This is a genomic window from Caballeronia sp. INML2 (assembly GCF_023631365.1).
Classification (GTDB): Bacteria; Pseudomonadota; Gammaproteobacteria; order Burkholderiales; family Burkholderiaceae; genus Caballeronia; species Caballeronia turbans.
This window is the reverse complement of sequence record NZ_JALQDH010000040.1, coordinates 114,696-168,783: the sequence shown is the minus strand read 5'-3', so window position 1 is coordinate 168,783 and position 54,088 is coordinate 114,696. Positions and strand designations below refer to the sequence as shown.

The 54,088-nt window shown below is 62.4% G+C and carries 55 protein-coding genes and 1 tRNA gene (1 of these 56 running past the window's edge); 26 read left to right on the top strand and 30 right to left on the bottom strand.

What is annotated here, in order from left to right:
* Positions 1–452: 452 nt before the first annotated feature.
* Positions 453–1,055, bottom strand: a complete 603-nt coding sequence (locus NCT32_RS14140; RefSeq protein WP_250477256.1) for a recombinase family protein — start codon at positions 1,053–1,055, stop codon at positions 453–455.
* Positions 1,056–1,680: 625 nt separating this feature from the next.
* Positions 1,681–2,613: a hypothetical protein gene (locus NCT32_RS14135; RefSeq protein ID WP_250490417.1), complete on the bottom strand. Its 933-nt coding sequence runs from the start codon at positions 2,611–2,613 to the stop codon at positions 1,681–1,683.
* Positions 2,614–2,870: 257 nt separating this feature from the next.
* On the opposite strand from NCT32_RS14135, the gene NCT32_RS14130 reads away from it, so the two are divergent.
* Both NCT32_RS14130 and NCT32_RS14125 read left to right on the top strand, forming a co-directional pair.
* The gene (locus NCT32_RS14130) at positions 2,871–3,242 is read left to right on the top strand and encodes a DUF6232 family protein (protein ID WP_250490416.1); all 372 of its coding nucleotides are present in this window, start codon (positions 2,871–2,873) and stop codon (positions 3,240–3,242) included.
* Positions 3,243–3,480: 238 nt separating this feature from the next.
* Positions 3,481–3,897, top strand: coding sequence for a hypothetical protein (locus NCT32_RS14125; RefSeq protein ID WP_250490415.1), 417 nt, complete (start codon positions 3,481–3,483; stop codon positions 3,895–3,897).
* Positions 3,898–4,842: 945 nt separating this feature from the next.
* Here the strand turns inward: NCT32_RS14125 and NCT32_RS14120 are convergent.
* From NCT32_RS14120 to NCT32_RS14100, 5 genes are all read right to left on the bottom strand, one after another.
* A tRNA-Ala gene (locus NCT32_RS14120) sits at positions 4,843–4,918 on the bottom strand.
* Positions 4,919–4,984: 66 nt separating this feature from the next.
* The gene (locus tag NCT32_RS14115; protein ID WP_061116676.1) at positions 4,985–5,329 is read right to left on the bottom strand and encodes a c-type cytochrome; all 345 of its coding nucleotides are present in this window, start codon (positions 5,327–5,329) and stop codon (positions 4,985–4,987) included.
* A complete protein-coding gene (locus tag NCT32_RS14110) occupies positions 5,326–6,132 on the bottom strand; it encodes a BON domain-containing protein (protein WP_061116920.1) in 807 nt (268 codons plus the stop codon). The genes NCT32_RS14115 and NCT32_RS14110 overlap by 4 nt, the downstream gene beginning before the upstream one ends.
* 23 nt (positions 6,133–6,155) lie before the next feature.
* The gene (locus NCT32_RS14105) at positions 6,156–6,743 is read right to left on the bottom strand and encodes a phosphoheptose isomerase (RefSeq protein ID WP_061116675.1); all 588 of its coding nucleotides are present in this window, start codon (positions 6,741–6,743) and stop codon (positions 6,156–6,158) included.
* A 103-nt stretch (positions 6,744–6,846) separates the two neighbouring features.
* Complete coding sequence (locus tag NCT32_RS14100) at positions 6,847–7,200, bottom strand: YraN family protein (RefSeq protein WP_061116674.1); 354 nt, start codon at positions 7,198–7,200, stop codon at positions 6,847–6,849.
* Positions 7,201–7,280: 80 nt separating this feature from the next.
* Here NCT32_RS14100 and rsmI point away from each other — a divergent pair, with 80 nt between their 5' ends.
* A complete protein-coding gene (gene rsmI, locus NCT32_RS14095) occupies positions 7,281–8,171 on the top strand; it encodes a 16S rRNA (cytidine(1402)-2'-O)-methyltransferase (RefSeq protein ID WP_061116919.1) in 891 nt (296 codons plus the stop codon).
* A gap of 52 nt (positions 8,172–8,223) precedes the next feature.
* Here rsmI and NCT32_RS14090 read toward each other — a convergent pair whose 3' ends face one another.
* Positions 8,224–8,829, bottom strand: a complete 606-nt coding sequence (locus NCT32_RS14090) for a septal ring lytic transglycosylase RlpA family protein (protein WP_061116673.1) — start codon at positions 8,827–8,829, stop codon at positions 8,224–8,226.
* Positions 8,830–9,493: 664 nt separating this feature from the next.
* Between NCT32_RS14090 and NCT32_RS14085 the strand changes: the two genes are divergently transcribed.
* From NCT32_RS14085 to NCT32_RS14075, 3 genes are all read left to right on the top strand, one after another.
* Entirely contained in the window at positions 9,494–10,138 is a 645-nt protein-coding gene (locus NCT32_RS14085) for an MBL fold metallo-hydrolase (RefSeq protein WP_061116672.1), read from the top strand.
* Complete coding sequence (locus tag NCT32_RS14080) at positions 10,135–10,770, top strand: hypothetical protein (protein WP_061116671.1); 636 nt, start codon at positions 10,135–10,137, stop codon at positions 10,768–10,770. The genes NCT32_RS14085 and NCT32_RS14080 overlap by 4 nt, the downstream gene beginning before the upstream one ends.
* A 95-nt stretch (positions 10,771–10,865) precedes the next feature.
* A complete protein-coding gene (locus tag NCT32_RS14075; protein WP_008352298.1) occupies positions 10,866–11,324 on the top strand; it encodes an Lrp/AsnC family transcriptional regulator in 459 nt (152 codons plus the stop codon).
* A gap of 8 nt (positions 11,325–11,332) precedes the next feature.
* Here NCT32_RS14075 and NCT32_RS14070 read toward each other — a convergent pair whose 3' ends face one another.
* The 3 genes from NCT32_RS14070 to NCT32_RS14060 all read right to left on the bottom strand — a co-directional run bounded on the left by NCT32_RS14070 (position 11,333) and on the right by NCT32_RS14060 (position 14,074).
* Positions 11,333–12,520: a cation diffusion facilitator family transporter gene (locus NCT32_RS14070; RefSeq protein ID WP_061116670.1), complete on the bottom strand. Its 1,188-nt coding sequence runs from the start codon at positions 12,518–12,520 to the stop codon at positions 11,333–11,335.
* Positions 12,521–12,734: 214 nt separating this feature from the next.
* Positions 12,735–13,037, bottom strand: a complete 303-nt coding sequence (locus tag NCT32_RS14065; RefSeq protein WP_061116669.1) for an H-NS family nucleoid-associated regulatory protein — start codon at positions 13,035–13,037, stop codon at positions 12,735–12,737.
* Positions 13,038–13,393: 356 nt separating this feature from the next.
* The gene (locus NCT32_RS14060; protein WP_250477252.1) at positions 13,394–14,074 is read right to left on the bottom strand and encodes a HugZ family protein; all 681 of its coding nucleotides are present in this window, start codon (positions 14,072–14,074) and stop codon (positions 13,394–13,396) included.
* Positions 14,075–14,230: 156 nt separating this feature from the next.
* On the opposite strand from NCT32_RS14060, the gene NCT32_RS14055 reads away from it, so the two are divergent.
* Positions 14,231–15,454, top strand: a complete 1,224-nt coding sequence (locus NCT32_RS14055) for an MFS transporter (protein ID WP_250477251.1) — start codon at positions 14,231–14,233, stop codon at positions 15,452–15,454.
* Positions 15,455–15,508: 54 nt separating this feature from the next.
* On the opposite strand, the gene NCT32_RS14050 is transcribed toward NCT32_RS14055, so the two are convergent.
* Complete coding sequence (locus NCT32_RS14050) at positions 15,509–16,654, bottom strand: branched-chain amino acid ABC transporter substrate-binding protein (RefSeq protein ID WP_250477250.1); 1,146 nt, start codon at positions 16,652–16,654, stop codon at positions 15,509–15,511.
* Between the two features lie 544 nt (positions 16,655–17,198).
* Between NCT32_RS14050 and NCT32_RS14045 the strand changes: the two genes are divergently transcribed.
* Positions 17,199–17,903: a dienelactone hydrolase family protein gene (locus NCT32_RS14045; RefSeq protein WP_250477249.1), complete on the top strand. Its 705-nt coding sequence runs from the start codon at positions 17,199–17,201 to the stop codon at positions 17,901–17,903.
* 41 nt (positions 17,904–17,944) lie between these two features.
* Here NCT32_RS14045 and NCT32_RS14040 read toward each other — a convergent pair whose 3' ends face one another.
* Both NCT32_RS14040 and NCT32_RS14035 read right to left on the bottom strand, forming a co-directional pair.
* On the bottom strand, positions 17,945–18,127 hold the full coding sequence (locus tag NCT32_RS14040) for a hypothetical protein (protein WP_041730863.1): 183 nt from the start codon (positions 18,125–18,127) through the stop codon (positions 17,945–17,947).
* A 224-nt stretch (positions 18,128–18,351) separates the two neighbouring features.
* Positions 18,352–19,614 carry an MFS transporter gene (locus tag NCT32_RS14035; RefSeq protein ID WP_250477248.1) on the bottom strand — a complete coding sequence of 421 codons (1,263 nt, stop codon included), beginning with the start codon at positions 19,612–19,614 and terminating at the stop codon, positions 18,352–18,354.
* Positions 19,615–19,937: 323 nt separating this feature from the next.
* Here NCT32_RS14035 and NCT32_RS14030 point away from each other — a divergent pair, with 323 nt between their 5' ends.
* From NCT32_RS14030 to NCT32_RS14020, 3 genes are all read left to right on the top strand, one after another.
* Positions 19,938–20,150 carry a hypothetical protein gene (locus NCT32_RS14030; protein WP_008352308.1) on the top strand — a complete coding sequence of 71 codons (213 nt, stop codon included), beginning with the start codon at positions 19,938–19,940 and terminating at the stop codon, positions 20,148–20,150.
* A gap of 60 nt (positions 20,151–20,210) precedes the next feature.
* Positions 20,211–21,242, top strand: a complete 1,032-nt coding sequence (locus NCT32_RS14025) for a serine/threonine protein kinase (RefSeq protein WP_061116664.1) — start codon at positions 20,211–20,213, stop codon at positions 21,240–21,242.
* A 175-nt stretch (positions 21,243–21,417) separates the two neighbouring features.
* The gene (locus NCT32_RS14020) at positions 21,418–22,146 is read left to right on the top strand and encodes a PepSY-associated TM helix domain-containing protein (protein ID WP_061116663.1); all 729 of its coding nucleotides are present in this window, start codon (positions 21,418–21,420) and stop codon (positions 22,144–22,146) included.
* 282 nt (positions 22,147–22,428) lie between these two features.
* Here NCT32_RS14020 and NCT32_RS14015 read toward each other — a convergent pair whose 3' ends face one another.
* The 13 genes from NCT32_RS14015 to mgrA form a co-directional block, all read right to left on the bottom strand.
* A complete protein-coding gene (locus NCT32_RS14015; RefSeq protein ID WP_250477247.1) occupies positions 22,429–23,448 on the bottom strand; it encodes an XdhC family protein in 1,020 nt (339 codons plus the stop codon).
* Positions 23,421–23,972, bottom strand: coding sequence for a CoxG family protein (locus NCT32_RS14010; RefSeq protein ID WP_061116661.1), 552 nt, complete (start codon positions 23,970–23,972; stop codon positions 23,421–23,423). Before NCT32_RS14010 ends, NCT32_RS14015 begins: the two co-directional genes overlap by 28 nt.
* Positions 23,963–25,147, bottom strand: coding sequence for a VWA domain-containing protein (locus tag NCT32_RS14005; protein ID WP_250490414.1), 1,185 nt, complete (start codon positions 25,145–25,147; stop codon positions 23,963–23,965). Before NCT32_RS14005 ends, NCT32_RS14010 begins: the two co-directional genes overlap by 10 nt.
* 2 nt (positions 25,148–25,149) lie before the next feature.
* Positions 25,150–26,043: a MoxR family ATPase gene (locus tag NCT32_RS14000; RefSeq protein WP_250477245.1), complete on the bottom strand. Its 894-nt coding sequence runs from the start codon at positions 26,041–26,043 to the stop codon at positions 25,150–25,152.
* A gap of 5 nt (positions 26,044–26,048) precedes the next feature.
* The gene (locus NCT32_RS13995; RefSeq protein ID WP_250490413.1) at positions 26,049–26,849 is read right to left on the bottom strand and encodes a xanthine dehydrogenase family protein subunit M; all 801 of its coding nucleotides are present in this window, start codon (positions 26,847–26,849) and stop codon (positions 26,049–26,051) included.
* A gap of 12 nt (positions 26,850–26,861) precedes the next feature.
* Positions 26,862–29,243, bottom strand: coding sequence for a xanthine dehydrogenase family protein molybdopterin-binding subunit (locus tag NCT32_RS13990; RefSeq protein WP_250490412.1), 2,382 nt, complete (start codon positions 29,241–29,243; stop codon positions 26,862–26,864).
* A gap of 104 nt (positions 29,244–29,347) precedes the next feature.
* Positions 29,348–29,824, bottom strand: a complete 477-nt coding sequence (locus tag NCT32_RS13985; protein ID WP_061116656.1) for a (2Fe-2S)-binding protein — start codon at positions 29,822–29,824, stop codon at positions 29,348–29,350.
* A 280-nt stretch (positions 29,825–30,104) separates the two neighbouring features.
* Positions 30,105–31,565: an amino acid permease gene (locus tag NCT32_RS13980; protein ID WP_284503701.1), complete on the bottom strand. Its 1,461-nt coding sequence runs from the start codon at positions 31,563–31,565 to the stop codon at positions 30,105–30,107.
* Positions 31,566–31,722: 157 nt separating this feature from the next.
* Positions 31,723–32,376, bottom strand: a complete 654-nt coding sequence (gene rqpR, locus NCT32_RS13975; protein ID WP_250490411.1) for a response regulator transcription factor RqpR — start codon at positions 32,374–32,376, stop codon at positions 31,723–31,725.
* A gap of 11 nt (positions 32,377–32,387) precedes the next feature.
* A complete protein-coding gene (locus tag NCT32_RS13970) occupies positions 32,388–33,260 on the bottom strand; it encodes a sensor histidine kinase (RefSeq protein WP_250477243.1) in 873 nt (290 codons plus the stop codon).
* 341 nt (positions 33,261–33,601) lie between these two features.
* Positions 33,602–34,372, bottom strand: coding sequence for a ferredoxin--NADP reductase (locus NCT32_RS13965; protein ID WP_061116652.1), 771 nt, complete (start codon positions 34,370–34,372; stop codon positions 33,602–33,604).
* A complete protein-coding gene (locus NCT32_RS13960) occupies positions 34,369–34,728 on the bottom strand; it encodes a hypothetical protein (protein ID WP_143756281.1) in 360 nt (119 codons plus the stop codon). Before NCT32_RS13960 ends, NCT32_RS13965 begins: the two co-directional genes overlap by 4 nt.
* A gap of 112 nt (positions 34,729–34,840) precedes the next feature.
* On the bottom strand, positions 34,841–35,884 hold the full coding sequence (mgrA, locus tag NCT32_RS13955) for an L-glyceraldehyde 3-phosphate reductase (RefSeq protein ID WP_061116650.1): 1,044 nt from the start codon (positions 35,882–35,884) through the stop codon (positions 34,841–34,843).
* Positions 35,885–36,116: 232 nt separating this feature from the next.
* On the opposite strand from mgrA, the gene NCT32_RS13950 reads away from it, so the two are divergent.
* Positions 36,117–36,914, top strand: a complete 798-nt coding sequence (locus tag NCT32_RS13950; RefSeq protein ID WP_061116649.1) for a mechanosensitive ion channel family protein — start codon at positions 36,117–36,119, stop codon at positions 36,912–36,914.
* A 65-nt stretch (positions 36,915–36,979) separates the two neighbouring features.
* Positions 36,980–37,183, top strand: coding sequence for a DUF3185 family protein (locus tag NCT32_RS13945; protein WP_061116648.1), 204 nt, complete (start codon positions 36,980–36,982; stop codon positions 37,181–37,183).
* Between the two features lie 9 nt (positions 37,184–37,192).
* On the opposite strand, the gene NCT32_RS13940 is transcribed toward NCT32_RS13945, so the two are convergent.
* Positions 37,193–37,969, bottom strand: coding sequence for a phytanoyl-CoA dioxygenase family protein (locus NCT32_RS13940; RefSeq protein ID WP_061116647.1), 777 nt, complete (start codon positions 37,967–37,969; stop codon positions 37,193–37,195).
* 310 nt (positions 37,970–38,279) lie between these two features.
* On the opposite strand from NCT32_RS13940, the gene NCT32_RS13935 reads away from it, so the two are divergent.
* Positions 38,280–38,630 (top strand): hypothetical protein, encoded by a 351-nt coding sequence (locus tag NCT32_RS13935; RefSeq protein WP_250477242.1) that lies wholly within the window; start codon positions 38,280–38,282, stop codon positions 38,628–38,630.
* 5 nt (positions 38,631–38,635) lie between these two features.
* Here NCT32_RS13935 and NCT32_RS13930 read toward each other — a convergent pair whose 3' ends face one another.
* Together NCT32_RS13930 and metK are read right to left on the bottom strand one after the other, a co-directional pair.
* Positions 38,636–39,751 carry an alkene reductase gene (locus tag NCT32_RS13930; protein WP_250477241.1) on the bottom strand — a complete coding sequence of 372 codons (1,116 nt, stop codon included), beginning with the start codon at positions 39,749–39,751 and terminating at the stop codon, positions 38,636–38,638.
* A 123-nt stretch (positions 39,752–39,874) separates the two neighbouring features.
* Entirely contained in the window at positions 39,875–41,062 is a 1,188-nt protein-coding gene (gene metK, locus NCT32_RS13925) for a methionine adenosyltransferase (protein ID WP_061116644.1), read from the bottom strand.
* Positions 41,063–41,336: 274 nt separating this feature from the next.
* Between metK and NCT32_RS13920 the strand changes: the two genes are divergently transcribed.
* The 12 genes from NCT32_RS13920 to NCT32_RS13865 form a co-directional block, all read left to right on the top strand.
* The gene (locus NCT32_RS13920) at positions 41,337–42,221 is read left to right on the top strand and encodes a lipid A biosynthesis lauroyl acyltransferase (RefSeq protein WP_061116643.1); all 885 of its coding nucleotides are present in this window, start codon (positions 41,337–41,339) and stop codon (positions 42,219–42,221) included.
* Between the two features lie 53 nt (positions 42,222–42,274).
* Entirely contained in the window at positions 42,275–43,147 is an 873-nt protein-coding gene (dapF, locus tag NCT32_RS13915) for a diaminopimelate epimerase (protein WP_061116642.1), read from the top strand.
* Between the two features lie 15 nt (positions 43,148–43,162).
* Positions 43,163–43,882 carry a DUF484 family protein gene (locus tag NCT32_RS13910; protein ID WP_250477240.1) on the top strand — a complete coding sequence of 240 codons (720 nt, stop codon included), beginning with the start codon at positions 43,163–43,165 and terminating at the stop codon, positions 43,880–43,882.
* Positions 43,883–43,884: 2 nt separating this feature from the next.
* Positions 43,885–44,835: a tyrosine recombinase XerC gene (gene xerC / locus NCT32_RS13905; RefSeq protein WP_061116640.1), complete on the top strand. Its 951-nt coding sequence runs from the start codon at positions 43,885–43,887 to the stop codon at positions 44,833–44,835.
* Between the two features lie 37 nt (positions 44,836–44,872).
* The gene (locus NCT32_RS13900) at positions 44,873–46,072 is read left to right on the top strand and encodes a class I SAM-dependent rRNA methyltransferase (RefSeq protein ID WP_061116639.1); all 1,200 of its coding nucleotides are present in this window, start codon (positions 44,873–44,875) and stop codon (positions 46,070–46,072) included.
* A gap of 121 nt (positions 46,073–46,193) precedes the next feature.
* A complete protein-coding gene (locus NCT32_RS13895) occupies positions 46,194–47,261 on the top strand; it encodes a GTP-binding protein (protein WP_061116638.1) in 1,068 nt (355 codons plus the stop codon).
* 566 nt (positions 47,262–47,827) lie between these two features.
* Positions 47,828–48,244, top strand: coding sequence for an RNA polymerase-binding protein DksA (dksA, locus tag NCT32_RS13890; protein ID WP_035499449.1), 417 nt, complete (start codon positions 47,828–47,830; stop codon positions 48,242–48,244).
* Positions 48,245–48,615: 371 nt separating this feature from the next.
* Positions 48,616–49,152: an ATP-dependent protease subunit HslV gene (gene hslV, locus NCT32_RS13885; protein WP_061116637.1), complete on the top strand. Its 537-nt coding sequence runs from the start codon at positions 48,616–48,618 to the stop codon at positions 49,150–49,152.
* Between the two features lie 12 nt (positions 49,153–49,164).
* Positions 49,165–50,502, top strand: a complete 1,338-nt coding sequence (gene hslU, locus NCT32_RS13880) for an ATP-dependent protease ATPase subunit HslU (protein WP_061116636.1) — start codon at positions 49,165–49,167, stop codon at positions 50,500–50,502.
* A 336-nt stretch (positions 50,503–50,838) separates the two neighbouring features.
* Complete coding sequence (gene ada, locus NCT32_RS13875) at positions 50,839–51,921, top strand: bifunctional DNA-binding transcriptional regulator/O6-methylguanine-DNA methyltransferase Ada (protein WP_061116635.1); 1,083 nt, start codon at positions 50,839–50,841, stop codon at positions 51,919–51,921.
* Between the two features lie 226 nt (positions 51,922–52,147).
* Positions 52,148–53,767 carry a glutamate--cysteine ligase gene (gene gshA, locus NCT32_RS13870; RefSeq protein ID WP_061116634.1) on the top strand — a complete coding sequence of 540 codons (1,620 nt, stop codon included), beginning with the start codon at positions 52,148–52,150 and terminating at the stop codon, positions 53,765–53,767.
* A gap of 151 nt (positions 53,768–53,918) precedes the next feature.
* Positions 53,919–54,088, top strand: the beginning of a protein-coding gene (locus tag NCT32_RS13865; protein ID WP_250477239.1) for a hypothetical protein. Its footprint extends 397 nt past the window's final position; 170 of the gene's 567 nt are visible here — the first part of the coding sequence; its start codon is at positions 53,919–53,921; its stop codon lies beyond the right edge, outside the window.

The following is a 54,088-nucleotide window of genomic DNA, read 5'->3' as shown; positions in this document are numbered from 1 at the left end:
CCGAGAGCAACAAATCAGCACTTGCGAAAGGAGGTAAAAACAAGGATTCTTGATCCCCGTTCGAGCCCCGAAACAGGGCCTTTCTCTGGCGCCATTACGCCGAAAACACCCGGCTCCTTTACGGCGAAAGGCAACATTAATGGAGCGTGAGGGGAATCGCCGGGATGAGTGGGTATCGCTGGGATGACTGGGTTCGCCGCGAATGTCGTTGCCGGTGACAAACAGAAAACGAGCTGTGGGCGTCACTCAACTCTCACATTGTGCGAGCACCGTAGTCTTCTGCAGAGAACGAGGAGGCCGTTGCGTGGTCTCAAAGACTACGAGAGAAACTCAGGGAACATGAGAGCGAAGCCCGTCTGCTTCGTTGGAAGGGGCGTCCCCCACCTCGCTTTATATCATCCAAATATCGTTTAAAATCAATGTCTTATATCTGATTTTACATTTCGAATCGTTTAGGCTTGGGCTCCCACCTCAGCACAGTAGCGCTTGATCGTCGCCACAGACAGACCGAAGTGAGCAGCCGTGGCCGCAATGCTGGCTCCATTCTCGACTCGCCAAGCCTGCACCTCTACAGCCTCAGCCTTCCGCGGTGCTCCGAGCTGCTGACCCCGTTCCCTAGCGGCCTCAATGCCTCGCTTCTGCATTTCCTTCCGGTTCAGGTAATCAGCCTCACCCTGAGCACACATGAAAGCCAGTACAGCGTCTCTGGTCGCCTTGCTGATGGCATCGGTAGCTGTTCCATCGAACTCCATGCTGTTCATCGTGCAGATCACCTTCACACCCATGTCCATAAGTTGCCGCATTGTGGCCGCAAGCTCATCGTATCGGCGGCTGATACGGTCTAACCAACGCACGTACAGCACACCCCCATCGGAGAGCTTGTCCATCACACGCTTCCACTCGGGACGATCAGAAGGCGCTACGTGGTAGCCAGACACGCCCTCGTCAACATGCACATGGCGCTTATCCACGTGATGGGCCTTCGCATCATCGTATTGGCTGGCGCTCGTTTGACCTTCCGTTGTCGAAATACGACCGTAGTAGACCGTCTTCACTGTTAGCTCCCCGTGGCTCATTAAGTAGATGGCTCAATTCTACGGGTAGCTCACAATACAGTCAACATTATGAGCTAGGTTTTTAGCTGCACCGTTGCTTGGCTCTAACGGTATACCTTGTGAGCTAGGCTACCGTGAAGCAAAGGGGCCAGTAGACACAAAGCATCCACCATCGTTCGACGACCATTGTTAGCTGACAAAGGAAGGAATGGCGGCGTGTTGGTATCGCTAAAGGCTGGAGCTTCATTTTATTTTCGAACTCCGTAACCAAGGTACCCCATCGCACCCCATGGACACCCACCTTCCAAAAGAGGGCTAAAGACTCGACCTCGTTGTTTTGTTGTGACCCTGTGCATGAGAGTGAGCCTCGCCGAATTCATCGACCAGGCGACAAGGACCCCATCCAACTTGGGGCTTTTAGTCCTATGGCTCCGCGAAAGAAAAAGGCCACCCCAAAACAGAGGCAGATCGAACTGAGAGGGCCGCAATGCTCGCACCCTGAAAACAGTATGGGAGGCCACGGCGCAGGGCTCAAACTGGTGGTGAGATGCTTTGTTTCATTCTCCGCTCGCGCCTTCGCCACTGTTCGCGTTGTCCATTGGCTCAAAGCGTCAGTTATGCGCGGTTATTCGTATGTCTTCCCGATCTCGAACAAGGTCTGAGTAGCCTTAATGAACCGAATGCAGTTCTCGGCGGTGGCCCGGTCTTCTCTCGCCATGTGCATGATTTTGTTTCTCACATCGAAGAGAGAGTTCAAGTGGTCGTTCACTAATGCCTTGAATACAGTTCGCCGCTTTTCGGCGAGTAGGTTTGGAACGAACTTTCTGAGATATTGATTTATGTTGGCCTCTTCCAGCATCTGGCGCATATCGGCGTCAAGTTCCAAAGGAACTTTGTTCATAACTAGACTCCGCATAAATACCTCGCAAGCGATGGCTGCATCGATTATGGAACGCCGAAATTCACGCCGGTTGTGAGACTCATGAGCATCATCAAGTAGTTTATAAAATATAGGCGTTTCCTCTGCCCTTTCGGCAGTAGAACGGACCTCCTCCCACACATTCTCGGTTATTGCGCTACTAAAGTTGACGTTAAGAAATATTGTCGCGGCCCAGATGGGGTGATGTGTTTCAGTGTCGTGTAAATAGGTCGACCACCCGCTTTGGTTGTCGAGGGGTTCGCGCCTGCCAATTCGGAAATTGTTAGTTTTCCATCGGAGTAACGAAAGCCAGTACTCGAAGGCGTTGCTTGCAATATCCGTTGAGGCTGTCACGATATCGTCTAGCCGTTGTTGCTGGGGTGCTGAAAGCAAGTCTACTGCCTTAGGCTGCCGAGCGAATATTTCAATCGGCACGTCGATCGCCTCTCCCTGCTGGACCACTACATCAACCGTATTTATTCCAGCAGTGCGAGCAATATCTGCACCGTATTCGAGCACATACCCGTCAAGATATGCCCGAGACCCCTCGTCATGCGATTCAGTGGCCTGATCGCGGGTCGGAAGTGTGATGATGACAGTCGCATCTCGATAGCGAAACGCGTGCGATTTGCCGAGCAAGGCGCATTCGACATGAAGGTTGGGCGTTGCGAACCGGTCCGACGATTGGAGTGTCACTCGTCGTGTTCTTGTCATAGCAATCTCGTGCGTGTCATATTCGGATCAAAGTATTAAGAAGAAGCCAGCTCGTTCGATAGTAGGAGCTGTCACTGGCTCCCGAGCCTACGTAACCAATACACCTAAAGTCTGGGCTGACATTGCCGTTAACGCATCGAACGAGCGGCCCTTCATCGCTCGATACTACCGCGAGAAAAACAATGGATGAGAGAGTTTTCCTAGACGAGAACGGGATGCGGGTCACGAACGCCCGATTCATCACGCCTGCGCAGACCTACGCAATGAGTGGCGTAACGTCGGTGAAGCGGGAAATCAAACCGGCCAATCGCGTACCGGGGTTCTTGCTGGCGGTCCTTGGCGTCACAATCTTCTTCCTAGGCGATGGCGGCTGGAAGGTCATAGGGTTCCTCTTGCTCTGTGCTGGGGTCGCAGTGGCTGTGAAGGAGAAAGACACTCACTACGTGGTTATTCATAGCGCATCAGGCGAATCTCGCGCCACTCAGAGCGACGATAAGGGCGCTATTGACCGAATCATTGCCGCGCTCAACGAGTCGATAATTGCTCGTGGCTAAATGAGCCGATGACGCGAAGTAGAGCTCCAACGGTCAGCGATACCCATCTCGGGGCTCTGACAGCTTCTCTTTTTCTGCATAATGTCGGGGAAGGCCATGACAGATTCCAAATTGTGCTTTCTGCGTGCGCGACCATAGCTACGATCGCATTTACTTTTGCATGCCTCGGTATTTGGCATCTCTTTTTAGGAACAGGGCGAAGCGACGGCCCAATGCTTGCGTTACCATCAAGGGAGCAATGGTGGATGGGTATGCATGCCTCGGCGACCTCTATCTCCATCAATTGATTCATACGCAGTCTCGCCCAACGCTCTATATGCGAACCCGTACAAAATCGATTATTGCTGTCGTAGCGGTCCTCCTCATTTATCAAGGTTGGAATAAGGGTAAGGAAGCGGAGAAATCGGAGAAGCTTGCAGAGCTGCATCGGGTCGTTGATTCATTTACCACCCGACGCGGCGATTCGATCCACGTCATCGTAATGCCATGCGCCCGGACTGACGGTGCAACCGGACATCAGATCGAATATCTCAGAGACACATCAGTGATCGACCGTGGATGTGCCGTCCTCGTTCAGCGCCACAGACAATGGGCCGTCGAGTGGAACACCGCCCCCTTTGAACTTCAAACGATCCATACCGATTACAGTGAGTGAGACAGCTAATTTTACGGTCGCAGTTGAGGTAGAGAAAACGACATGGACCGCGAAGATTCGCATATAGTCTATGAATTTTGGCGGTTGGCTCGAAGCGTAGGATCGAGGGCGGTTGGGCAATTATGCCGGTTCAAAATCTAGTTATTGAAAACTTCTCTCGTCGATACCGATTTTCCGATTGGCCCAATACCGGTATCCCGGCAGTGGCTGCAGGCGTGTACGCTATTTGGCATGGCGACACCTTCATCTATGCTGGAATGTCGGGCAGGGAAATCGAAAAAGCGCAGGTTGCGGGAAGGTCGAGATACGGACTTGTTACTCGACTGGACAGTCACGCATCCGGACGATTAAGCGGCGACCAATTTTGTGTATACGTCGCCAATCGACTGGTCTTGCCGAGCTTGGGTCTGGACGAGTTGCGGAAATTTGCGTCTGGGGAGAACACTCTAGACCGTTTGACCAAGTCTTACATACGCTCGAACTTTCACTACCAGTTTGCGATTGTCGATTCAAGCAAACGAGCCTATGAATTCGAGATGCATATACGATCAGGGTTGATCTTCGGCGTAAAGCCCCTGTTGAATCCCGTCTGATCAAGACCGGGACGAAGCTGTCCGAAAACGGTGGCGAACCGGTTCGTCCTTGGACACGCATCCGAGCTACGATTCGCGCGGCCTCGGACACCTTGTGCACTAGTGAAGCGGTGTCCCTCGATTGGCTACCTCGATGACGATGAGCAGGAATGTACGCAAGACAAACGCAAAAAGAAGGAGCGACGCTGACGAGAGCTTCGAGGTTGACCCGTGAGAGGCCCCATGTCATCCTCCGAGGCAGACAGGACCGCCTGTCACCCTCATGTCACCCGGCGAGGTGTCAAACCGAACGACGAGGGAAGTGGCGCAAAAGAAAAAACCAGCCTAAGCGACTGGTTTTAAAGAGAATTCGTGGTGGAGAGGAGGAGGATCGAACTCCCGACCTTCGCATTGCGAACGCGACGCTCTCCCAGCTGAGCTACCCCCCCAACGAACGCAGATTGTATCACAGCCAAATCGCCCACAGGCAAGCCTTCGGACGATTCCACTCGCGCCTACTTCTCCGGCGCTCCCGCCAGGATCCATCCGACGACTGCCTTGATATCCGTATCGTTCATCCGGGGATGCGATGGCATCGGAATGGACCCCCACACGCCTGCGCCGCCATTCTTCACCTTCTTCTCGAGCTTCGCGCTCGCCTGCGGATCGCCCTTGTACTTCTCGGCGACCTGCTGAAACGACGGACCCACAAGCTTGCGATCGATCGCATGACACCCCATGCACGCATTGCTTCGCGCGATCACGATGGCACTCGCGGATGACACGGACTGCTCTGCGGCAGACACACCAAAAGACGCGGCGACGATCACCGCGCCGAAAATCACACGCACCATACTCATTTCGCCGCGGGAGCCCGGTTAGGATTGCCCGGATGCACGTCTGAGTTCTTCACCGGCGCGGGCGACTGCATATCGAGCGGACGCGACGTCACGCCCGAATCGGGCACCGTGCCGACCGTCGCGTCAGCGGCAGCGGGCGAGCTTGCCGCCGACACCGCGCTCGCATCGGATGCGGCCGCGGCCTCCAGCGCTCGCGCCTCTTCAGGCTTGATGTACTGGAACACCTTCACGACCTGCTCCACGCCCGGCACGCGCGCGGTGACATCGGCGCCATGCGCGCCCTCGTCCGGCGTGACGAGACCCATCAGATAGACGACGCTGCGCTCACACACCACCTTGTAGTAATTCGCGCGCAAGTCCTTTTCGCCGACCATCGCGGTCTTCACACGGGTTTCGAGATAGGAGTCGTTCGCACGCGACGAGATCGAACTCGCGCCCTGAATCGACAGTTCGTTGACGATGCTGCCCACGTTATTGATATCGCGCACGACGGCCTCGGCCTTCTGCTTCGACGCTTCGTCGGGCACCTCACCGGTCAGCAGCACGCGCCGGTTGAACACGGTCACGTTGACATGCGCCGTATCGGGCAGGTTCTCGTTGATCCGCGAAAGCGCCTTCACCTGAATCTCGCGGTCTTCGGTCTGCGCACCGAGCGTGCGGCGATCCGTGGCGATCAACGTGCCGCCAGCCGCCGCGCCGACGACCGCGAGCGCGCAGCCCTGCAACGTCAATGCGACTCCCGACAACATGCTCACCACGAGCGTGGCTTGGGCCAGCGTCGCCTTGACGCGTGTCTTGTTCATCAACTCCGTTCCCCCTTTCAGTTTCAGTCGTCGCCGAGCAACATCGCATCGATGCCGTCGCACAGACAGTGAATGGTCAGCAGATGGACTTCCTGGATGCGCGCCGTTCGATCGGACGGCACGCAGATGTGAATATCGGTTTCGGCAAGTACGTCGGACATCGCACCCCCGCCCTTGCCGGACAAGGCAATCACGATCATCTCGCGGTCATGCGCTTCCTGAATCGCCGCGAGCACGTTGACCGAGTTGCCCGACGTGCTGATCGCGAGCAGCACATCGCCCGATTGACCGAGCGCGCGGACCTGGTTCGAGAAGATCTGCTCGAACGCATAGTCGTTGCCGATGGCCGTGATGATCGATGTATCAGTCGTCAACGCGATGGCCGGCAAGCCAGGGCGCTCGCGCTCGAAGCGGCCGATCAACTGCGCGGCGAAGCGTTGCGCATCGGCAGCCGAGCCGCCGTTGCCGCAGACGAGAATCTTGTTACCGTTGGCAAGTGCGCCGAAAAGCGTGTCGACAGCCGCCGCGATCGGAACCGCCAGCGCATCGAGTGCTTCGAGTTTGAGTGCCGCGCTGTCGCGGAATTGCTGTTGAATACGTTCGACTGACATCGACTCTCGATCATCGGCCGCGGCGCGCGGCGGTATGTGGCTTGAACGCTCAAAGCGTCGGTTGTTGCGCAGTTTACCGCATGCATCATGCAACGAACCTCGCTCATGCCTCGTCGGCGCGAAACGCATCGGGCAGCCAATGCACGCGACCCGCATCGAACGCGACGACATCGAAGCGGCACGCCGGCAACGCGCCGCGCCAGGTCGCGAGGAAATGCTGGGCGGCGTGCACGAGGCGCACACGCTTTCTCGCATCGACACTCGCGGCTGCATTCGCGTAGCGCCTGCTCTTCCTCGCCCGAACTTCGACGAACACGAGCGCGCCACAAGCATCGAGCATCACAAGATCGATCTCGCCGCCCCGGCACGTCACATTGCGCGCGACGAGGCGCATGCGCTGCCGCTGCAGAAATTCCAGCGCACGCGACTCGAAAACATCGCCGAGCGTTTTGGACAAGGCTCCTCCCTAAAAGTTGTCGGCGGGCCATGCTAATCGCGCGTGGCAAAATGACGTCCTTTCCTTCAACGCCCGCGCTCATGCTCCAGATCTCCGAACTCGCCGCCGGGCAGCACTATCCGACAAGCGCGCTCTACGTCGTCGCAACGCCGATCGGCAACGCGGCGGACATCACCGTGCGGGCGCTGCATGTGTTGCAACTCGCGGATCGCATCGCGGCCGAAGACACGCGCAACACCGCGCAACTGCTCGCGCGCTACGGCATCTCGAAGCCCTCGATCGCCGTGCACGAGCACAACGAGCGCGCGGCCGCCGAACGCGTGATCGAGCATCTCAGGAACGGCGAGCGCATCGCGTGCGTATCCGACGCCGGCACGCCCGGCATTTCCGATCCCGGCGCGCGTCTCGTCGACGCCGTGCGCGAAGCCGGGCTGCCGGTCATTCCACTGCCTGGCGCGAGCGCGCTGACGACGGCGCTCTCCGCGGCGGGCGCGTGGGTAAGCGGCTTCTCGTTCATCGGCTTCCTGCCGACGAAGCCGAAGCAGCGCGCCACGCAATTGCGCACGCTCGCGAATCATCCGATGGCGCTGGTGTTCTACGAAGCGCCGCATCGCATCGTGGAGACGACGCGCGCGCTCGGCGAGACGCTCGGCGGCGAGAGGCAACTGCTGATCGCCCGTGAACTGACGAAATTACACGAGAGCCTGCATCGCTGCACCTTGGCCGAAGGGCCAGCGTGGCTGGAAGCCGATGCGAATCGTCAGCGCGGGGAATTCGTTCTGGTGGTGGAAGGCGCGCCCGAAGCGCAAGACGCCGACGACGCGCACGACGCACTGCTCGCGACGCTGCTGGAAGAGTTGTCGGTGAAGAGTGCGGCGCGCATCGCCGCGACGTTGACGGGCGCATCGCGCAACGCGCTGTACGAGCGCGCGCTCAAGCTGGCAAAGCGGCACGAAAGCGCAGACGAATGAAAACGGGCCGTCGCGAGACGGCCCGTCCGGTTCTGCAAGGCGCGGCGTGAGATCAGTTCACGTTGTCGTCGGCAAGCGATTGCGCCTGCTCTTCGCGCGCCGCACGGGCTTCCTGCTGCGTGAGACCTTCGATCTTCACCTTCTGCGTGCCGGCGCCGCGCATGCCGAGCACCGCCGCGGCAGCGTACGACAAGTCGATCACGCGCCCGCGCACATACGGACCGCGGTCGTTGATCTTCACGACCACCGTCTTGTGGTTGGACTCGTTCGTCACGCGCACCCACGACGCCAGCGGCAACGTGCGGTGCGCCGCGGTCATCGCGTTCATGTTGAACTTCTCGCCGCTCGCCGTCTTGCGGCCATGGAACATGCGGCCGTACCACGATGCCTTGCCCTTCTGTTCGAAGCTGCCGGCGTCCGGGCCGGTCGTGATCGGCTCGGCGCTCGAAAGCGACTGAGCCTGGGCCGGCTTGTCGGCCGGCAGGGTGGAAAGATGGGAATCGAACGCGAGCGGCGCCGTCGAGCGGGCATTGCTCGTGCTCAGAGAGTCTGTCTTCTGAGGATTGGCTGCAACATCGCCCGAACCCGGCGCGGCGCAACCGGCCAGCACACCAACTGCTAGCAGGCTTCCGACATGTCGAATAAATCGAGCATTCATAGACGTGTTTACGATAAAAGGAGCAACCGCGCTGCGCTGGTCGGCGCGCGCATGGCTGCTCGAGGCTTTGCCGTGCAAAGCAGAACGCCGCTCGGTCAAGCGAACGGCGAAACTGTGCTCGGATGCGGCGCACTCGTGCCGCAAACGCCCGGTTATTGTTCACGTCTGGCGCAACCTGTCCCCGGCAGCCTGACCAGACCCCACAAGCCGCCATCGAACTTGGCATCAATTCGTGCGCTGAAAACCCTTATGAGCGCAGGAACGGCGGCGTAGGCCCCATCCGGCATGATGGCTGCAAAAACCATCAGACAGACGCGCGGCGTCTGGCCGGACAAGACGTGTGCACCTACTCGAGGTGCTTGAGTTGCAATTGCGAGGCTTTTGGCCCCGGAACAGCGTACTGACAGCGATTGTAAAAACGCACTAGCGTTTCAACCTTCGCCTATTGACGGCATGGTTAAGTCCATGCACAAGTACTGCCATTATACAAAAAAACAGCGGTTCGTCCCGCCGGACCCAACATTTGGTCATTGATTTTCGCTATGACCGTAAGAATTGCCAGTTTGCGGCGGATTCCCAAGTGCTTTCAGCATCACCATTGCATGCGTTCTGGCACCGGTACAATGGACGTTTTTACAGTCCTGCGCGTACCGACGACAGTCATATGAAAGTCATTCTCGTTCCCGTGACGCCCTTTCAGCAGAACTGCTCGATCGTGATCTGCGACGCGACGCGGCGCGCCGCTGTCGTGGACCCGGGCGGTGACATCGAACGCATCATCGAGGAAGTAGAACGGCAGGGCCTGACCGTCGACAAGATTCTCCTGACGCACGGCCACCTCGATCACTGCGGCGGAGCAAAGGCGCTCGCCGACCATTACGGCGTACAAATTGAAGGACCGCACCGTGAAGACGCGTTCTGGATCGACCAGTTGCCCGCGCAGACTCAGCGCTTCGGCTTCTCGAGCGCGGAAGCGTTCACACCGGAACGCTGGCTGGTCGACGGCGACACCGTGCAATTCGGCAACGAGTCGATGGAAGTTTATTTCTGCCCGGGTCACACGCCGGGCCACGTCGTGTTCTTCAGCCGTGAGCACAAGCTCGCGTTCGTCGGCGATGTGCTGTTCGCCGGTTCCGTCGGACGCACGGATTTTCCGCGTGGCAATCACGCTGAACTTATCCGCTCGATCCGCGAGAAGCTGTGGCCGCTCGGCGACGAGGTCACGTTCGTGCCCGGTCACGGCCCGGCATCGACTTTCGGCGAAGAACGGCGCACCAACCCGTTCGTGCGCGACGGAGTGACAGCGTGAACGCGATTCCCGAAATCTACGTCAGCACCGACGTCGAAGCCGATGGCCCGATTCCCGGACCGCATTCCATGCTGAGCTTCGCCTCGGCAGCGTTCACGGCCGACAAGCAACTCATCGGCACTTTTTCGGCCAATCTCGAAACGCTGGAAGGCGCGGCGCCCCATCCGGTCCAGGCCGCATGGTGGAAAACGCAGCCGGACGCGTGGGCCGCGTGCCGCAAGGATTTACAGAAGCCGGAGATCGCGCTGCCGGCTTATGTCGAATGGGTGGAGGCGCTGCCGGGCAAGCCGGTGTTCGTCGCGTATCCGGCGGGCTTCGACTTCACGTATATGTTCTGGTACATGATGCGCTTTGCCGAGCGCTGCCCGTTCTCGTGGTCCGCGCTCGATATCAAGACGCTCGCCTTCGCGATGACCGGCCTGCCGTATCGCAAGGCAATCAAGCCGCGTCTGCCGAAGCATTGGTTCGATGAGCTGCCGCACACGCACGTCGCACTCGACGACGCGATCGAGCAAGGCGCCCTCTTTTGCAACATGCTTGCGGAGCTGCGGGCATCGCAGGCCGCGATGGCTCGGACATCGGCCGAACCGAGCGGCGATGCCGAAGGTAAAACCGCGCAGTCAGGCCAGTGAGTTAGGGAAACTCCCTCAGTGCGGGCGCCTTGCATTGCGTTTCTTTTCTGGCGCCTCTACCATGAGAGTCAAATCGCGACCGAACGGAGGCGCAGTTGACTCTCGATACATTCTCACAAAAAATCCTGCGTCTTCTGCAACTGGACGCACGACGCTCCGTTCAGGAAATTTCCGACCAGGTCGGCTTGTCGAGCACGCCGTGCTGGCGCCGCATCAAGGATATGGAGCAATCGGGCGTCATTCAGCGCTATACGGCGCTGCTCGACCGCGAGAAACTCGGCCTTCACGTCTGCGCGCTCGCGCATATCCATCTCACGCGTCACACCGAAGGCGGCGTCGAGCAGTTCGAGCGGGAAATCGCCACTTGTCCGGAAGTCACCGAGTGCTATAGCACGACCGGCGAATCCGATTACATCCTCAAGATCGTTGCGCCGGATATCAAGGCGTATGACGCGTTCCTGCACGATCGCATCTTCAAGATTCCCGCCGTCGCGCAAGTGCGAACGAGCGTGGTGCTTCGCGAAATCAAGTTCGACACGCAATTGCCGCTCTGAGCGGCGTTTTAGCGTGGCGTATCGATCGCGCGCTTCGTCGCCGAGGCGGGCGCGTAATCCAGCGCTTGTGCGATGTGAATCTCACGCGCTCCGATCTTGCGCCTGAGCGCGTCGAAATCGATCGACTCCAGTTTCGCTGCGGTGTCCGGCGCGCCTGGCGCGGGCAGCATGACATCGACATTGAAGCCGCTGCTCAGGTAATGCAGGTTCAAGCTCTCGACGGGCATTCCGTGTTGTGCGAACGCCGCCCGCACAGCGTCGCTGACGGTTGAACGCAACGGAAAGTTGCCCGGCAGCGGATTGAGTTCATCGAGTTCGGGGTCGACATGAATGAGTGCGTCGATGACCCGCGTGTCGGCCAGCATGTTCGCGCGCGCCGATTCGGCGATGTAGTGGCCTTCCGAAACCGAGATGAGCGGATCGACCAGAATGTGCGCATCGACGATGGCGAGATCGCCCATTTTGCGTGTGCGGAACTCATGGACCTCACGCACGCCGGGCGTGGCCAGCAGAATAGTTCGCAAATCCTCGGTAGTCGTTTGATCGAGCGCGCGATCGGAAAGGTCTTGTAATGCGTCCCACGCAAACGTCCATCCCATCTTGCCGATCATGAAACCGACGAGCGCAGCGGCGATCGGGTCCAAAATGCGGAATCCGGCCAGACTGCCGATTATCCCAAGCGCGACAACCAGCGAAGAAGCGGCATCGGATCGCGCGTGCCACGCATTTGCGACGAGCATCGAGGAGCGCACCCGTTCAGCCGCCCGCAGCATATAGCGAAAGAGCGCTTCCTTGGAAAGGAGCACGATTATCGCAACAGCCAGCGCGCCGACCTTTACCGGCGGAATATCCTGAAGGTTGACGATTCGCGCGCCTGCGCGCCATAGCATTCCGACGCCCACCGCGACGAGTAATCCGCCGAGGAATAATGACGCCACGGTTTCATACCGGCTATGCCCGTAGTTATGATCGACGTCCGGGGCCGCGCCTGCGTGCTTGTTCGCAATCAACACGAGAAAATCCGACACGATGTCGGCAAGCGAATGAACGCCATCCGCAATCAGTGCCTGTGAGTGCGCAACAAAGCCCACGACGAGTTGCGCTGCGGTAAGCCCGCTATTTACCGCGATGCTCGTCCAGGTGGTTCTTCGGGCAACCTCCTGCTTTTCCGCAGCGTGCGTTGTTGAAAGCGGCATGTAATTATGCTCGGTGTACTCGGGCCTTTTCAGATTCCTATTTTATCAGCGGTGCGTCGCGACGCTTTTATGCGTCAACGACAATAGTCCGGAATCGGCCTTGAACACGCCGGCTGCGTGCAGAATAAGTGACCGAAGAGGCCGTTTATGCAACTGCGAAATAAAAAAGCCGCGTGTCGAGACGCGGCTTTTCAGGCACGATCCTGCTCAGCGCTTATTTGCCGATGAGGAAGCTGTCCCGATCCTGTCCGGCGATCCACTTCGGCGGCTTGCCGCGACCGGACCACGTGCTGCCGCTTTCGGGATCACGATATTTCGGCGCCACACCAGAACGGCTGCGCGCCGCCTTCGTACCTTTAGCACCCCGACCGCCAGCCAGTTCCTGAAGCGTGATCCCGTAATCCGCCATTTTCTGCTTGATCTCATTAAGCACTTCGGCGTATTCGCGCGACTTGGCTTCTTCAATCTGGCGTTCGAGAGACTCGCGTTGTGCGAGGAGTTCCTTGTATGACGGCATGGCAATTCCCTAAGTGGTTTGCTGGCTTGCGAATCAACGCGCTCGCTTTCAGTTATCAGTATAGCCTCGGCTGGCACGCAGATTAACACAGTTCTCTTTAACGCGGCATGTGCGAATCGCCACTTAATAAAAAGTTTCGCAACTTTCTTCGTAACATTTGCCGAAAATTCCGAAGTTTGGCGCGGCTGATGATCTGGTGTAAAAAACCCGCTCCTTTGACCTGCCGCCGGCAGCGTGGCATCCGATGAAAACAACGACGATAAAGTCAGCCGCAAAGTTTCATGAGATGACAATTTACCCGGTTCATTGAGCCAGTCTGTGCGATCGCCGCGAAATCGGGCCGCAACAAGCCGGATTTATCGCTGTGAAATGTCGCGTTGCCGCTCGAAACAATCCTTTAGCGCCGCTTTCAATTCCTCGTTCGTCTGTTTCGGGTAATCGAATGTAAAACGATTGCGCGTACCGGTAAGCAGCAAATCGCAGCCGTACCGGTCCACCCCCAATAAGCGGAGATTCTCCGGGCGGCCCGCGAAAGCATCAAAATATTCCCATAACGACGATTCGTCTGCCGCGCTAACCGGTGGCAGCGCATCGAGTTCTTCGCCGGCGAGCCATCCCATCGCGCCGAATCCGCCGATATACCGCATGCGTTCCACCGACATCACCCAGAAAGAGAAATCGCCGAGTTCCAGATAACGCGCCGCATCCGGGTGATACCGCAGATAACGGCGCGCGAGTTCGGCGCCCTCCTCCGGGCTCGCGGGCGCGAAGCTGCCGAGCATCGTCAGGCGTTGACCGTCCAGCACGCCGCCGTCCGCCGGATGTGCGACCAGAAACCCGGCGCGCGCATCGGCGTGAAGATTGCGCGTGTGCTCGGCAAGATGGCTGATCAGCAGCATCGGCACGTGACGAGCGGTCGGCGCGAACGGCAGCGCTGTCGGATAGGGAAAGCCGCGCGGCTCGCGCGAATGCGTGGCGAGCGTGCCTTCGGACATGCGATGCAGCAAATGAAGCGGCGCTTGCGGTGGAATGTTCATGCAGGTCTCGTTCGTTCGTCGATTCGTCGAACGATGGTAATGCAGCGCATCCCAGCGTGTCGCCTGGCCGTTCGATAGAATCGAAAGCCTTCGCGTCCGATGGCATCATGCCCGGTCACGCTCTCGTTTCGCGCAACCTTCAAAACGGTTCCTCTCGTGTCCGACTCGACTACCGCCTCCGCCGCCTGCGAAATCAATCCGACGCTCGCGCTGCATCGCAGCCTTCCGCATGCCACGCGCGTCCGTGCACGCTACGCGACGATGGCCGTCTTCTTCATCGCGGGCATGATGTACGCGTCGTGGGGCGTGCACGTGCCGACCGTGCGCGACAAGTTCGCGCTCAGCCCGGGCATGCTGTCGTTTGCACTGCTCGCCGTCGCGGGCGGTTCGATCTTTGCGATGCTCACGGCCGGATCGTGGATCGCGCGTGCCGGCACGCGCACCGCCTGCCTGGCGGGCGGCATCACGATGATGCTCTGCGGCTCGCTGATCCTGGTGACGCCTTCGTATTGGCTGCTCCTGATCGTGCTTGCGATCTTCGGCTTCGGCATGGCGACGCTCGATGTCGCGATGAACGCCGAAGCGAGCGCGGTCGAACAGGCATTGGGGCGCCCGATCATGTCGTCGCTGCACGGCATGTTCAGCATCGGCGGGATGGCGGGCGCGGCAGTCGGCGGCGCGCTGCTCGCGCACGGGCTCTCACCCGCCGCACATCTCGCGCTCGCATCGGGCGTGAGCCTCATCGTCCTGCTCGTTTCGATGCCCGCCGTGTTACCGCATGTTCCTCATCACGACGAGCACGCAAAGGCGTCGTCGTCGAACCGCTGGCGCTCGGGCGCGCTGTGGGCGCTCGGCGGCCTGGCGCTGATTGCGCTGATCGCGGAAGGCGCGATGTACGACTGGGCCACCGTCTATATGCGCGATGTCGTCGAGGCCACGCCGTCGGTGTCGAGCGCGGCCTACGCGGCGTTCTCCGGCGGCATGGCGGCCGGGCGCTTCGGCGGCGACGCGGTGCGCGCGCGTTTCGGTGCGCCGCAACTGATCTTCGGAAGCGCGGGTCTCGCGTTCATCGGCATGGTGATGGCGCTCGTGTTGCCGAACACCATCGCCACGATGACCGGATTCACGCTGATGGGCCTCGGTCTCGCGAACATGATGCCTGTGCTGTTCGCGGCGGCGGCGCGCGTCGAAGGCGTCACCGCGGCCGAAGGACTCGCGCAGGTCGCGGGCCTCGCGTACTTCGGCTTGCTGCTCGGGCCGGTGCTGATCGGCGGGGTCGCGCAGATCAGCACGCTGCCGACCGGCCTGTGCGTCGTGGCGGCGTGCTGCCTGATCATCACGGTCATCGGGCCGCGCATTCTGAAGCGCTGGAAAATATAAAGCGCGCGGGCCTTTCGGCTCCGCGCGCTTTCCGAGACCGAAGTCCCGCGTCGATTACATCTTCACGACGTCGAGCAGCGTCTTCTTGCCGCCCTTGTAGTTGTACAGCGAGATCACGCCGTGCTTCAGATCGCCCTTCGAATCGAAGGTCGTCTGGCCGATCACGCCCTTGTAGTCCGTATTCGGCATCGCGGCGACGATCTTGGCCGGATCGGTCGAGTTGGCGCGCTTCATCGCGTCGACGATGATGTACACCGCGTCATACGTGAACGGCGCGTAGATCTGGATCGGCTGGCCGAAGCGCTTCTGGAACTTGTCCGCGAACTGCTTGCCGCCGTCCATCTTCTCGAGCGCCATGCCCGCTTCCGAGCACACGACGTTGTCGGTCGCGTCGCCGGCCAGATCCGACAGCTTTTCGGTACAGACGCCGTCGCCCGCGAGAACCTTCGCGCGCAGGCCGAGCTGCTTGGCTTGCTTGGCGAACGGGCCGCCGGTCGCGTCCATGCCGCCGTACATCACGGCGTCGGGGTTTTCGCCCTTGATCTTGGTCAGAATGGCGCGGAAGTCGACAGCCTTGTCGTTGGTCGCGTCATGCGAGATCACCTTGAGGCCGAGCGACTTGGCGGTCTTCTCGAATTCGTTCGCGAGACCCTGGCCGTAAGCGGTCGAATCGTCGACCACGGCAACCGTCTTCACCTTCAGGCTCTTCGCCGCGTAGTTGGCGAGCGCCGGGCCTTGCTGCGCATCGGTCGCGACGACGCGATACGTCGTCTTGAAGCCTTGCTGCGTGTAGGTCGGGTTCGTCGCCGACGGGGAGATCTGGACGATGCCCGCGTCGCTGTAAATCTTCGAAGCCGGAATAGACGTACCGGAGTTCAAGTGACCGACGACGCCGACGACCTTGTCATCGACCAGCTTCTGCGCCACCTGCGTGGCGGTGCGCGGGTCGGCTGCGTCGTCCTGCGCGTCGAGTTCCAGCGTGATCTTCTGGCCGCCGATCGTGAGACCCTTGGCGTTGATCTCTTCGACTGCGAGCCGCGCGCCGTTTTCGTTATCCTTGCCCAGGTGAGCAATGCCGCCGGTCAGCGGAGCGACGTGACCGATCTTGACGACCTGGTCGGCTGCTGCGGACGTTGCCAACGTAGCGAACAGCACGGCTGCAGCGCTGATCGGCAACAGTTTGTGAAGCTTGGTGTTCATGTAAGTCTCCAGTTTCGGTCCCAAAAACAACGTAATCGCCCTGTGCCCCGTCTTTCATCACGATCGCTCAGTCCCGTGGACGACCACGCCGGATGCATCGTCATGCACTTGGCAAGTCCTTCCGGCAGGCCGTTCGTGGCAGCCGCCATCCGCACTGCGCGCAAGTGTAGGGTTGTCAAATTAATTTAGGGAAGTTTTTTAAGATAGTGGTGTCACTACCAATTAACGGCCAGTTGTGATGCGCCGCCGTTTGTGGTGGTGTTCGCGCGAAGACGCCCTGTGCATGCGGGTTTGCGCGACATCGGCGCGCAAAGGTTTGACTGTCATTCAAGTTCGACTGGCACGCACCGATAATCCCTGCCGGCCGTCATCATTAGCCTGTTCTTTTAAAGCTTCTTTTTAGCTTGCGTTTAGATCGGAGGCTCTAAAAACCGGCTGCGCGTCAAACGGCGTGCCAAGCGCAGGGCGGACGGTCAGGGCGACTGAAAGGGAAAGCTGGCAAACTCACCCGGCCAACCTTTTCACATACGCAAGGAGTATCGACGTGACCGTACCCGTGACTTCCCGCTGGATCGACATCCCGGCCGATGGCGACAGCTTCCAGGGCTATCTCGCGCTACCCAGGACAGGCACCGGGCCTGCCGTGATCATCCTGCAGGAGATCTTCGGCGTGAACGGCCACATACGCAGCGTCGCCGATCAATACGCCGCCGATGGCTATGTCGCGCTCGCGCCCGACGTCTTCTGGCGCACGCAGCCGCGCGTCGAGCTGGGCTACGAAGGCGCGGATCGCGAAAAGGCGATGGAACTGCTGCAAAAGACCAAGCTCGACGCCGCTGTCGCCGATGTCGGCGCGGCCGCGGATGCGCTGGGCGCGCTGCCCGAGGTGACGGGCAAGATCGCCGCGATCGGCTATTGCTTCGGCGGCCGGCTCGCGTATCTCGCGGCGGCGCAGGGTTCCGTCGATCTGGCGGTGGCCTACTACGGCGGCGGCATTCAGAATGCGCTCGATAAAGCCGATCAGGTCAAAGTGCCGATGCAGTTCCACTACGGCGAACTCGACGCGCACATTCCGCCCGATGCGGTGGATGCCGTGCGCCAGAAGTTCGCCGGCCGCAAGGATTCGGCGCTGTACGTCTACCCGCAAGCCGACCACGGTTTCAACTGCGGCGATCGCGCGTCGTACAACGCCCGGGCGTCAGCGCTCGCGCACGGGCGCACGCTGACCTTCCTCGGCGAGCATCTGTAAAAGCAAACTGCATGAGCGAGCGCGCCCGCACGGGGCGCTCGTTATATCAGCGCGGGCAAGCCTTCGACGAGAAGAAAGGCGGCGAGCACACCGAGCAGCGCACCGAATACACGCAGGACGTTGTTCTTGAAATGCGTCGCGCAGGGAATGGCCCCAAGGAACAGCGCGCCAGCGAGCGCCATCGGGATGATCAGGATGAAGTCGCCGATCGTGAAGTACGTCATAGTGCGTCTCCCTTCGTCTTGCTTCTGGCTTTGATCGTCGCGCGGTGAGAAGCTGCATCGACGATTCGAGTATAGGCCGCTCAAGTCAAAGGCGTCGGTGATCTTCGTGCGATGGGAAACCCGAGCGATGCACGAAAGCCTTGCCTGACAAGGCTTGACGCGCGCCCGTTTTTAAGCAAACACGGAAAACCCTTAGCTTCGCTTCTTTTCAACCGGCTTTCGACTCACGCGACCGACGCGCGCTCGCGCCGGTTCAGGTACGTCGCGCCCGCCAGTCCGACGAGCAGCAATCCGCCGATCAGCCCGGCCACGCCCGTCCATCCGAACTCGGTCCAGAAGTGGCCGCCGTACGATCCGATCAGGCTCGATCCGATGTAATACGCGAGCAGATAGAGCGCCGCCGCCTGTCCTTTGGCCTGCGCTGCGAGCCGCCCGACCCAGCCGCTCGCGACCGCGTGGCCGGCGAAGAAGCCGAACGTCAGGCACGCGATACCGGCGATGATTACCGGCAGCGCGTTCGACAGCGTCAGCGCAATGCCGAGCATCATCAGGAAGAGACTCGCGATCAGCACGCGGCCGCGTCCGAAGACATCGGCCATCTTGCCGGACCACGGCGACGCGACGACGCCCGTGAGATACACGGTGAAGATCGCGCCGATCTGCGTCTGATTCAGTTGAAACGGCGCGCCGAGCAGCCGGTAACCGACGTAGTTGTAGAGCGTGACGAAACTGCCCATCAGCACGAAGCCGATGAGGAACAGAAACGGCAAGCCGCCGTGCCTCAAATGGCCGGCAAGCGAGCGCCGATGATGCGCGAACCCGACGCCGCGCCGAGGCTTGAACCGCCGCGACGGCGGCAGGAGCGAACGGAATGCGAGCGTGGCGAGCACACCCAGCAGCCCGATGCCGCCGATCGCGACGCGCCAGCCGAACAGGTCCGCGAGGATGCCGCTGATCACACGCCCCGCCATCCCGCCGATTGCAGTCCCGCCGACATACAAACCCATCGCGAGACCGAGGCCTTCCGGATGCACTTCCTCCGCGAGATACGCCATCGCGACGGCGGGCACGCCGCCGAGCGCGATGCCTTCGAGTGCGCGCACCACGAGTAGCGCGTGCCAATCGGGCAGCACCGCGGCGATGACCGTCAACACCGACGATGCAAGCAGCGAAAGCGTCATCAAACGGTGGCGGCTCCAGCTTTCCGAGACGAATCCCGCGATGAAGATGGCAATCGCGAGCGCCGCCGTGCTCACCGACACCGCAAGCGCGCTGACAGCCGGACTGACGCCGAATGCCTTCGTGAACTCGGGAAGCAACGGCTGCACGCAATACAGCAGCGAGAAAGTCGCGTAGCCGGCGAACAGCAGCGCAAGCGATGCACGCCAGTAGGCGCGCGAGCCGCGTTCGAGATACGGCGCGGCGTCGGCGGCGCGGTTGGCATTATCGTCGGCGTTCGGGCGCTCGGGCGCCGGTGCAGCATTCACGAATGAAGTCTCCGCTGAAAAACTCTCGACGATACGCCGATCCCTAGGGTTTTGCCTAATACGACACACGCTCTTCGGCGACGATCACCGAGTAATTACTGCGAGTCGTCTGCGATCGGCAACATAACGAGCCAAATGGCGTCGCGCCGACGCATCGCGATGCGCTAAAGTAAGAGCACAATCGTTCATGAAAGCCGCGCATGTCGCGCTTCCCGCAACAAAGACGCGGCGATTGTCTGGTGCACGAGCCGTGAAAAGCCTGTGCTTGGTGAAATATATGACCGGCGTTTCATCCTCAGCCGGCGTTGAAACGGGGATTCATCATGCAAATCGGTTCGATTGTCCGCTCCGTGCATATTGCCGTGCCTCAGGGTGCGCGCGGCATCGTCATGCGCATTCTCGGTGACATGGCGATGGTCGCCTGGTACGCGGGCGAGCCCGGCGTGACCAAGCTGCTCAATACGGAGCCGTTCTTCCTCGAAGACCTGATCGATACGGGCGATGTCGTGCGCCCGTCGAACACGGTCGTTCATTGAACGGCGCCGCATCGTTGATGTAATGATGCCGCCCGCGCGAAGGCGCGGCACAATGCCGGGATGAACCCAATCGATCCCGATTCCCAAGGCGCGCCTGCCGATGACGCGCCGCCCTTCGCCGGCCTCACGCCCGAGCGCGTGCTCGATGCGCTGGACAGCGTGCTGATCCCCGTGGGCACACGCACCGACGGCCGCCTGCTGCCGCTCAACAGCTACGAGAACCGCGTCTATCAGGTGGGCGTCGAAGACGGCGCGCCGGTCGTCGCGAAGTTTTATCGTCCGGAACGCTGGTCGAATACGGCGATCCTCGAAGAACATGCATTCGTCGCCAGTCTCGTCGAACGCGAGATTCCGGCGGTGCCGGCGCGCGTGCTCGAAGGCGCGACGCTGCACGAATTCGACGGTTTCCGCTTCTCGGTTTTCGAGCGCCGCGGCGGACGCGCGCCCGATCTCGACCACACCGATACGCTCGAATGGCTCGGGCGCTTCATCGGGCGCATTCACGCGGTGGGCGGACTCGAGTCTTATCGCGAGCGGCCCACGCTCGATATCGAGACGTTCGGCTACGAACCGCGCGATTTTCTGCTGACGCATGGCTTCATCCCCGCCGATGTGCGCGAAGCCTGGGAAACCGTCGTATCGATGGCGCTCGAAGGCGTCGCGCAATGCTTCGACCGCGCGGGCGACGTGCGGCATCTGCGTCTGCACGGCGACTGTCATCCGAGCAACGTGCTCTGGACCGACGCGGGCCCCCATTTCGTCGATTTCGACGATAGCCGAATGGGTCCGGCGATTCAGGATTTATGGCTGCTGTTGCCCGCCGGACGCGCGGACGCATCGCGCGCGCTCACGGATCTGCTCGCCGGCTACGAAGATTTCTGCGAGTTCGATCAGCGTGAGCTGCATCTGGTGGAAGCCTTGCGCACGCTCCGGCTGATCCACTACTCCGCGTGGCTCGCGCGCCGCTGGAACGATCCCGCGTTTCCGGCCGCCTTTCCCTGGTTCAACACGCAACGCTATTGGGAAGACCGCATCCTCGAATTGCGCGAGCAAGTCGGCGCGATGCAGGAAGGGCCGCTCTGGCCCGTCTGAAATTTTTCGTGACATTCGCGCACTGTCAGGCAATCGCAAAGCATTGAAAAGCGCTTTGCTGCGTGTAATGATAACAATTCTCATTTGCCCGCCTTTCGTCGATCGCCGCGCGTTCGTTCGCGTATAGCCGATCGGGGCGCGGCTTTGCCTGCTAACGCCCGATCTGGAGAGACGCGTGAACGCGCCTGACACCCTCAATCCGCAGCCGCCCGCGACGAGCGGCCCGACGCACTATCGCCCGCATGGACGCCTCATCGACGATGCCGAGCAATTCGCGCGCAAGAACCGCTCGCGCCGCTCGACGTTTCTGAAGTGGCTGCGCAAGGTGCACGGCTGGATCGGCTTGTGGGGCGCGCTGCTCGGCCTGCTGTTCGGCATGACGGGCTTTCTGCTGAATCACCGCGCGCCGCCGCTGCGCATTTCCACGGGCGAGCCGCAGGTTTCGCAGATGCAGATGCCGCTGCCCGCCGAAGGCTTCAAGACGCCGCGCGACATGGGCGCGTGGCTGAAGAAGGAATTGAAGCTCGATGGCAACCTCGGGCGCACGCGCCGCGAGCCGGCGCATCCGGTCGGCTGGGGCGACAGGAGCACCATGCAGCCGGAGCAATGGTCGGTGATGGTGGCATCTCCCGGCGGCAGCGTGATGGCCGAGTACTGGGTGGGCAACAACTTCGTGTCGGTGAAACGCACGGAAAACACCGTCCTCGCGATGATGACCAACCTGCACAAGGGCGTGGGCCTGAGCGTGGGCTGGGTGCTGCTCATCGACACGTTTGCGGGCAGCATCGTTCTTCTTTCGCTGACCGGCGTGTTGCTGTGGACCGAGTTGAACAAGAAGCGAACGGCGGGCGTGGTGATCGTCGCGGCATCGTTGATCGCGGCGATTGTTTGCGGGTTGATGTGACTTCCGGCTACGCGGCGCGCTTTCCCTTCCCCGGGTTATGCCGCGTGAGCCACAGATAAAGGCCGCTCCCCAGCACCGCGATCGTCAGCACATCGGACGCCGCTCAGAAAATCTTGAGCGGCATTCCGCCCGGCAGCACATCGCCGATCAAAACCTCCCCGGGCATTCGATGCAGACTTCGAGCCAAGGAGGGAAAGGCTTCGCGTCAGCCTATCCGGCCACGCAAACGAGAGATGCGGACCAAGGACGCATCGTCAGGATTTCGTAGTCATTGCGGCGCGCTCAGACGCCGCACACTTCGCCTCTCCCCGCTACCTCGCGCGCCGCCTTCGCGCCTTCGACCTGCAACAGCTCCGGCAACGACACGCCGTTCTTCGCCGCCGTGACCTCCGCGAGAATCGACACGGCAATCTCCGGCGGCGTCCTGCTGCCAATGTAGATGCCCACCGGTCCATGCAGCCGCGCGAGTTCGGCCTCGCTGAGATCGAACTCCTTGAGGCGCTCGCGACGTGCCGCGTTATTGCGCCGCGAACCGAGCGCGCCGACATAGAACGCGGGTGTCTTCAAGGCTTCCATCAACGCGAGATCGTCGAGCTTGGGATCGTGCGTGAGCGCGATCACCGCGCAGCGCTCGTCGAGCTTCATGTCCATGACGGTGTCGTCGGGCATGGTGCGCACGATCGTCGTACCCGGCACGTTCCACTCTTCCGTATATTCCTCGCGCGGATCGCAGACGGTGACCTGATAGTCCAGCCCGACCGCGATGCTGCACAGATACTGCGACAACTGCCCCGCGCCGATCACCAGCATCCGGTAGCGCGGGCCGTGAATCGTCAGAAGCCGCGCGTCGTCGAAAAGCACGCCGTCGGTGGCTTGCGCGGGTTCGAGGTGCACATCGCCCGTCGCCATGTCGAGCGTGCGCGCGACGAGCCTGCCGCTTCCCACCGCCGCGCACAGTTCGGCAATGCCGCTCGACATCGTCAAAGGTTCCAGCACGAGCTGGATCGTGCCGCCGCACGGCAAGCCGAACCGGTGCGCCTCTTCCGCGCTGATGCCGTACTTCACCGCCTCCGGCTTCGTCTGCTCGATGCCCCGTTGCCGCACGCGGTCGATGAGATCGTCCTCGATGCATCCGCCCGACACCGAGCCGACGACGTGACCATCGCCGCGCACGGCGAGCATCGCGCCCTCGGGCCTCGGCGACGAACCCCACGTCTTCACCACCGTCACGAGCAACACGCGATGCCCCTCTTCGAGCCATCGCGCGCTGCTCTTCAGGACTTCGAGATCCACGCTGTCCATGATTTCTTTCCTTTCTCCTGCCCTTCCTGCACTTCTCCGCCGTTTTCGTCGGCGGCGCCTGCACCCTGCGATTCCTGCCCGCCCTGCAACTGCGCGCTGAACCGCTTGAAGAATTCACCCGCAATCTTACGCGCCGCGCCGTCGACAAGCCGCGAGCCGATTTGCGCGAGCTTGCCGCCGACCTGCGCGTGCGCACTGTAGCTGAGCTTCGTCGTGTCGGCTTCGTCGCCGGGTTCGAGGTTCACGGTCGCGCTGCCCTTGCTGAAGCCGGCCGCGCCGCCCTGCCCTTCGAACACGATCGTGTAAGTATGCGGGGCGTCGATATTCGTGAGCTCCATTCTGCCCTTGAAGCGCGCCTTAACCGGCCCGACCGACGCGGTCATCGCGACGTTGTAGGCGTTCTCGCCGTCGGCGTCGATGCTGTCGCAGCCGGGAATGCAGACCTTCAGCATCGACGTGTCGTTGAGCGCTTCCCACGCGCGCGCCTGAGGCACGGGTAACGTGTGTGTTTCGGTCAGTTCCATCGCGGGCCTCCCAAGGGCTTGTGTTGCGACAGGACGGCGAGTTCGCGGCCCACAGCGGCGAGGCTGTCGAGGTTATGGGCCGCGAGCATCGCATCGACGTGCGGCAGGATCGCGCGCACGCCTCGCGCGCGCGGCGTGAAATCGGCGAAGCGCAACAGCGGATTGAGCCACACGAGCCGATGCGCGAAGCGTCTGAGCCGTTGCATCTCGGCATCGAGCACGTCGATGGCTTCGTGATCGAGGCCATCGGTGACGAGCAGCACCGTCGCCCGACCGGCCAGCACACGGCGGGCCCAGCGTCGATTGAACTCCGCGAGCGCCGCGCCGATGCGCGTGCCGCCCGACCAGTCCGCCACCTGTGCCCCGAGCGTCGCGATGGCGACATCGGGATCGCGTTCGCGCAATGCGCGCGTCGCATTGGTCAGGCGCGTGCCGAACAAGAATACCTGGAGACGTTCGCGCGACTGCAATAGCGCGTGACAGAAATAGAGCACGGCACGCGAGTACGCGCTCATCGATCCGGAAATGTCGAGCAGCAAGACGAGCGGCGGCCTGCGCTCGACCGCCGCGCGATACTTCCACACGGTCCAGTCGCCGCCCGAGCGGACGGCATGGCGCGCGCTCGCCTTGAGGTCGGCGTGCGTGCCGCGCGACGCCGCCTTCAGCCTGCGCGTCGGCTCGGTCGCGAGCGGCATCCGGTGCGCGCGGATCTGATGCCGCAGCGTGCGCCATTCGTCGGCGCTGAGCGTATCGAAGTCGCGATGACTCAGGCGTTCCTGCGAGCTGAACGTGATGCGCGCGTGCGCCTCTTCGGGTTTCGATTCCGACACCTGCGCTTTCGATGCCGCGGCGCGCGTCGCCAATGCATCGGCTAGACGGTTGTTGCGCTTCGGCGGCGGCAGGCCGCCCTTCACCTTCGGCAGCAATAGTGCGCGCAGCTTGCCTTCCCAGTCGGGATCGCGCCAAAAGAGATCGAATGCGGCGTCGAAGATGTCGCGCTCGTCACTCGCGTGAACGAGAAGGCACGCGAGCGTCGCGCGCACGTCGTCGCGGCGATTCAGATCGACGAGACGCAGCGCGTCGAGCGCATCCACCGCGTGCGCGGGCGACATGCCGAGACCCGCGCCCCGCAGGAGCCTCACGAAATGCACGACATTGCGGGCGAAGGGTTCCATCGTCATGGCGTGGCGGAGAGGCATTGCGCGAGCGTGTCGGCGTCCATGCGCGCGAGATCGTCCTGATACTTGAGCAGCACGCCGAGCGTGTCCTGAACCGATTGCGGATCGAGTTCCGACACCGACAACGCCGCGAGCGCGCGGCACCAGTCGATCGTTTCCGCGACGCCCGGCGCCTTGAACAGATCCAGCGTGCGCAGCGCGTGCACGAACGCGACGGCGCGCTTCTGCAAATCCTGCCCTGCTTCCGGCGCGCGCGCCGCGACGATCGCGAGTTCGACGTCGCGCTCCGGATAACCGATCCATTGATAGAGACAGCGGCGCTTCAGCGCATCGTGGACTTCGCGCGTGCGGTTCGATGTCATTACGACGAGCGGCGGCCGCGCCGCCCGCACGGTGCCGTATTCCGGAATCGATACCTGAAAATCCGACAGCAATTCGAGCAGAAACGCTTCGAACGGCTCGTCGGCGCGGTCGATCTCGTCGATCAGCAAAACGCGGCGCGCATCGGGGTTCGCGGGATCGGGCAGCAGCGCCTGAAGCAACGGACGCTTTAGCAAGAACTCGCCGCGATACAGCGAATCGTTCGAAGGCGTCTCACCCGCGGCCTCCGCGAGCCGCAGCGCCATGATCTGCCGCGGATAGTCCCATTCGTAGAGCGCGCTGGCAGTATCGAGTCCTTCGTAGCATTGCAGACGCAACAGCGTGGTGCCGCACACGCCCGCCGCCGCTTTCGCGAGCTCGGTCTTGCCGACGCCCGGCTCGCCTTCGAGAAACAGCGGCCGCTGCATCCTGAGCGCGAGAAAGAGCGCCGTCGCGAGCTCGCGGTTCGCGAAGTACCGATGCTCGCGCAACCGCGCGAGCGTGTCGTCGATGGAGCCGGGCTCGCCCTGCATCGCGATCAGAAGGACATCGCGCGCTCGATCGCGCGGCCCGCGAGCACCGGAATCAGATGCGCGCGATATTCGGCGCTCGCGTGCATGTCCGAGTTCAGCTCGTCGGGCAGGATCCTGACGCCCCGCGCCGATGCGACCGAAAAGTCCTTCGACAACGCCGCTTCGAGCTCGGCCGGGCGAAATACGGAAGACGCCGCGCCCGTCACGCCGACGCGCACGCCGTCTCCGAACTTCGCGACTAACACGCCGACGAGCGCGAAGTGCGACGCCGGATTGCGAAACTTCTCGTAGCCCGCACGCTCGGCGAGCGGGAACTCGACGGCGGTGATCAACTCGTCGGGTTCGAGCGCGGTCGTGTACATGTCGATGAAGAAATCGTCCGCGCCGATGCGCCTTCTGTCCGTCACGACGGTCGCGTTCAGCGCGAGCACGGCGGACGGATAGCACGCCGCCGGATCGTCGTTCGCGAGCGAGCCGCCGATCGTGCCGCGCTCGCGCACCTGCCGGTCGCCGATGCGCCCCGCAAGGTCCGCCAGGCCAGGCAGCGCCTTCTTCACGTCGGCGTTCGATGCGACCTCCGCATGGCAGACCGCGCCGCCGATGGTGAGCGTGCCGCCATCGAGCGTGACGCCTTTCATCGACGCGATGCGCGTCACGTCGATCAGCGCCGACGGCTGCGCGAGGCGCAGGCGCATCGTCGGCAGCAGGCTCTGGCCGCCCGCGAGAAACTTCGCGTCGCCGTTCGCGCCGAGCGCGCCGACCGCCGCCTTCGCTTCGTTCGGCCGTTGATAGTCGAATGAGTACATTTTTCGGGCTCCTCAGGCGTGTTGGGCGTTGTGCATCGCGGTCCAGACGCGGTGCGGCGTCGCGGGCATCTGCAAGTCCTTCACGCCGAGCGGCGTGAGCGCATCGAGAATCGCGTTGATCACGGCCGGCGGCGAGCCGATCGCGCCCGCCTCGCCGCAGCCCTTCACGCCGAGCGGATTGTGCGTGCACGGCGTGCCCTTCGCGGTCTCCACGGTGAAGTTCGGCAGATCGATCGCGTGCGGCATCGCGTAATCCATGAAGGAGCCGGAGAGCAGCTGGCCGGTGCTGTCGTCGTAGACGCAGCGTTCGAGCATCGCCTGGCCGATGCCCTGCCCCAGCCCGCCATGCACCTGCCCTTCGACGATCATCGGGTTGATGACGTTGCCGAAGTCGTCGACCGCCGTGAATTTCTGGATGCGCGTCTCGCCCGTGTCCTGATCGACTTCGACTTCGCACACATACGCGCCCGACGGATAGGTGAAGTTGGTCGGATCGTAGAACGCGTTTTCGTTGAGGCCCGGCTCCATCGTTTCGAGCGGGAAGTTGTGCGGCACGTACGCGGCGAGCGATACATCGACGAACGACTTCGTGCGGTCCGTGCCCGCGACGCTGAATACGCCGTTCTTGAACTCGATGTCCTCCACCGCCGCTTCGAGCAGATGCGCGGCGATCTTCTTCGCCTTCGCTTCGACCTTGTCGAGCGCCTTCATGATCGCCGAGCCGCCGACGGAGATCGAGCGCGAGCCGTATGTGCCCATGCCGAACGGAATGCGGCCGGTGTCGCCGTGAATGATCTCGACGTTCTCGATGGAAATGCCGAGCCGGTCCGCGACGACCTGCGCGAACGTCGTTTCGTGCCCTTGTCCGTGGCTGTGCGAGCCGGTGAAGACGGTGACCGAGCCTGTCGGATGGACGCGCACTTCGCCCGCTTCGAAGAGGCCCGCGCGCGCGCCCAGCGCACCCGCCACGTTCGACGGCGCGAGCCCGCAGGCCTCGATGTAGCACGAATAACCGATACCGCGCAGCTTGCCGTTCTTCTTCGATTCTTCCTTGCGCGCCGCGAAGCCTTTCACGTCGGCGAGTTCGAGTGCGCGGTCGAGACACGCGTCGTAATCGCCCGTGTCGTAGGTGAGACCGACCGGCGTCGCGTACGGAAACTCGCGGATGAAGTTGCGGCGGCGCAATTCGACCGGGTCGATATTCAGCTCGCGCGCCGCCGTCTCCACGAGGCGCTCGACGACATACGTCGCTTCCGGCCGGCCCGCGCCGCGATAGGCATCCACAGGCACCGTGTTCGTGAACACGGCTTTGACTTCGGCGTAGATCGCGGGCGTCGTGTATTGACCGGCGAGCAGCGTCGCGTAAAGCACGGTCGGGATCGACGATGCGAACGTCGACAGATACGCGCCCATGTTCGCCGTCGTATGCACGCGCATGCCGATGAACTTGCCGTCCTTGTCCAGCGCGAGCTCGGCCTTGGTCACGTGATCGCGGCCATGCGCGTCGGAGAGGAAGGCTTCGGAACGCTCGGCGGTCCACTTGATAGGCCGCCCGACTTTCTTCGACGCCCACGTCAGCGCGACATCTTCCGGATAGAGAAAGATCTTCGAGCCGAAGCCGCCGCCTACGTCCGGCGCGATCACGCGCAGTTTCGATTCCGGCAGTTGCAGCACGAACGCCGCCATCAGCAAACGCTCGACGTGCGGATTCTGATTCGCGACGTAGACCGTGTAGCTGTCGTCGTGCTTCGAATAGCTCGCATTGACGGCGCGCGGCTCGATCGCGTTCGGCACGAGGCGCTGGTTCACGATATCGAGCGTCGTCACGTGCGCGGCCTGGGCGAACGCGGCGTCGGTCTTCGCCTTGTCGCCGTGGCCCCAGTTGTAGCAGACGTTGTTCGGCACGCTGTCGTGCACGAGCGGCTGCCCGGCATCCGATGCGCTCGCCGTATCGACGGTCGCGGGCAGTTCGTCGTAATCGACCTCGATCAATTCGAGCGCGTCCTTCGCCTCCTTCACCGATTCCGCGACGACGAGCGCCACCTGATCGCCCACGTGCAACACCTTGTCGTGCGCGATGACGGGATGCGGCGGCTCGTGCATCGGCGAGCCGTCGGTGCTGTGGATGAGCCAGCCGCACGGCAGGCCGCCAACGTTCTCGCCCGCCATATCCTTGCCGGTGAAGATGCCGACCACGCCCGGCGACTTCATCGCCGCTTCGATATCGATGCGCCTGATCTTCGCGTGCGCGTGCGGCGAGCGCAGGAATACGCCGTAGCTTTGCTGCGGCATGACGACGTCGTCGGTGTACTGGCCCGCGCCCGTCAGGAAGCGATAGTCTTCCTTGCGCTTGACGCCGGCGCCGATCAGTTTCTGTTGCTCAGGGGCATTCATCACGGTCTCCTTGCGCCCGGAGTTGGCGCTTTAACGCCTTGCTCGAGCCCGCACAGGGCGAGAAAGGCGCGATTCATCGTTTCGTAAGGGAGATGGGCGTCGCGTCAGGCGCCGGATTTCATGGCCTGCGCGCCGTGGAGAACGGCTTTCACGATGTTGTGATACCCCGTGCAGCGACACAGATTGCCGTCGAGCTGTTCGCGCACGTCTTCTTCGGAAAGGTCCGGTGATTGCGCGGCCAGCGCGCTCGCGGTCATCACCATGCCCGGCGTACAGAAGCCGCACTGCAAACCGTGACATTCCTTGAAGGCCGCCTGCATCGGATGAAGCTGGCCGTCCTTAGCCATGCCTTCGATGGTCGTCACTGTCATGCCATCCGCCTGCACGGCGAGGATGTTGCACGACTTGATCGCGCGGCCGTCGAGATGAACGGTGCACGCGCCGCACTGCGCGGTGTCGCAGCCGATATGCGTGCCGGTGAGCCTGAGTTGATCGCGGAGGAACTGGACGAGCAGAAGATGCGGTTCGACGGTGGCGGTCACGGGTTTCCCGTTGACCGTCAGGCTGATGCTGAGCGCCATTTTCACTGTCTCCTTTGCGATCAGAGCCGGCGCTTTTGCGCCTCACTCTGATCCCATGCAGTTTCACTGCTGTGGGATGGACCAGCCTTGCGCCACGCACCTGCCTACTGCCGCCGCGAGCGTTCAGCCGGATTGGGTGTTATGTGATTGTGACATCGAGTAAAACACAAATCGGCGGGCGTCGCTATCCGCGCGAACGTCCGTCCCATATTCACGGAATCGCGGCCGCAAAAGCAAAGCGCCGCCTCTCGGGCGGCGCTTTTGCGAAGGACGATGGCGCTCAATGCGTCACGGTTTCGCGCTTCTTCTGCGCGTTGGCGGCCGACGCGGCGGCACGCGGCGCTTCGAGAGGCGCGCGTCCGAGTACCGAGTGGCGGCGCGAGTACAGGAAGTAGATCGCAAGGCCGATCACGAGCCACACCGCGAACGCGATCCACGTCATCGCCTGGAGATTCATCATCAGGAACAGGCACGAGGCCACGGCGAGAACGGGCACCACGGGCACGCCCGGGCAGCGGAACGCGCGCGGCAGATCCGGATGCGTGCGGCGCAGGATCAGCACGGCGATGGAGACCATCGAGAACGCGGCGAGCGTGCCGATGTTGATCAGTTCGGCGAGCACGTTGAGCGGGACGAGCGCACCGATCAGGCCGAAGAAGATTCCGACCAGCCACGTCGTGAAGAACGGCGTCGCGAAGCGCGGGTGCACGCTCGACAGCCGCGCGGGCAAGAGGCCGTCGCGCGACATCGCGTAGATGATGCGCGTCTGACCGTAGCTCATCACGAGAATCACGGTGAGCATGCCGAGCACGGCGCCGAGATCGATGAAGCCCGCGACCCAGTTCTGGCCGGCCATTTGAAGCGCGAACGAGACCGGATGCGGATTGTTCGCGAACTGCGCCGCCGGCACGATGCCCGTCACGACAGCCGCGACCGCCACGTACAGCACCGCGCACACCGCGAGCGACGAGATGATGCCGATGGGCAGATCGCGCTTCGGATTTTTCACTTCCTCGGCCGCCGACGACACCGAATCGAAGCCGATGAACGCGAAGAACATCACCGCCGCCGCGCCGAACACGCCGGACCAGCCGTTCGGCATGAACGGATGCCAGTTCGCCGGCTTGACGTGGAACACGCCCACGGCGATCACGAGCAGCACGACCGTCACCTTGACCGCGACCATGATGTTGTTCACGCGCGTGGATTCCTTAACGCCGACCGAGAGCAGCGACGTGATCGCCATCATCACGAGAAACGCGGGCAGGTTGAAGAAAGTGACGTGGCCGGGCAGGGCGCCCGGCGCGGCGGAAAGCGCCGTAGGCAGCGAAATGCCGAAGCCCGACAGCAGCGATTGCAGATAGCCCGACCAGCCGACCGACACCGCCGACGTCGCAAGCCCGTATTCGAGCATCAGGTCCCAACCGATGATCCACGCGGCAAGCTCGCCGAGCGTCGCGTACGAATAGGTGTAGATGGAGCCGGCGACGGGAATCGTCGACGAGAATTCGGCGTAGGCGAGGGCGGCGAAGCAGCAGGCGATCGCCGCGACGATGAACGAAATCATGAGCGCCGGACCGGCCTGCACGGCGCCGGTGCCGGTCAGCACGAAAATCCCCGTGCCGATGATGGCCCCGATCCCGAGGAATGTCAGATCGAGGGCGCCGAGCGTCTTCTTGAGCGACGTGCTTTGCGCGCCGGCCAGCATGTGCTCGATGTTTTTCTTGCGGAACAACGACATTGCGATGAGTCTCCTTCTGGCGCGCGGGCGCCCTGCTGCGGGAAAACCCGACATTTTATCGGAGACTCGGAGATTGCCCGGTAAATGGGCACCGGGCGCGCTTTTGCGGCGATTTTCTACAGATTCATCCTCGATTTATCTTGTACAAGATAAATTCTTATCCGGCGATGGCCGGATTCATATCGACGAGACGGTTGCTCATCACATAGAAAGTAAGCTCCGCGTTGTTCGCGAGCTTCATCTTTTCCAACAACCGTGCGCGATAAACGCTCACCGTTTTAACCGAAAGCGATAAGGCATGAGCGATGTCGGTCAGCCGCTTTCCCGAGGCGAGCATGCAGAGCGTCTGATATTCGCGGTCAGACAGCTTTTCGTGCGGCAGGCGCTCGGTGTCGAGCGCAACGTAAGTCGCGAGCGCTTCGGCCATTTCGGGGCTCACGTACTTGCGGCCCGCCGCGACCTGCTGGATCGCGCCGATCATCAGCGCCGGGTCGGCCGTCTTCGATACGTAACCCGACGCGCCCGCCTTCAGCGCGCGCACCGCGTATTGATCCTCCCGATACATCGAAAACATGAGCACCGGCAGACGCGGACTTTCGCGCTTGAGACGCTTCAGTACGTCGATACCGTTCACGTCCGGCAGCGAGATATCGAGCATCGCGGCGTCGAGCGGACGGCGCGCGGCCAGCGCGAGCGCCTGCATGCCGGTCTCCGCCTCCGACACTTCGGAAGCAACGCCACGTTCCAGAAGCAATTGCGCGACGCCGCGGCGCACGATGGCGTGGTCGTCGGCGAGCAGGATTCTGAGCATCGCGGGCGGCCTCAGGCGCTGAACATGTGTGGCGTGACGAGCGCGAAGAGACCGGGACGCGCCGCGGTCCACGGCAGACGCGCGCGCACGCATGCGCCGACGGGCTTCGCTGCCGCGACGCGCAGATTGCCGCCGAGTGCCTCGCAGCGCGCGCGCATCCCCGAGAGGCCGAAGCGCCCGCCCTTGCGTCGCGCGGTCGCGCTGATGCCGACGCCGTCGTCGGTGACAGTCAGCATCACGCCTTGGCCATCGAGCGAAATGGTCACGCTCGCGCGCGCCGCCTGCGCGTGGCGTGCGACGTTGCAGAGCGCTTCCTGCATCACGCGAAAGAGTGCGAGCGACATGTCGCGCGACATGCGATCCAGCCGCGCATCGTCCGGGCAGGAGAAGTCGATGGAAATTGCCGTGCGGGCGCCGAAGCACGCGATCCATTCGGCGAGCGTGGCGGCGAAGTTCGCGTCGAAGGTCGGCGTCTGCAACCCTTCGACGATGCGATGGCTCGTCTCGCAGACTTCCGCAAGCGCGGCGCGCGCCTGACGCAGCGCGTCGGCGAGCGCGGCGGGCGCATCGACGGGCAGCCGGTGCTCGGCGCGCGCGAGGGCGAGATTCGCGACAGTGAGCGCCGCGCCGGTTTCGTCGTGGAGATCCTGTGCAAGCGCCTGGCGCGCGCGCTCTTCCGTGGCGGCGAGCAGCGCGGCGAGTTCCTGGACACGGGCGGTGAGGCGCTGAATCTGACGATCGCCCTTGAGCTTGGCGTCGATCAGCGCGGAATAGGGAGAGGCGAACGGCGCGCCGGAGCATTCGGGCGCCGGTGACGGAACGCCCCGCAGCGGGGCGCGGCGAATCGGGCTCTCTTCGAGCGTGATCGTAGCCGACGGATTCATTCACTATCCTCGCGTTGAGCGCAACTTGAGCTACGTCCTCGGCAAGCTCACGAGAGGCGTAACTGAATTTACACTCTGTAACATCGATGACGGACTGCGCGGTCTTGCGCGCCGTTTCAGCGTTACCGGATCATATCTCAAAAATATGATAAATCCATGTCCGGCAAGGCTTCGCCGAACGAAGTTCATGTCATTTGCCAAGTCGCTGCGCATAATGCGTAGGAAAAACACCTACTGACGGCCGCCAATTTGTAACAAGACGACCTGCGGCGCGACGCGGCGAGACGAAAAAAAACCGGAGCGCGCGGCTCCGGTCTTTGCATAGGCGGTGTCTTGCCGGCTCAGCCGACGAACGCTTTCTCCACCACATAGTGGCCAGGATGATTGTTGCTGCCTTCCTGGAAGCCCATTGTGTCGAGCAACTCTCGCGTATCGCGGAGCATGTGCGGGCTGCCGCAGAGCATCACGCGATCGTTTTCGATCGAGAACGGCTCGAGCGCGAGATCCGCGAACAGTTTCTTCGTCTCGATCAGATCGGTGATGCGGCCGCGGTTCGCGAATTCCTCGCGCGTGACCGTCGGGTAATACACGAGCTTCTCGGAGACGATTTCGCCGATATGCTCATGCGCCGGCAGGTGCTCGGTGATGAAATCCTTGTACGCGAGTTCGTCGACGAAACGGCACGTGTGCGTCAGCACGATCTTCTCGTAGCGGTCGTAGACGTCCGGGTCCTTGATGATCGACATGAACGGCGCAAGGCCGGTGCCGGTCGACAGGAGCCACAGCGTCTTGCCGGGCAGCAGGTTGTCGGCGACGAGCGTGCCCGTCGGCTTCTTGCCGATGAGCACCGAATCGCCGACCTTCAGATGCTGCAGGCGCGAGGTGAGGGGGCCGTCGGGAACCTTGATGCTCAGAAATTCGAGATGCTCTTCGTAGTTCGCGCTCGCGAGGCTGTAGGCGCGCAGAAGCGGCTTGCCGTCGACTTCGAGACCCACCATCGTGAACTGGCCGTTCTCAAAGCGGAACGAGCTATCGCGGGTGCAGGTGAAACTGAAAAGCGTATCGGTCCAGTGGTGGACGCTCAGAACGGTTTGAGAATTAAGGTTGCTCATGGCTTCTTGAACTGTGCGAAAACGGTGACGCTCTGACGCTCGCGGCTGATTTGCGGCCGATGCCACGCCGGGCCGGCGTCGAACATAAAGCGCGCTACGGGGGCGCTGCGCTGCCCGAACAGGACGATCGAATGGGCGAAGGTCGCCGATTGACCCGAAACCCAGATTCGAAGACAGCGTTTCACGCCGCGCCATGCGTGAACGTCGCGCAAAAAACCAGACAGCCCGGCGCAATCGGCTATTTTAACCCGATAGCCGTTTCGCGGTCCGAATGTCATGACGGCGGCAAAGGCGCGCACGCGTGCCTCGTGGGCGAACGTGCGTGCTGAAGAAGTGCGCTTTTCTGCTGGCTGCATGGCCGGCGGCCAGGACCGGCGGCGATCGCTGCCGAGAAGCCGCCGAGCCCGCATCATAGCAACGGACGCCGTCCTTATCCCGAAATACCCTCCTGGCGAAAGGCTCGGCGCGTCAGATACGTTGATCCGTCGACGGCTTTTCCCACAGATTGATGCCGCCTTCCTGCGCGTGCTGATCGATCTCCGCGAGCTCTTCCTTCGTGAACTCGAGGTTCTTCAGCGCGCCGACGTTCTCCGCGACCTGTTCCGCGCGGCTCGCGCCGATCAGCACCGACGTCACGCGCCCGCCACGCAGCGCCCACGCGAGCGCCATCTGGGCGAGGCTCTGGCCGCGCTTCTGGGCGAGTTCGTTGAGCTTGCGCACGTGCGCGAGGTTCGCGTCGCTCAGATGCTCCTGCTTGAGCGACCCGCCGCCCGGCTTGTTCACGCGCGCGTCCTGCGGGACGCCGTTCAGGTACTTGCTCGTCAGCAGACCTTGCGCGAGCGGCGTGAACGCGATGCTGCCGGCGCCGACATCGTCGAGCGTGTCGAGCAGTTCCTCTTCGATCCACCGGTTCAACATGTTGTACGACGGCTGATGGATCAGCAGCGGCACCTTGTGCTCCGCGAGCAGCTTCGCCATTTCACGCGTCTTCGTCGCGGAATACGATGAGATGCCGACATAGAGCGCCTTGCCCGAATGCACGGCCGTCGCAAGCGCGCCTGCTGTTTCTTCGAGCGGCGTGTCGGCGTCGAAGCGGTGCGAATAAAAGATATCGACGTAATCGAGGCCCATGCGCTTCAGGCTCTGATCGAGGCTCGCGAGCACGTACTTGCGCGAGCCGCCGCCCTGGCCGTACGGGCCAGGCCACATGTCCCAGCCGGCTTTCGACGAAATCAGCAGTTCGTCGCGATACGGCCGGAAGTCGTCCTTGAAGATGCGCCCGAAGTTCGCCTCGGCGCTGCCGTACGGCGGCCCATAGTTGTTCGCGAGATCGAAATGGGTGATGCCGAGATCGAATGCGGTGCGAAGAATGTCGCGTTGTGTCGAGATGGGCGTCGTATCGCCGAAGTTGTGCCACAAACCAAGCGATAGCGCGGGCAGCTTCAGCCCGCTCTTGCCGCAGGTGCGGTATTGCATCTGCGTATAACGCTCGGACGCTGCTTCGTAGGCCATGACGGATTTCCTCTGCGGATTGCGAATTGATCGGACGGCGACCGGCAGGAGAGCACACTGGATATGCGTGTGCACGCGCCCTGCCAAGGGCGTCAATGGTAAGCCAATCGGGGCAAAGCGCGCACGACGCGCTTCGCGTTCCCGCTATTCGGCATCGGCCGAATGGTCAGTAATGGGAACGATCGAACACGAATCGGGACAAATGCAGATTCTTTTGCAAGGAACCTGACTCATGGATTCGATCGACAGACTGCGCCCCGCCTACGACTCCTTCACCGCAATCGCCGTGACCTACGGCATCGACATCTTGCTGGCGATCCTGATTCTCGCGGTGGGATGGTGGATTTCGAACGCCGTCGCGAACGCGATGCGCCGCACGCTCGGCCGCACCAATGTCGACGCCACGCTCACGCCGGTGCTGGCCAGTCTGGCGATGTGGGCGATCCGCGTCGTCGCCATCGTCGCGGCGCTCGGCAAGTTCGGCATTGCCGCAGCCAGCATCCTGACCGTGCTCGGCGCTGCCGGTCTTGCCATCGGCCTCGCGTTGCAGGGCACATTGCAGAATATCGCGGCCGGTCTGATGCTTCTGCTGTTGCGGCCGTTTCGTGTGGGGGACTACATCGAAGGTGTCGGCACGACGGCGGGGACCGTCAATGAAATCGGACTGTTCACGACGCGCCTCACGAAAGCCGACGGCATCGTCATGTTCGTGCCGAACAGCCTCATCTGGGCGAATGCCATTACCAACTACAGCGCGAACGATCGCCGGCGCGTCGTCATCAACTTTCAGGCGCAGCATGGGCTGAAGGTCGAAACCGTGCTCGCGGAATTGCGCAACCTGATGAGCCAGGATGCGCGCATCGTGCAGGACGGGCCGTCGGCGCCGTGGGTCGCGGTCGCCGATTACACGGATACCGGCGTCAAGTACAACCTCGGCGCGTGGACGAGCCGGAGCGATCATCAGTACGTCATGGCCGATCTGCTGCGCAAGATCCAGCCCTACACGCGCGAAGAGGCGCAAGCCGCCTGAAGCGGAGTGGACGCGCCCGCGCAGACCCGCTAACCTGACGCGCCCTCAAGTTACGAGAACATGTTATGACCCGAGCGATTTCCGTTGCGCTGCTTGTCGGCGGCGTCGTGCTGCTGTATTTCGGCGGCCAGTCGTTTCATTCGCTCTCCAACGACGTCTCGCGCTTCTTCACCGGCTCGCCCACGAGCAAGACCATCTGGCTGATCGCGGGCGGGATCGTCGCGTCGCTCGCGGGGCTGATCGGCCTCGCTTTGCCGTCGAAGCGCTGAACTGAACGCTCAGACCAGCGGCACTTCCGGTTTCGACGCCGAGCGCGTGCCGGGCAGCGCCACGTTGCTCGCGCCGCGATACGTGAACACGAGCGAGAACTTCACCTGATCGGTGAGGTTTTTGCCCGCCGAGTGCAACGTGTTGCAGTGGAAGAAGACGACATCGCCCGCTTCCAGTTCGGGCGACACCGCCGTGCGAATCAGCGCCGCATTCTCGGGCAGATCGGAGCGGAAGAACTTGGCTTCGTCGAAGCGATCGGACGTAAACGGCAGCTTGTGCGACGTCGGCACGAACCACAGTGCGCCGTTATCCACCTTTTCGTCACCGAGTGCGACCCATGCGGATACCAGATCGTCGCGCTCGAACGCCCAGTAGCGCACATCGCGATGCCAGCCCGTCAGGCTGCCGTACGCGGGGTGCTTCGTCATCATGCAGTTGTGATGTGCGCGCGACAGATACGGCGTCTCGCCGAAATACAGCTCCATCCAGCCGCGCACGTCGGGTGACGTCGCGAACTCCGCGAAGAGCGGATGCCGCACGTAAGCGTCGAGAAGACGGCGCACCGTATGTCCGCCGGGCGCGTCCTTCGAATCGGGCGCGCCGGGATATTTCAGATCGGCCTCGAACTCCACGGGCGCAGCAGCCTCGGCGAGTTGCTGGCGGGCGACCTCGCGCATCGCATCGCAACGTTCCTTCGTGACCAGTCCCTTAACGATCACATAGCCTTTTTCGCGCAGTTCGCGCACCTGTTCTTTCTTCGATTTCAACGCGTTTTGATCAGACATTTCAGTTCTTGCCTCCAACGGCTTTCGATTTTATTCATGCCGTCGACGCTATATCCGGAATTAGGGCGAATACGGCGATTGTAAATCCGGCAGCGCGGGAAGGCCCGTGTGACAATGCATCGGCCGATTTTCATCAGCAACCGCTTCATAAATCGACAGGGAAAACGCGGACTTACCGGGGTAACAAAGGTCTTGTACATTGGGCACTTCATTCGGTGCAACTTGGCAAACGCTGTTGAATCGAAGCCTTGAACGCTATTTTTGAGACGACTATCGTCGAGTCTGCTTCCACGCAACGACCTCCGCTGACATGAACCACCGAATCGCTATCGGCTTGACTCGCGTTGCCTCGCGGGCCGCGCGCCCTGCCCGCCGCGGCATGATCCGCGCGTTGCGTCATCACTCCGCCCGCACTCAGGTGCTCGCCGAGCAATTGAAGAACGTGCATCCGGTCGATGGCATCCGGTCGTGGTTCCGCGGTTTCTTCTTCAATTTGCGCGTGCGCACGGCTTCGCGCCGGGTGTCGTTGCGAGCGCTTTTGCGCCGTCCGGTGCAACTGCGCGCACCGTCGCCCAAGCCGAAGGCGGCCGCGCTGACGAGCCGCCGTCCGCGTCGCGTGTCGGCGAGCAGCGCCGGCTGGTACGCGTTCGCCGCGCGCTGAGCGACTCAGTCGGGCCTGGCGTCGTCGAGTGCCGGGTAGTCGGTGTAGCCTTTTTCTCCACCGCCGTAGAACGTCGCCTCGTCGGGCGTGTTGAGCGGCGCGCCTGCGCTGAAGCGCTCGACCAGATCCGGATTGGCGATATACGCGCGACCGAAGGCCACGGCATCGGCTTCACCTCGCTCGATGCGCGCGTCCGCCTCCTCCGCCGTATACTCGCCGCAGACGATGATCGCGCCGTCGTAAGCCTCACGCAGCGCGCGACGATAGCCTTCCGAAAGCGGCGCGCCGCCCGCCCAGTCTCCTTCCGCGAGATGCAGATACGCGACGCCGATGCGCTTCAACTCCTGCGCCAGATACAGCGATGACGCCTCGCCTTCATCGTCTTGCAGGTCGAATTCCGTGAAGTTCGGCGAAATGCGTATGCCCACGCGATGCGCGCCCATCACGCCCGCCACCGCCTCCAGCACATCGACGACCAGTCGCACGCGATTTTCGATTCCGCCGCCATAGTCGTCCGTGCGCCGGTTGGTGCCCGTCGCCATGAACTGATGCAGCAGGTAGCCATTGGCCGCGTGCACTTCGATCATGTCGAAGCCGGCACGCTTCGCGCGCTGCGCGGCGTCGACGAACTGCAGAACGATGCCCGGCAGCTCATCGGCTTCGAGCGCGCGCGGTTCGTCGGCATCGGTCATGGCGTATGAGCCGTCCTCGCATTTCACGAACACCTGCGTGTTGCGCGCGCGCACCGCGGACGGCGCGACGGGCGATGCGCCGTCTTCCTGAAGCGATCGATGCGACACGCGCCCCACATGCCATAACTGCGACGCAATGCGTCCGTGCCGTGCATGAACCGCGCCCACGACGGATTTCCATCCGGATTCCTGTGCATCCGAATAGATGCCCGGCGTCGCGAAATAGCCCTGACCTTGCCGCGATACCTGAGTCGCCTCGCTGACGATGAGACCCGCACTCGCGCGCTGCGCGTAATAGTGCGCGTTCATTTCGGACGGCACATCGCCTGGCTGTGACGCGCGGTTGCGCGTGAGCGGCGCCATGACGACGCGATTGGGCAACTGCAGATTGCCGATGGTGACAGGTGAGAGAAGCGAGTCGAACGGCATGGCGGTTCCATTGGCGGCGGGGGTGTCGTCCGTGGAAGTCGCAATAATCGCGCCGCGAAGGCATAAAAAAACCGGCGAGCGCAATGCTCGCCGGTTCGTGTCCCGCTCGTTCAGCGAACGGCGTTACGCCACGCTCGCGACCGGTTCCGTGCCCGCCGCTTCGGCCAGGACGAGCGCCTTGTCCGCGGATTCCCACGAGAATTCCGGCTCTTCGCGGCCGAAGTGGCCGTACGCCGCCGTCTTTTCGTAGATCGGGCGCAGCAGGTCGAGCATCTGGATGATGCCCTTCGGACGCAGGTCGAAGTGCTCGAGAACGAGCTTCGTGATCTCCGCATCCGACACGCGGCCCGTGCCGAACGTATTCACCATCACCGAAGTCGGACGCGCGACACCGATCGCGTACGAGACCTGAATCAGCGCGCGCGATGCGAGACCCGCCGCAACGATGTTCTTCGCGACATAACGGCCCGCATAGGCCGCCGAGCGGTCGACCTTCGACGGGTCCTTGCCCGAGAACGCGCCGCCGCCGTGCGGAGCCGCGCCGCCGTACGTATCGACGATGATCTTGCGGCCCGTCAGACCGCAGTCGCCTTGCGGACCGCCGATGACGAAACGGCCCGTCGGGTTCACCAGGAACTTGATGTCGCCCTTGATGAGTTCCTTCGGCAGAGTCGGCTTGATGACTTCCTCGATGACCGCTTCGCGCAACTGCGACAGGTCGATGTCCGGCGAGTGCTGCGTGGAGAGCACGACGGTGTCGATGGAGTGCGCCTTGCCGTCGACGTAACGCACGGTGACCTGCGACTTCGCGTCCGGACGCAGCCAGGGCAAACGGCCGTCGCGGCGCAGGTTAGCCTGGCGCTCGACGAGGCGGTGCGAGAGGTGGATCGGCAGCGGCATCAGCTCGGGCGTTTCGTCGCACGCGTAGCCGAACATCAGACCCTGGTCGCCAGCGCCTTGATCGAGGTTGTCGTCGTGCGCCTTGTTCACGCCTTGCGCGATATCCGGCGATTGCTTGTCGTACGCGACGAGCACCGCGCAGCCGCGATAGTCGATGCCGAAGTCGGTGTTGTCGTAACCGATGCGCTTGATCGTGTCGCGCGCGACCTGAATGTAATCGACGTTGGCGGTGGTCGTGATTTCGCCCGCGAGGACAACGAGACCGGTGTTGCAGAGCGTTTCCGCCGCGACGCGCGAATATTTGTCCTGCGACAAGATGGCGTCGAGGATGGCGTCGGAGATTTGATCGGCGACCTTGTCCGGGTGGCCTTCGGAAACGGATTCGGAAGTAAAGAGATAGTCGTTCGACACGCTTCAGACTCCATTTGAGTACGGTTGATATTCACGTAGCCGTCTTCGTCTGGAGTCTGAAGCGGCGACGCTTTAGCGGATGTCTTTCCGGGCCGGCGACTTCCACAAGTTCAGAAGTCTCCGACCCGCTTCGCCCCGCAAGTTGTCCATTAACTCGGCGAAGGTTTTATTATACCGGTTTCCCTTGTTTTCACAGAGCCGAACGCTTGCCGCTATCCACCACGCATCAACCATCCGCACTTCGCGGCCGTCCGTCCGTTCGCTGGAGCCGCTCATGCTAGGGCGCATCGGCGTCGCGCTCGCCATCGGCTTTCTCAAGTTTCTGGCGCTCATTCCGTACGGCATCACCGCGCGTTTCGGCGACGCCCTCGGCTGGCTGCTCTATCAGATTCCAAGCCGCCGAAAGCGCATCGTTCACACGAATCTCAAACTGTGCTTCCCGGAGTGGTCCGACGAAAAGCGCGAGGACATCGCGCAGAAGCATTTCCGGCACGCGATCCGCAGTTATGTCGAGCGCAGCGTGCAATGGTTCGGCTCGGCGAAAAAGCTCGAGAAGCTGATTCAGGTGGAAAGCGCCGTCGATCTAACCGATCCCGATCTGCCGCCCACGCTCTTTCTCGGCCTGCATTTCGTCGGCATCGAAGCGGGGTCGATTTTTCTGAACTATTCGCTGCATCGTCGCTGCGGATCGCTGTATCAGCCTTTTTCGAATCCGCAGATCGAGGAGCTCGCCAAGACGCAGCGCGCGCGCTTCGGCGCCGACATGGCGAGCCGCGCCGACAGCGCGCGCATCGTGCTGCGCTGGCTGCGCGACCGCAAGCCGGTGATGCTCGGCGCGGACATGGACTACGGCATGCGCAACTCCACGTTCGTGCCGTTCTTCGGGATTCCGACCTGCACGCTGACGGCCGTCGGCCGGCTTGCCAAGACGGGCAAGGCGCAGGTCGTGCCGTTCATCGGCGAGGTTCTGCCGGATTACAAGGGTTATCGGCTGAAGATCTTCGAGCCGTGGGACAACTACCCGACCGGCGACGACGAAGCCGACGCGCGCCGCATGAACGCGTTCCTGGAAGAGCAGATTCCGCACATGCCCGAGCAGTACTACTGGGTCCACAAGCGCTTCAAGACGCGGCCCCCGGGCGAGCCGAGCTTTTACTAAAAGCGTGTGCGCGGCGCGAAACGCCGCGCTGGCGGGTCACATACAATAGCGCGATGAAACTCAAATTCACCAAGATGCAAGGCGCGGGTAACGACTTTGTCGTGCTCGACGGCTACACGCAGGCGCTCGATCTGACCGCGGAGCAAGTGCGCGCGCTCGCGAACCGCCATTTCGGCGTGGGCGCGGATCAGTTGCTGCTCGTCGAAAAGCCGACCATCGAAGGCGTCGACTTCAAGTACCGCATCTTCAATTGCGATGGCGGCGAAGTCGAGCATTGCGGCAACGGCGCGCGCTGCTTCGTGAAGTTCGTGCGCGATCGCCGGCTGACCGACGCATCCACCGTGCGCGTGCAGGTGCAGAACGGCATCATCACGCTGACGATGCAGGAAAACGGCGAAGTCGTCGTCGACATGAGCACGCCGGTGTTCGATCCGCCTCGCGTCCCGTTCGACGCGCAAGGGCTCGAAGGCCGGAAGGAAGGCAACGACACCCTCTGGCCGCTCGACGTGAATGGTGAAACGCGCCCGATCTCCGTCGTATCGATGGGTAATCCGCACGCGGTGCAGATCGTCGACGATGTCGAGGCTTATCCGGTCCTGACCGAAGGTCCGCTCATCGAGCGCCACGCGCGGTTTCCGAAGCGCGTCAACGCGGGCTTCATGCAGATCGTCGATCGCCATTCGGTGAAGCTGCGCGTCTACGAGCGCGGCGCGGGCGAAACGCTTGCGTGCGGCACGGGCGCATGCGCGGCGGTGGCCGCCGGCATCCGCCGCGGCTTGCTCGAAACGCCCGTGCGCGTCGAAACACATGGAGGCACGCTCACCATCAGCTGGAGCGGCGCGCGCGACGAATCCGCCGCGCTCTTCATGGCGGGCCCCGCCGCGACCGTTTTCGAGGGTGAAATCGAGCTCGATCGCATCGTCTAACGCATACACGTCACCATGAATCCACGCGAAGTCGCCGACTACCTGCTCGACAACCCCGATTTCTTTGCCGAGCACGCGGAACTGCTCGGCACCATCCGGCTTTCGAATCCGCACGGCAAAGCCGCCGTGTCGCTGCAGGAACGCCAGATGGAAATGCTGCGCGACAAGAACAAGCAACTCGAACGGCGTCTCGCCGAGCTGCTGCGTTACGGCCACGAGAACGACAGCATCTCGAGCAAGTTCAACCGCTGGACCGTGCGCGTGATTTCCCAGCGCGATCCGTACGCGTTGCCCGCGACGATCAGCAAGGGCTTGTGCGAAGTTTTCGACGTGCCACACGCCGCGCTGCGCGTGTGGGATATCGACGAAGCGTACCGGCAGGCCGATTTCGCGCGTCAGGTCGGCGAGGAAGTGCGCATATTCACAAGCAGTCTCGCCGCGCCGTACTGCGGCGCGAACACGGGCTTCGCGGCAGCGCAGTGGCTCGGCGCGGTGAATTCGGCATCGGCGACGGTCCCGCCCAGCGACGGCCCGCCCGACACCGACCGTACGATCGAATCCGTCTCGCTGATCGCGCTGCGCGATCCGCAAGCCGGCCCGGATGCGCCGAGCTTCGGCCTGCTCGTGATGGGCTCGCCCGATCCGCGCCGCTTCCACGACGGCATGGCGACCGACTTCCTCACGCAGATCGGCGCGCTGGCGAGCGCCGCGCTGTCCCGCTTGCTGCCGCACTGAACATGGACGCCGCCGACGCCCCGAAGGATGCCCCCCAAGGCGGTGTGATCGCCGACTATCTTGCGATGCTGGAGCATCAGCGGCATCTGTCCGAGCACACCCTGCGCGGCTATACATACGAGTTGAGCGAACTGCGCGCCCTCGCCAAGGACCGTCCGCTCGAGTCGCTGACCGCCGCCGATATCCGCGGCGCGGTCGTGCGGGCACATGCGGGCGGGCTGTCGTCGCGCTCGATCGCGCATCGGCTGTCGGCGTGGCGCGCGTTCTATCGATGGCTCGCCGAGCGTGTCGAGATGCCCGCGAATCCCGTCGCGACGGTGCGCGCGCCGAAACGCGAAAAGACGCTCCCGAAAGCGCTTTCCGTCGATGACGCCAGCCGGCTCATGGACGCGCCGCAAGCCGGCACGACCGAAGCACTGCGCGATCACGCGATCCTCGAACTCTTCTACTCGTCGGGCCTGCGGCTCGCCGAACTCGTCGGGCTGGACGTGCGCCACGTCGATACCAAAGAACATACGTCGCAGGGCTGGATCGATCTGGCGAACGCGGAAGTCACGGTTCTGGGCAAAGGAAAGCGCATGCGCAAAGTGCCCGTCGGCAGCAAGGCGCTCGAAGCATTGCGCGCATGGATCGACGTGCGCGGCGAATTCGTCAAGCTCGATCCGCACGCGCTCTTTCTCTCCGTGCGCGGCAATCGCATGTCGCCCGGCGTGGTGCGCGAGCGCGTGAAGCGGCTCGCGCTGCAGGCCGGCATTCCGTCGAACGTGCATCCGCACGTGCTGCGGCATTCCTTCGCCACGCATGTCCTGCAATCGAGCGGCGATCTGCGCGCGGTGCAGGAGCTGCTCGGCCACGCGAGCATCACGGCCACGCAGGTTTATACGTCGCTCGATTTTCAGCATCTCGCCCGCGTCTACGATGCGGCGCACCCGCGCGCAAAGAAGCGCGATTGATCCCGACAGTGCCTCGCGCGCTGCATTAATCAATGCAATGAACACCATCACGCTCAAACCGGCGAAGGACAAATCGCTCGTCCGCCGCCATCCGTGGATCTACGCGAACGCCATCGCGCGCATCGACGGCAATCCCGCGCCCGGCGCGACCGTCACCGTGCGCGCCGCCGATGGGCGCCTTCTCGCGCGCGCGTCGTACAGCCCGCACTCGCAAATCCGCGCGCGCGTCTGGACCTTCGACGAGAGCGAGCCGGTCGATCACGCGTTCTTCAAGCGCCGCGTGCAGCGCGCCGTCGCGCACCGCCAGACGATGGTGAAGGACACCGGCGCCACGCGTCTCGTCTTCGGCGAAGCGGACGGCTTGCCGGGACTGATCGTCGATTACTACGTCGGGGACGAAGGCACGCACGCGCAGCTCGTCTGCCAGTTCATGGCAACGGGCGTCGAAGCGTGGAAGGAAGCGATCGTGCAGGCGCTGATCGCCGCGACCGGCTGCCCGAACGTCTACGAGCGCTCGGACGTGTCGATCCGCCAGAAGGAAGGCCTCGAACAGACGACCGGCGTGCTCGCGGGCGACGCGCCGCCCGAGACGCTCATCACGAACGAATGCGGCGTGCGCTATCACGTCGACGTGCGTAACGGCCACAAGACAGGCTTCTATGTCGATCAGCGCGACAACCGCGTGCTCGTCGCGCAGAACGCGCAAGGCCGCGAAGTGCTGAACTGCTTCTGCTATACAGGCGGTTTCTCTCTCGCCGCCTTGAAAGGCGGGGCGACGCGCGTGGTTTCCGTCGATTCGTCCGGTGAAGCGCTCGCGCTGGCTCGCGAAAACGTCAAGGCGAACGGGTTCGACGCCGAAAAGGCCGAGTGGCTCGACGCCGACGCGTTCAAGACGCTGCGCCGTCTCTACGACGAAGGCCAGCGCTTCGATCTGATCGTGCTCGATCCGCCGAAATTCGCGCCGTCGAAGGAAACCGTCGATCGCGCCGCGCGCGCCTACAAGGACATCAATCTGAGCGGCTTCAAGTTGCTCCGTCCGGGCGGGCTGCTCTTCACCTATTCGTGCTCCGGCGCGATCGATTCGGACCTGTTTCAGAAGATCGTCGCGGGCGCGGCCGCGGACGCGCGCGTCGATGCGCGGATCCTGAAACGGCTGGGCGCGGGCGTCGATCATCCGCTGCTGACGGCGTTTCCGGAAGGCGAATACCTGAAAGGGCTGCTGTTGCAAATCGCCTGATCGGCCTAATGTAGCCGCGATGCACTGCCGCGCGGAGCACGGAAGCGTCGGCTTGACAAATATGTTTCAATACCCGATTCAGTGCGATCTACGTATTACAGACAAGGACACAGGCGACACCATGATCCCCGTAACCATCCTGACCGGCTTTCTGGGCAGCGGCAAAACCACGCTGCTCAAGCGCATCCTGAACGAGCAGCACGGCATGAAGATCGCCGTGATCGAGAACGAATTCGGCGAAGAGAACATCGACAACGAAATCCTCGTGCAGGAAACGAACGAGCAGATCATCCAGATGAGCAACGGCTGCATCTGCTGCACGATCCGCGGCGATCTGGCACGCGCGCTCGAAGATCTCGCGAATCGCAACAAGGCGGGCACGCTCGATTTCGACCGCGTCGTGATCGAAACGACCGGCCTCGCGAATCCGGGTCCGGTCGCGCAGACGTTCTTCATGGATAACACCGTCGCCGACGAATTCCTGCTCGACGCGATCATCACGCTCGTCGACGCGAAGCACGCGAATTCGCAACTCGATCAACACGAAGTGGTGCAGCGGCAGGTCGGCTTCGCGGATCGTCTGTTCGTCACGAAGTCCGATCTCGTCTCGGCCGACGAACTCGAAGCGCTGAAGCATCGCCTGCTGCACATGAACCCGCGCGCGGCGATCAAGGTCGTGAATTTCGGCGATGCCGACATCAAGGAAATTTTCGACCTGCGGGGCTTCAATCTGAACTCGAAGCTCGAAATCGATCCGGACTTCCTCGCCGAAGACGATCACGATCATGACCACGCGCATGACGATCACGATCATTCCACCTGCGGCCACGATCACAGCCACGATCACGAGCACGAGCACGGACATCACCACCATCACGCGCACCACGACGACAAGATCAAGTCGTTCGTGTACCGCAGCGAGAAGCCGTTCGATCCGAACCGCCTCGAAGATTTCCTCGGCGGCATTCTGCAGATCTATGGCGAGCGGCTGCTGCGCTACAAGGGCGTGCTGTATATGAAGGGCGTCGATCGCAAGGTCGTCTTCCAGGGCGTGCATCAGATGATGGGCAGCGACCTCGCCGGCAAGTGGATGCCGATCGAAAAGAAGAACAGCAAGATGGTGTTCATCGGCATCGAGCTTCCGAAGGATCTGATCACCGACGGCCTCGACGCCTGCCTCGTGAAGTAATCCGGCATGCATCTCGCTTGGATCGTGCACGGCACGCGCGGGCGAAAAACGGGCACCGAAATAAAACGCCGCACGCGATTGCCTCGCGTGCGGCGTTTTTCATGATCGACTTTTAGTGCGCGTGTGTAACCGCGGGCACCAACCGACATCGCTTTTTGCACGTTCAAGCGTTATATTTTTGAAATTCCGGCGCGATTGACAGGGTTTTCCTCGGTTATCGTCGGAATTTGCGGTTCAGTTACAATACAGCCCCACTGGAGAAGGGCAGTTTCGCTGAATGCGCGTCTTTCAGGCGCTCGCTCGGCGGACGTTAGGAAAAGGGATGTCCCGTCGGGACGATGCCTCGATTTGCCGGGGGAAGGCAAATCAAGACAAAGCACCGGGGCCGGAAATCCGGGGCCATGCGAATGCGCCCGGTCATCCGGAGCATCATCCAAGATCGGTTTCCAGAGGAGTTCGGCCCCGCATCGGCGCGTCGCGCAGCCCAAGCGTCCTGATGCGCTGCATGCGGGTAACGCAAGTGCGGGCGTTGCGCAGACATCGCCTTACATTGAAGAAGCAAGCAGATGACAACGAAACTCTTGACCGAAGCCGAAATCCTGAAGATGAGCGAGAAGGACTACATGAACGAGGATCAACTCGCCTTCTTCAAGAACCGGCTCGAGCAGTTGCAAGCGGACATTCTGAAGAATGCCGGCCAGACGACCGAAAATCTGCGGGAAACGGTGATCGTGCCGGATCCGGCGGATCGCGCAACCATCGAGGAAGAACATGCACTGGAGCTGCGCACGCGTGATCGCGAGCGCAAGCTTCTGAAGAAGGTGCAGCAATCGCTCGCGCGCATCGATTCGGGCGATTACGGCTGGTGCGAAGAGACCGGCGAACCGATCGGCATTCCGCGCCTGCTCGCGCGCCCGACGGCCACGCTCTCGCTCGAAGCTCAGGAACGCCGCGAACTGCGCCAGAAGCTTTTCGGCGACTGAAATCGTCGTCGGCAGGCGAGCGTCGCGGGACCGGCCCGCCACGGGGAAGACGCCGCCGCGAAAAGCTGCTCGCACGTAATTGCATCAGGAGAAAGGCACCCATAGAAGGGGTGCCTTTTTGCTTTCCGGCAGGTAAAAACGGCGGGCGACGACACCACATGCCTTGATAAATCTGCCGCCGCCCTAAAATTCACTCGACGCGCCCCGCAACAGCCTGATCGCGGCTGGCGCGCGCGCGGCGCCGTCCGCCCGAGGCCTCGAGCTCTGACGGAACCCCGCGCCGTGCACTCCATCGAATTCTCGACTGCGCGGCGGCCGGTCGCTCGACGACGAAGCCGCCCGCGTCCTTCTGGTTTTCACAAGGAACGCACATGGAACAATTTCACGGCACGACCATCGTCTCCGTGCGCCGCGACGGCAAGGTCGCGCTGGGCGGCGATGGTCAGGTGACGCTCGGCAACATCGTCATGAAAGGGGGCGCGAAGAAAGTGCGCCGCATCTATGGCGGCAAGGTGCTGGTCGGCTTCGCCGGCGGCACCGCCGACGCGTTCTCGCTGCTCGATCGATTCGAAGCGAAGCTCGAGAAACATCAGGGCAATCTGACGCGCGCCGCCGTCGAACTGGCGAAAGACTGGCGCACCGACCGCATGCTGCGCCGGCTCGAAGCAATGTTGATCACGGCCGACAAGGACACGACGCTCGTCATCACCGGCAACGGCGACGTGCTCGACCCGGAACACGGCATCGCCGCGATCGGCTCGGGCGGCGCATACGCGCAAGCGGCGGCGCAGGCGCTCGTCGAGAATACGGATCTCGCGCCGCGCGATGTCGTCGAAAAGGCGCTCACCATCGCCGGCGACATGTGCATCTACACCAACCACAATCGCGTCATCGAGACGATCGAATAAAGGACCCAAGCGATGACCACCATGACTCCCTCCGAAATCGTCTCCGAACTCGACAAGCACATCATCGGCCAAGGACGCGCGAAGAAGGCGGTTGCCGTCGCGTTGCGTAACCGCTGGCGCCGTCAGCAGGTCGCCGAGCCGTTGCGTCAGGAAATCACGCCGAAGAACATTCTGATGATCGGGCCGACGGGCGTCGGCAAGACCGAGATCGCGCGCCGTCTCGCGAAACTCGCGGATGCGCCGTTTATCAAGATCGAAGCGACCAAGTTCACCGAAGTGGGCTACGTCGGGCGCGATGTGGACAGCATCGTGCGCGATCTGATCGAGATTTCCGTCAAGCAGACACGCGAATCCGAGATGAAGAAGGTGCGTACCAAGGCGGAAGATCGCGCCGAAGACCGCATTCTCGACATCCTGCTGCCGAGCGCGCGCCCCGTCGGCTTCGGCGCGGCCGAATCGAGCAGCGAAGGCGATAACGCCACGCGCCAGACCTTCCGCAAGCGCCTGCGTGAAGGCGCGCTCGATGACAAGGAAATCGAGCTCGATGTGGAAATGCCGCAAGTCGGCATGGACATCATGGGGCCGCCGGGCATGGAAGACATGACCGAGCAGATCCGCTCGATGTTCGCGAACATCGGCGGCGGCAAGAAGACGCGGCGCAAGGTAAAGGTCAAGGAAGCGCTCAAGCTCCTGACGGATGAGGAAGCCGGCAAGATGCTCAACGACGAAGAGGTCAAGAGCAAGGCGGTGCAGAACGTCGAGCAGAACGGCATCGTGTTCCTCGATGAAATCGACAAGATCGCGTCGCGCAGCGAGGCGGGCGGCGCCGAAGTGTCGCGCGCGGGTGTGCAGCGCGACCTGCTGCCGCTCGTCGAAGGCACGACCATCAACACGAAGTACGGGATGATCAAGACCGATCACATCCTGTTCATCGCGAGCGGGGCGTTCCATCTGGCCAAGCCGAGCGATCTGATCCCCGAGCTGCAAGGGCGTTTTCCGATTCGCGTGGAGCTGGATTCGCTGTCGGTCGGTGACTTCGAATCGATCCTGAATTCGACCGACGCGAGCCTCGTGAAGCAGTACAAGGCGCTGCTCGCAACCGAAGACGTCGAGCTCGATTTCACCGACGAAGGCATCCGGCGTCTTGCTGAAATCGCATTTTCGGTGAACGAGAAGACCGAGAACATCGGCGCGCGACGGCTGTATACCGTCATCGAAAAGTTGCTGGAGGAAGTGTCCTTCGCGGCGGGCAATCACACGGGGCAGCCGGTGCGGATCGATGCCGCATACGTAGACCGCGCGCTCGGCGAGGTGGCGGAGGACGAAGACCTGTCGCGCTACGTGCTGTAACGACCGCGGCGGTGCATGCAACGAACCGGGCTGCGAGCCCGGTTTTTTGTGCCTTCCGCGTTTGAAACGTGGCAAAAAAGGCGGGCAAAAAAAAGCCCGCCTGGTCGGCGGGCTGAATCCATATCAGGAGGAGACATGGAGGAGACAGTTCCAATAATACACAGACGGTTGATGCGACGCAATAGAAATTTCGGTACAAACCCCTATGGCGTCCGTTTGTGGTATCTGCGCGTCACTTTTCAAATCCCGCGTGCCGATGACACAGCAAGAAACGGCGCGTAACCTCATCTGCGTGGCTCTACAGTGGTCCCGTACCCAAGAGCCTCGAGGTCCATCATGAAAACCGTAGCAGCGCCTGTTTTTTCATCTGACGAATGCCGCTGGCAGGCGGTCGTCGATCGCGACGAGCGCGCTGACGGCGCCTTCTTCTTCGCCGTGCGCACGACGGGCGTGTTCTGCCGGCCGTCGTGCGCGTCACGTGCGCCGCGTCGTGAGAACGTCGAGTTCTTTCCGACGACCGATGCAGCCGTCGCAGCCGGATATCGCGCGTGCAAGCGTTGCCAGCCGACGAGCCTGCCGCGCGAGCTGGCGATCGTCGAGCGCGCGTGCAAGGTGCTCGACGCCGATCCGCAGCAGCGCATGACGCTCGCGCAACTGAGCGATGCCGTCCACGTCAGTCCGTTCCATCTGCAGCGCCTGTTTTCGCGGATCGTCGGGGTTTCGCCGCGGCAGTATCAGGCGGCACAGCGGGCGGGCGTGTTGCGCGATGCGTTGCAGCGCGGCCGCGACGTCACGCGCGCGACGCACGACGCCGGCTTCGGTTCGCCATCGCGCATGTACGAAGCCGTGCCTGCGGAACTGGGCATGACGCCGTCCGCGTACAAACGAAAGGGCGCGGGACTGACCGTGCGTTACGCGACCGCCACGACGCCGCTCGGCACGGTGCTCGTCGCCGCGACCGACAAGGGCGTTTGCAAGATCGCTTTCGGCGACGATGCCAACACGCTCATCGATCAGCTCGCAGCCGACTTTGCGCAGGCCGGACGCGTCGAGGATGCAGCGAGGATGGAGCCGTTCATCGCGCAGATTCGCGCGTATCTTCAAGGCACGCGCGAGCGTTTCGACTTGCCGCTCGACATCGGCGCGACCGCGTTCCAGCGGCGCGTGTGGGACGCGTTGCGCCGCATCCCATACGGGCAGACGCGCAGTTATACGGATATCGCCGAATCGCTCGGCACACCGGGCGCGGTGCGGGCGGTGGCGAATGCGTGTGCGTCGAATCCGGTCGCGCTCGCGATTCCGTGCCATCGCGTGATCGGCAAGGACGGCGCGATCGCGGGCTATCGTTGGGGCAGGCCGCGCAAGGAAGCGTTGCTCGAAACCGAGCGCGCGCACAACGAAACCAACAAGGTCGCATAAAGCACGGGCGCTCGCCGTCGACAGACGCGCGAGCGCTTCGATCTCCCCCGCGAGCCGCGCGAACCGGCTCCACCGCGCGGCCACGCGTCCCGCGAACGTCCCGAAAACCCCGCAATCCCTTGCCAGTTCTGGGCGCAAGCACGCCTTACACCGAGATGTTAAAGTGCCCGCTACCCTAAAAATACGACCGGGCGCACGCCGCTCGCGCTCCTCGCAGAACGCTTCAATGGCAAACAAGAATTCCGCTCACACCAAGGCCGGCGCTTTCGAGCGCAGGCTTGCCGCGCTCGCGTCCGGCCCGCACGCCGACGCGTTGCGTCAAGGCTTGCGCGGCATCGAGAAAGAAAGTCTGCGCGTGACGCCGCAAGGCAAGCTCGCCGTGACGCCGCATCCGCGCGCGTTCGGCTCGGCGCTGACGCATCCGCTCATCACGACCGATTATTCCGAGGCGCTCGTCGAGCTCATCACGCCCGCCGAATCCGATGTGTCGATCACGCTCGATCGCCTCGACGCGCTGCATCGCTTCGCCTACGCGCACATGGGCGACGAGCTGCTGTGGAACAACTCCATGCCGAACTCGCTACCGCCCGAGGACGAGATTCCGTTCGGCTATTACGGCACCTCGAATATCGGCAGGTTGAAGAATGTGTACCGGCGCGGGCTCGCGCTGCGTTATGGCCGCACGATGCAATGCATCGCGGGCATCCACTACAACTATTCGCTCAGCGAAGACGTGTGGCGCGCATGGCAGGCGCTCGACAAGACCAGCACGCTATCCGCGAAAGACTTCCAGTCCGAACGCTACTTCGCGCTGATCCGCAACTTCCGTCGCACGAACTGGCTGTTGATGTATTTGTTCGGCGCATCGCCGGCGCTGAACAAGCGCTTCGTCGAAGGCAAGGCGCATCATCTCGAAAGATTCGATGGCGACACGTTCTACTTGCCGCACGCGACCAGCCTGCGCATGAGCGATCTGGGCTACGCGAACAATCCCGCGCAGGCGGACCTGCTGCCGAGCTACGACAACCTCGACGCCTATCTCGATGTGCTCGCCAAAGCCGTGAGCCAGCCGTATGCGCCGTATGAAGCCATCGGCACGCGGCGCAACGGCGAATGGGTGCAGATCAACGCAAACGTCCTGCAGATCGAAAACGAGTTCTACTCGACGATCCGCCCGAAACGCGTCGCGCACTCGGGCGAGCGTCCGCTGCACGCGTTGGCTGAGCGCGGCGTGCAGTACATCGAAGTGCGTTGCCTCGATATCGATCCCTTCGAGCCGACCGGCATCTCGCTGGAGACGGCGCGCTTCCTCGACGCCTATCTGCTCTACTGCGCACTGGAGGACAGCCCGCTGCTGTCGTACGACGCCAACATCGAGGCGAACGGCAATTTCAGCACGGTGGCGAAGGAAGGGCGCAAGCCTGGGCTCGCGCTGCAACGTGATGGCGCAAGCGTGCCGATGCAGCAGTGGGCCGAAGCGCTTTTCGATGCGATCGAACCCGTCGCGAAGACACTCGACGCGCTCAACGGCAACGACGAACACACGCGCGCACTCGGGGCGCTGCGGCCGCGTATCGCCGATGCATCGCTCACGCCGTCCGCTCGCGTCTTGCACACGATGCGCGACAAGCAGCAAACCTTCGACGAGTTTGCGCTCGAACTCAGCGCGCGGCACGCGGAAGGCTTCCGCGCACGGCCGCTTTCCGTCGACGAAGAGCGCGCGATGGAAGAGCTTGCTGCAAAATCGCTGGTGGAACAGGCGGTGGTCGAAAGCCGCGACACCGAATCGTTCGATGCCTTCATCGCGGCGTATCAGGTCTACACGCTAAATCCCGCGAGCGCGTGATCGCGCCTGTTGCTTCGAGCAGGATTTTCCGCCTCAGCGCCTCGGCGCGCCGGCAATTCCTACCGGCTTATGCAACAGAGGGAAACGCGTCACAACGTCATCCGATTTGACGAGTCAAAATATGGCCGACTTTTCGACGATCGGGGGTGCAATGAACAAGAAGTTCTTCGGCGCAGTCGCGCTGGGGGCGGCGGCGCTCGCGCTTTTGAGCGGGTGCGCGGTGCAGGATCAGGTCAGCAGCACCACGATGGAGCAGGCCACGCAACCGCTTACATGCATGAGCAAGGCCGAATGCGACGCGTGGTGGGCGCGCGCGCAAGT

What these genes read in the sequence shown, in the direction of transcription:
- NCT32_RS14030 (WP_008352308.1), top strand. Translation starts at nt 19,938, where the DNA reads ATGCAAATCGGTTCGATTGTCCGCTCCGTGCATATTGCCGTGCCTCAG.
- dapF (WP_061116642.1), top strand. Translation starts at nt 42,275, where the DNA reads ATGAAACTCAAATTCACCAAGATGCAAGGCGCGGGTAACGACTTTGTC.
- NCT32_RS14115 (WP_061116676.1), bottom strand. Translation starts at nt 5,329, where the DNA reads ATGAGTATGGTGCGTGTGATTTTCGGCGCGGTGATCGTCGCCGCGTCT.
- NCT32_RS13990 (WP_250490412.1), bottom strand. Translation starts at nt 29,243, where the DNA reads ATGAATGCCCCTGAGCAACAGAAACTGATCGGCGCCGGCGTCAAGCGC.
- NCT32_RS13950 (WP_061116649.1), top strand. Translation starts at nt 36,117, where the DNA reads ATGGATTCGATCGACAGACTGCGCCCCGCCTACGACTCCTTCACCGCA.
- hslV (WP_061116637.1), top strand. Translation starts at nt 48,616, where the DNA reads ATGGAACAATTTCACGGCACGACCATCGTCTCCGTGCGCCGCGACGGC.
- NCT32_RS14005 (WP_250490414.1), bottom strand. Translation starts at nt 25,147, where the DNA reads ATGGAACCCTTCGCCCGCAATGTCGTGCATTTCGTGAGGCTCCTGCGG.
- NCT32_RS13985 (WP_061116656.1), bottom strand. Translation starts at nt 29,824, where the DNA reads ATGGCGCTCAGCATCAGCCTGACGGTCAACGGGAAACCCGTGACCGCC.
- NCT32_RS13980 (WP_284503701.1), bottom strand. Translation starts at nt 31,565, where the DNA reads ATGTCGTTGTTCCGCAAGAAAAACATCGAGCACATGCTGGCCGGCGCG.
- NCT32_RS14130 (WP_250490416.1), top strand. Translation starts at nt 2,871, where the DNA reads ATGGATGAGAGAGTTTTCCTAGACGAGAACGGGATGCGGGTCACGAAC.
- NCT32_RS14025 (WP_061116664.1), top strand. Translation starts at nt 20,211, where the DNA reads ATGAACCCAATCGATCCCGATTCCCAAGGCGCGCCTGCCGATGACGCG.
- NCT32_RS13970 (WP_250477243.1), bottom strand. Translation starts at nt 33,260, where the DNA reads ATGAATCCGTCGGCTACGATCACGCTCGAAGAGAGCCCGATTCGCCGC.
- NCT32_RS13910 (WP_250477240.1), top strand. Translation starts at nt 43,163, where the DNA reads ATGAATCCACGCGAAGTCGCCGACTACCTGCTCGACAACCCCGATTTC.
- hslU (WP_061116636.1), top strand. Translation starts at nt 49,165, where the DNA reads ATGACCACCATGACTCCCTCCGAAATCGTCTCCGAACTCGACAAGCAC.
- NCT32_RS13900 (WP_061116639.1), top strand. Translation starts at nt 44,873, where the DNA reads ATGAACACCATCACGCTCAAACCGGCGAAGGACAAATCGCTCGTCCGC.
- NCT32_RS13895 (WP_061116638.1), top strand. Translation starts at nt 46,194, where the DNA reads ATGATCCCCGTAACCATCCTGACCGGCTTTCTGGGCAGCGGCAAAACC.
- NCT32_RS13935 (WP_250477242.1), top strand. Translation starts at nt 38,280, where the DNA reads ATGAACCACCGAATCGCTATCGGCTTGACTCGCGTTGCCTCGCGGGCC.
- NCT32_RS14040 (WP_041730863.1), bottom strand. Translation starts at nt 18,127, where the DNA reads ATGACGTACTTCACGATCGGCGACTTCATCCTGATCATCCCGATGGCG.
- NCT32_RS14010 (WP_061116661.1), bottom strand. Translation starts at nt 23,972, where the DNA reads ATGGAACTGACCGAAACACACACGTTACCCGTGCCTCAGGCGCGCGCG.
- NCT32_RS14125 (WP_250490415.1), top strand. Translation starts at nt 3,481, where the DNA reads ATGGTGGATGGGTATGCATGCCTCGGCGACCTCTATCTCCATCAATTG.
- NCT32_RS14050 (WP_250477250.1), bottom strand. Translation starts at nt 16,654, where the DNA reads ATGAACACCAAGCTTCACAAACTGTTGCCGATCAGCGCTGCAGCCGTG.
- xerC (WP_061116640.1), top strand. Translation starts at nt 43,885, where the DNA reads ATGGACGCCGCCGACGCCCCGAAGGATGCCCCCCAAGGCGGTGTGATC.
- NCT32_RS13930 (WP_250477241.1), bottom strand. Translation starts at nt 39,751, where the DNA reads ATGCCGTTCGACTCGCTTCTCTCACCTGTCACCATCGGCAATCTGCAG.
- NCT32_RS13960 (WP_143756281.1), bottom strand. Translation starts at nt 34,728, where the DNA reads ATGCAGCCAGCAGAAAAGCGCACTTCTTCAGCACGCACGTTCGCCCAC.
- NCT32_RS14065 (WP_061116669.1), bottom strand. Translation starts at nt 13,037, where the DNA reads ATGCCGTCATACAAGGAACTCCTCGCACAACGCGAGTCTCTCGAACGC.
- NCT32_RS14015 (WP_250477247.1), bottom strand. Translation starts at nt 23,448, where the DNA reads ATGGACAGCGTGGATCTCGAAGTCCTGAAGAGCAGCGCGCGATGGCTC.
- mgrA (WP_061116650.1), bottom strand. Translation starts at nt 35,884, where the DNA reads ATGGCCTACGAAGCAGCGTCCGAGCGTTATACGCAGATGCAATACCGC.
- ada (WP_061116635.1), top strand. Translation starts at nt 50,839, where the DNA reads ATGAAAACCGTAGCAGCGCCTGTTTTTTCATCTGACGAATGCCGCTGG.
- NCT32_RS13995 (WP_250490413.1), bottom strand. Translation starts at nt 26,849, where the DNA reads ATGTACTCATTCGACTATCAACGGCCGAACGAAGCGAAGGCGGCGGTC.
- NCT32_RS14110 (WP_061116920.1), bottom strand. Translation starts at nt 6,132, where the DNA reads ATGAACAAGACACGCGTCAAGGCGACGCTGGCCCAAGCCACGCTCGTG.
- NCT32_RS13940 (WP_061116647.1), bottom strand. Translation starts at nt 37,969, where the DNA reads ATGTCTGATCAAAACGCGTTGAAATCGAAGAAAGAACAGGTGCGCGAA.
- NCT32_RS13920 (WP_061116643.1), top strand. Translation starts at nt 41,337, where the DNA reads ATGCTAGGGCGCATCGGCGTCGCGCTCGCCATCGGCTTTCTCAAGTTT.
- NCT32_RS14000 (WP_250477245.1), bottom strand. Translation starts at nt 26,043, where the DNA reads ATGCAGGGCGAGCCCGGCTCCATCGACGACACGCTCGCGCGGTTGCGC.
- gshA (WP_061116634.1), top strand. Translation starts at nt 52,148, where the DNA reads ATGGCAAACAAGAATTCCGCTCACACCAAGGCCGGCGCTTTCGAGCGC.
- rqpR (WP_250490411.1), bottom strand. Translation starts at nt 32,376, where the DNA reads ATGCTCAGAATCCTGCTCGCCGACGACCACGCCATCGTGCGCCGCGGC.
- NCT32_RS14060 (WP_250477252.1), bottom strand. Translation starts at nt 14,074, where the DNA reads ATGAACATTCCACCGCAAGCGCCGCTTCATTTGCTGCATCGCATGTCC.
- NCT32_RS14070 (WP_061116670.1), bottom strand. Translation starts at nt 12,520, where the DNA reads ATGCCGCTTTCAACAACGCACGCTGCGGAAAAGCAGGAGGTTGCCCGA.
- NCT32_RS13945 (WP_061116648.1), top strand. Translation starts at nt 36,980, where the DNA reads ATGACCCGAGCGATTTCCGTTGCGCTGCTTGTCGGCGGCGTCGTGCTG.
- rsmI (WP_061116919.1), top strand. Translation starts at nt 7,281, where the DNA reads ATGCTCCAGATCTCCGAACTCGCCGCCGGGCAGCACTATCCGACAAGC.
- NCT32_RS14105 (WP_061116675.1), bottom strand. Translation starts at nt 6,743, where the DNA reads ATGTCAGTCGAACGTATTCAACAGCAATTCCGCGACAGCGCGGCACTC.
- NCT32_RS14085 (WP_061116672.1), top strand. Translation starts at nt 9,494, where the DNA reads ATGAAAGTCATTCTCGTTCCCGTGACGCCCTTTCAGCAGAACTGCTCG.
- dksA (WP_035499449.1), top strand. Translation starts at nt 47,828, where the DNA reads ATGACAACGAAACTCTTGACCGAAGCCGAAATCCTGAAGATGAGCGAG.
- NCT32_RS13965 (WP_061116652.1), bottom strand. Translation starts at nt 34,372, where the DNA reads ATGAGCAACCTTAATTCTCAAACCGTTCTGAGCGTCCACCACTGGACC.
- NCT32_RS14090 (WP_061116673.1), bottom strand. Translation starts at nt 8,829, where the DNA reads ATGAATGCTCGATTTATTCGACATGTCGGAAGCCTGCTAGCAGTTGGT.